Here is a 56217-nt window from a genome sequence, read left to right as displayed (position 1 = left end):
ATGGACGCCAATGGATTACGCGTCTATCATTCGTTACCGGGGAGCGAGAGGAGCGGTCGATCCGGTGACGCCACATGAGGTTTCCTCAACCCGGCCGATTGGGCCGGTTGAATGCGGGAGCCTCGTGAACATCAGGCAGCCGAAAGCGCCGTTAACGTATTTCAATGAATGCGCGGCGCAACAAAGACTCTGGGAGGAGAAGCATGAGTGAACTGTCCCTGGGACACCCGGAAAATGTCGGCGCACAGAAGCGCTGGCTGGCATCCTATCCGCCGGGCGTACCTTCCGAAATCCCCGCATCCGCCCATGCCTCCCTTGTCGAACTTCTCGAAAAGAGCTGTGCGCAATTTGCCGACCGCAAGGCCTTTTCCAGCATGGGAAAGTCCCTGACCTATCGGGAACTGGACGCTGAAACCCGCGCGGTCGCCGCCTGGCTGCAATCCAGAGGACTGGAAAAAGGCGACCGGGTTGCCGTGATGATGCCGAATATCCTGCAAAATCCCGTCGCCGTATACGGGATCCTGCGAGCTGGCATGGTCGTGGTCAATGTCAATCCGCTCTACACACCGCGCGAACTGGAACATCAGCTTAAGGATTCCGGCGCAAAGGCGATCTTTGTGCTGGAAAACTTCGCCCATGTGGCGCAGCAGGCGGTGCCAAAAACCGCCGTCCGGCATGTGGTCGTCGCGGCGATGGGCGATCTGCTTGGTCTCAAGGGACATATCGTCAATCTGGTGGTTCGCAAGGTCAAGAAACTGGTGCCCGCCTACACCATCCCCGGCTCCATCGGCTTCAAGGCGATGCTGAAGGAAGGTCAGGGATTTTCGTTGAAGCCGGTCAGCCTCACGGCGCAGGACATCGCCTTCCTGCAATATACCGGTGGCACAACGGGCGTATCGAAGGGTGCGGTTCTCACCCATGCCAACCTTCTGGCCAACAAGGTCCAGATTAGCCTGTGGCTGGACGCGGCCTTCAATGGCAAAAAAGATCGCCCGGAGGTTCTCAACTTCATCTGCGCGCTGCCGCTCTGCCACATCTTCGCATTGACGGTGAATTCGCTGATGGGCATTGCGCTCGGTGGCCATAACCTGCTGATCGCCAATCCGCGCGATATTCCCGGCTTCGTGAAGGAGCTGGCGCATTATCAGCCGCATGTTTTCCCCGGCATCAACACGCTTTTCAACGCGCTGATGAACAACGAGGATTTCCGCAAGCTCGATCTGTCGTCCCTCATTCTGGTTCTCGGCGGCGGCATGGCGGTGCAAAGGCCCGTTGCGGAGCGCTGGCTTTCCATCGTCGGCTGCCCGATTGCCGAAGGTTACGGCCTCTCCGAGACATCACCCGTTGCAACGGTCAATCGTCTCGATTCCACGGAATTCAGCGGCACCATCGGCCTGCCGATTTCCTCGACCGAAATCGATATTCGCGATGAGGACGGCAACAGCCTGCCAACGGGGGAAGTCGGCGAGATCTGCATCCGTGGTCCGCAGGTCATGGCCGGTTACTGGCAGCGGCCGGATGAAACGGCAAAGGCCATGACCGCGGACGGCTTCTTCCGATCAGGCGACATGGGTTTCATGGACGAGCGCGGTTACACCAAGATCGTCGACCGCAAGAAGGACATGATCCTCGTTTCCGGCTTCAACGTCTATCCGAACGAGGTGGAAGAAGTGGCGGCCAGCCATCCGGGTGTGCTGGAATGCGCGGCAATCGGTGTTCCGGATGAACATTCCGGCGAAACCGTCAAGCTTTTCGTGGTCAAGAAGGATCAGTCCCTGACGGAAGCGGAGCTCAAGGCCTTCTGCGCCAAGAACCTGACGAACTACAAACGGCCGAAAATCATCGAGTTCCGCACCGAGCTGCCGAAATCGAATGTCGGCAAAATCTTGCGGCGCGAATTGCGCAATCTGAACTGATTGTCTCAGCCAATGGGGAGAGCCGGGCAACCGGCTCTTTCTTTCATCCCGGCCCTTTTCTTTTATCAAAGTCGCCTTGATTTGGCCGCCTGAAAAAGAATAGTTTCCTCATCCTTCCACGGAAGCCGAGGAGCACAAGATGCAGGCCACCATCGAAAAACTGAAAGCAACGGCGAGCAGCACAGCCGCAACCGATCTTCGCGCCGCCTTTGCGGCCGACGACAAGAGATTCAGCCGTTTCAGCGCCAAATTCGATGACCTGCTGATGGATTATTCCAAATGCGCCGTGAATGAGGAGATCGTCACGCTTCTCGAACAGCTCGCACGCGAAGGCGGCGTCGAGGCAAAGCGCGAGGAGATGTTCTCCGGCAAGGCAATCAACTTCACCGAAGACCGCGCCGTGCTGCATACCGCGCTGCGCAACCGCTCCAATACGCCGGTTCTCGTTGATGGCAAGGACGTGATGGCTGATGTGAACGCCGTTCTGGCGGCCATGGGCAAGTTTGCCGATGCGATCCGCTCCGGCTCGCTCAAGGGCGCGACCGGCAAGAAGATTACCGACGTCATCAATATCGGCATCGGCGGCTCCGATCTCGGCCCTGTCATGGCGACGCTGGCGCTGGCGCCTTTCCATGATGGCCCACGCGCGCATTTCGTTTCCAACATCGATGGCGCACATATTGCCGACACACTGAAGCTGGTTGACCCCGAGACCTCGCTTTTCATCGTCGCCTCGAAAACCTTCACCACCATCGAAACGATGACGAATGCCGCCACGGCGCGCCGTTTCATCGCCGAAAAGCTGGGTGAAGCAGCCGTCAAGCATCACTTCGCCGCCGTTTCGACCGCGCTCGACAAGGTGGCTGCCTTCGGTATCGAAAGCGACCGCATCTTCGGTTTCTGGGACTGGGTCGGCGGGCGTTATTCGATCTGGTCCGCCATCGGCCTGCCGCTGATGATCGCCATCGGGCCGGATAATTTCGGCAAGTTTCTGGATGGCGCGCACGCCATGGACAGGCATTTCCGCGAGGCGCCGATCCGCGAAAACCTGCCGATGTTGCTCGGCCTCATCGGTTTTTATAACCGCAACGTGCTGAATTATCCAACCCGGGCGATCCTGCCCTATGACCAGCGGCTCTCGCGTTTCCCCGCCTACCTGCAGCAGCTCGACATGGAATCGAACGGCAAGGGTGTGACCATCGACGGCACGCCGGTCGAAGGCCAGTCCGGCCCGGTTGTCTGGGGCGAACCCGGCACCAACGGCCAGCACGCCTTCTATCAGCTCATCCACCAGGGCACGAGCGTCATTCCGGCGGAATTCATGATCGCCGCCAACGGTTTTGAGCCAGAACTGCGCCACCAGCACCAGCTTCTCATCGCCAATTGCCTGGCGCAATCGGAAGCGCTGATGAAGGGCCGCACGCTTGCCGAAGCGAAAGCCCAGCTCACTTCCAAGGGCATGGAAGACAAACTCGCCGATTTCATCGCGCCGCACCGCGTTTTCACCGGCAACCGTCCGTCCATCACCTTCGTCTACGACAAGCTGACGCCTTTTGCGCTTGGCCGCCTGATCGCGCTCTACGAGCATCGCGTTTTCGTCGAAGGCGTGCTGTTTCGCATCAACTCCTTCGACCAGTGGGGCGTGGAGCTTGGCAAGGAATTGGCGACCGGCCTGCTTCCCGTCGTTGAAGGCAAGGAAAGTGCTGCCGGCCATGACAGCTCGACGCAGGGACTGGTGAAGGCGCGGGCGGGACTGGCGGGATAAACCCCACACGCCGCAATTTACGAAAGCCGGAAGGAGACTTCCGGCTTTTTCAATGCAGCGTTGGTCGAATGTCGTTTTGGAGGCGCATATGCCGTTGCAGCCGGGCAAGGACTTTCTGGAGTTTCACGACCTGCCTGCGGATGCGGTCTTCTCGATCATCGACCGCGCGTGCGCTCTGGCCGAGGACTGGTCAAAGGCCACGATGCCACAGACCCTCAAGGGAAAGCGCATCGGGCTGATCGTTGATGACACCGGCTGGCGCAATACCGCAGCTTTTGATCTTGGCATTCAGGCGATGGGCGGCATTTGCGTCACCGTTCCGATCAGCTTTAACGGCCGCGAAGACATTGCCGATCTGGCGGGCTATCTCGACAACTGGTTCGATCTGCTGATCGTCCGCACGAAAGAACTCTCGACCCTCCGGGCGCTTGCAGCCGAAATGCGCGCGCCTGTCATCAACGCGCGGACAAAGTCCAATCATCCATGCGAAACGCTTGGCGATTTGGCCTATGTCAAAAGCGTGAGGGGCCGGATAGACGGCCTCAAAATCGTCGGTGTGGCACCGGATGCCAATATTTTACGCTCATGGGTCGAAGCCTCGATTTCCCTGCCCATTCAGGTCACGCAGGTTTATCCCGATCAATGGCACGTCACCGATGCCGCCCTCATCAATCCGAACTTCCAGGTAAGCACTGAGATGGCAGAGTTGCTGGATGCGGATGTGGTCATTACCGATTCCTGGCCCACCGGCGCAGATCATCATCTGATGGATTATAGCATATCCGCATCCCTTCTCGACAGGATGCGGCCCGATGCGATCTTTTTGCCCTGCCCGCCAGTCGCGCGTGGTCAGGAGGTGACGACGGACGCCATGGTGCACCCGGCCTGCCAGAGCCGGGCAGCGAAGGCATTTCTCCTACATGCCCAGAATGCCCTGATGGAATTCCTGCTCGCCTGAGAGGTGAGGCCCGGCCTCAAATATAAAGCGCAGCCATCTTGCGCCACGCGCCCGCACGGTGGGCGCGGCCATCCCAGACATGCATCTGATGCCCCACCTGCTTGTCCGACAGAACCCGGCTCAGATGATGATTGTTGTCCAGAAACGGGTCGGCATCGCCGATGGCGAAGACCATGTCGATGCGGCGCAGGTGATCAAGCCGCCATGGGCAGGCGAGGCCCGGCAGAAAATGGCTCGGCATGAGAAAATAAACATCGTCGTCGTAATAGCCGTCGAACAGGTCACCGAAAGATTCCACCTTCATCGTCAGATCATAACGACCGGAAAAGGCGACGAGCTTGCGAAAAAGATGCGGGTGGCGAAAGACGAGGCTGGCGGCCTGAAACGCACCGAGACTGCAGCCCTGCACGATCGTGTCACTATTCGGGTTTTTCTCGGCCATCAGCGGCAGCACTTCGTTCAGAATATACTCTTCGAAAGCGGCATGCCTGCGAATGCGATCGGCGGGATGATGCCCGGCCGCATAGAAGGTCTCTCTGGCCAGCCCCTCTATGCAATAGAGCTGAAGGTGGCCCGCCTCCAGCTTGTCGGCCAGACTGCCAACAAGGCCCAGTTCCTCATATTCGAAGAAACGCCCGTCGCGGGTGGGAAACATCAGCACCTTGGCGCCAGAATGTCCGAATATTAACAGCTCCATGTCGCGATGGAGCCTTTGACTATACCAACGGAGATATTCGCGTTTCATGGCACCTTGAAAAACCGTCTGACCTTGTCCTTATGGACCGCATCTTGCGATGCGCTGTCAGGGTAATCGAAATGCCCGGCGTCGAGGATGAAGATTTCATTAAATTTTGATTGTGGCAGAGCATTGGCCACGGCGAACTGGCAAGGTGGCGCCACTGCCGGATCGAAAAGCGCAGGCGCGACCAGCATCGGCACTTTTATGCGGGCGGCGGCGCAGGCGGCGTCGAACAGGCGCAGCGTTTCAAGCACATTGGCATGGGTCTTCTGGTACGTCTGAACCGCATCCGCGCTGCCGACGGGGGGCAGCGTCAGCCAGAACGGCCGGTGTCCGAATGTCGGCACGACAAGATGGCCGCGATCAATGCGCTCGTCGAAAGGGATGGCCAGGGCACCGATGCCGCCGCCGAAACTGATGCCGCTATAACCCACCTGCCCTTCCAGCCAGGGATAGAGGGCTATGAGCGTGGAAACGGCAACCCACAGATCATCGACGCAGCCGCCAATGATGTAATCGTCTTTCCTGTCTATATTATAGAGAACATGGAGCGCCGGGTCGGACGAGATCGGCGGACAGGCGCTCAGCGAAAGCCCGCGAAAACAGGGAAACAGCACGGCTGTTTCTTCCACCGGCACGTCGAAATCAGGAGCCTCACGACCGCCGTAACCATGGCCCACAACGAGGCCGCGACGCACCTGCCCCTCGCGCGGTAGCAGCAGCCACCCGCCGATACGAAAACCGCCGGTGGAGGTGTAGGTCATATCGAGGACATGCCAGCGGGGGTCGCTGAGCCTGCTCTTGCGCAGTACCGGTCGAGGATCTGTGGCGAGTGCGCGGCGATAGCGCTTTTTCCAGAAATCATCGAAGCCCGGCGGCGCCTCGGGCGGGGTGATGGCCAGCAACTGTTCACGCTGCATGCCATAGGTCGGGTCGAAATCAAAAGGATGGGACTTGGGAACGCTCATGCGATGCTTGTTTCGTGAAAAAACAGCGGACACAAGCTTCATAATATCGAAATAACGGTTTTTTACGGCTTTAGCGGCGGGGAGAGTGTTGAACCACCTGTTCAAAATGGTTCAACCGCGCCCATCACAAACCGATCTCATGCGCAAAGGGTGGATTCGCGCCGGCCCGCGAGACCGTGACCGCAGCAGCCTTCGCACCCAGCGCCAAAGCCTTCCTGATCTGCTCTTCCGTCAGCGAGGCAACCTGCGCCTTGGTCAGAAGGCCCTGCATTTTCAGCGAAGCGAGAATGCCGGCATCGAATGTATCGCCCGCACCGACCGTATCGACTACCTCTACTCGCTCGGACGCCACTTCCACCTTGAAATTGGCCGAATAACCAACGGCACCCTTGGCGCCCCGGGTGACCACGACGAGTTTTGCGCCATGATGCAACCAGTGGCGTGCGAGCGTCTCCTCGTCGCCTTCCACTCCGAACCATTCAAGGTCCTCGTCGGAGAATTTTACGATGTCAGACTTCGCCGCCATACGGAGGATGCGGGCCATATGCGCCTGCTTGTCCTTGATGAAACCGGGGCGGATATTCGGATCGAGCGAAATGACGCGGCTTTGGTGCTCGCGTACCAGCAGCGCCTCATAGGTACTGCCGCAGGGTTCCGGAATGAGGCTGATGGCGCCGAAATGCAGCGCCTCGCAATCCGCGCCAAGCGCCGGAAGATCGGCCTCGGTAATCATCCTGCCGGCGGTATTCTCGTCATAAAAAGCGTATGTGGCATGGCCATCGATGAGCTTGACGAAGGCGATCGTGGTCGGCCGCGAAAGCATTGCGCAATAGCTGAAATCCACATTGCTCGCCCGCAGGGTTGTCCGCAGGATATCGCCCATCATGTCGTCGGAAAGACCTGTGAAGAACGCGGATGGGACGCCGAGACGCCCCAGCGCAATCGCCGTGTTGAAGACCGCTCCGCCTGCATAGGGGGCAAAACCAGCCTCACCCAGCGTCGTCTGCCGGGGCAGCATGTCGATCAGGGCTTCACCACAACACAGGATCATTACGGTCCTCCTCAAACAGCAAATCAAATGGACTTAAATCGATTTAGACGAAGATCGATCGGAAGGCCAGCCGCAAAACCGGGCTGGCCGCATCCGAAATCACGATTGCGGCAATTCGCTGACACCGCCGCGCTTTGCCGACCACGGCAGGGGGTTATCGAGGAAGGCCTCGACCTCGGACAGGGTCTCTTCGTCAAACAGTTTTTCAGCGCGGGCGACCGCCAGAACGTCGCGCCAGGTCGTCAGGTAATGCAGCTTGACATTGCCGTTGGCGAAGCGCGCTTCGGCCTCTTCGAAGATGCCGTAATAGAAGAGCGCAATGCCGTGATCGACGATACCGCCCGCCGCACGGATGGCGTCGATGAAGGTGAACATCGAGCCGCCGGCCGTCGTCAGATCCTCGATGACGAGAACGCGTGCGCCTTCCGGCATATGGCCTTCGATCTGGGCGTTGCGGCCATGGCCTTTCGGCTTCTTGCGGCAATAGATCATCGGCAGGCCAAGGCGCTCGGCAAGGAAGGCGGCAAAGGGAATGCCGGCCGTTTCACCGCCCGCCACACAGTCGAACTTCTCGAAACCGGCCTCGCGCATGACAGCCGCCGCCGCAAAATCCATTGCCGCCGAGCGGATGCGCGGGAAGGAGATGAGCTTGCGCATATCGATGTAAACCGGGCTCTTCATGCCTGAAGCGAAGGTGTAGGGGCTTTCGGAATTGAAATGGACCGCCTTGATTTCCCACAACATCTTCGCAACCAGTTCCGCAACAACGGTGCGGTCAGTGAATGTGAAATGGTTCATAGGCGTTCTCCTTTTTCGGCCTTGGTTTATCGCTCCGAAAACCCGGATCGGTTTTCGGAAAGCACAGCATCTCGATTCAGCATTGCAGGCATCCGCAGGCGGCACCGAAATTTATGGGTGGATGCCTGAGGACCATAACAAAACCGCCGGCAGTGCCGGCGGTCAAAAAAATCAGCTTACATCCCAATGGAGCGGGAACATCGGGTCGAATACGGTCACCGGCCCGGCGCCCGTCTCGATCTTGGCGGGAAACGACACCGGCTCCTCGCGTTTGATCAGCGTGATCGTCTCCTCGTTCGGTGCAAGACCATACCAGGCCGGGCCGTTGAGCGAAGCGAAGGCTTCCAGTTTATCGAGGGCGTTTTCATCCTCGAAGACATGGGCAAGGCAGCTCATGGTGTTGATGGAGGTGTAAATGCCGGCGCAGCCGCAGGCGCATTCCTTCAGCGGGTCCACATGCGGGGCGGAATCCGTGCCGAGGAAGAAGCGGGCGTCGCCCGAAGTCGCAGCAGCCCGCAGCGCCAGCCGGTGCTCCTCGCGCTTGGCAACGGGCAGGCAATAATAATGCGGCTTGATACCGCCAACCAGAATGGCATTGCGGTTGATTATGAGGTGGTGCGTGGTGATCGAGCCGGCCAGATTGGCCTTGGACGACTTGATATAATCCACGCCGTCGCGGGTGGTGATGTGCTCCATCGTCACCTTGAGTTCCGGCAGACGCTGGCGCAGAGGTTCCAGAACCGTATCGATGAAGGCTTTCTCGCGGTCGAAAATATCGACTTCCGGTGTCGTTACCTCGCCATGCACGCAGAGCGGCAGGCCGATCTTCGCCATGCGCTCCAGAACCGGCATGGCCTTGTTGAAATCGCGCACACCGCCGTGGGAGTTGGTCGTCGCGCCGGCCGGATAGAGCTTTACGGCGGTGATGAGACCGTTTTTTTTGCCCTCTTCCACGTCGTCGGCCTGCGTGTCTTCAGTCAGATAGAGGGTCATCAGCGGCTCGAAACGATCGCCCGCCGGAATGGCCCTGACAATGCGTTCGCGATAGGCGCGGGCATCGGCCGTGGTGACGACCGGGGGCACCAGGTTCGGCATGATGATGGCACGGGCGAAATGGCGGCTCGTATCCCCGATCACCCCTTCCAGCATTGCCCCGTCACGCAGGTGCAGGTGCCAGTCATCAGGGCGGCGCAGGGTGAGCGACTTCATCGGGATACCTCGGAGCATGACGGAATTGGCGCCCGCTTAGCATCTTTTGCCGCGGGAAAACAGCCGCCAAAGTCCATCAGGCAGCTGTAAATGTCATTTTTTTGAGGCGTGGCTCAGATGTTACCCGCCTCCGGACCCCAGACATCGGTCATCGCGAAACCATCAGCCAGGGGGTCAAAGGGATCGAGACCAACCTGATGCAGACCGAAGGTGAAGCCGCGCCCGGCGATGGTTGGAATGACGGCAGGACGGCCCGCCACCTCGGTGACGGCGGAAAGGCCGACATCGAATTCCGAACCGATGATCGAGCGGGATTTATATTCATCTCCCACCTTCACCTTGCCGCGCGCATAAAGCGTGGCAAGATTGGCGGAGTTGCCGGTTCCGCAGGGCGAACGATCCGCCCGGCCCGGCCACATGGTGGTGCAGGTGCGGATGGAACCGTCCGCATCCACATCCCGGAACATCACATAGGCGACGCCTGAGATGGCCGGGATTTCAGGATGGACGACGGTCATTTCGCGGTTGACCAAATCTTTCAGGATCATGCCCGCCGAGACCAGCTTCGCGGCATTGGCCTTTTCGATCGTGAGACCGATCTGGCGGACATCGACCAGCGCATAAAAAATGCCGCCATAGGAGATATCCATCGTCACCTTGCCCCATTCGGGGGTGTCGATGCTGACATCCAGCTCGTGCACGAAGGACGGCACCATGGTCAGCTTGACCTTTTCGCAGCGTCCGTCGCGGCAGGTGGCCGTGGCCTTTACCAGACCGGCAGCCGTTTCCAGAATGATGACGGTTTCCGGTTCCTGCATTTCCACCATGCCGCTTTCCAGAAGCGCCGTCGTTGCGCAGATGGAATTCGAGCCCGAGCTGGCATGCGCCTGATCCGGCTGGAGAATGACGAAAGCCGCATGCGCATCCGGATGTTTCGGCGGCAGGAGAAGATTGACCGAGCCCATGGGCGTGCCGCGCGGTTCCAGCGTCAGAAAGCGGCGCAGAGCCTCACCCTGCGGATCGGTATTCATCCAGTGAAGCTGTTCGGCCACGGTATTGCCGGGAATTTTCGGCGCGCCCCCGGTGACGACACGGCCGATTTCGCCTTCGCAATGGACATCGAGAAGCTGGAGAGTGCGTTTCCAACGCATGGGGTCTTACTCCGGAAGTTGAGCTGTTAACCGGACCATACAGATAAAAATACAAGCTGTATACAAAACTACGGGAGCGGGATGACAAAAACGCTTAGCGTTTCCGCCCCCCTCTCTCGCATCGTATTTTAGCGGTTACGGCATTCCGCCCGGTTTCGATTGGCAGCAGCATCGCAGTTCACCCTTGACGATTGAAGCGCCTGATCGTCCACCACGGAGCCGGCCGTATCGCCCACCGATCCGACCGTGTTTTCCATGGAGCGGCCCAGTCTTTCCACCTGCCTGCCATAATTTTCCCGCGTGCGCGGATCGAAAACTGCAATCGGTGCGCTGACCACCACGCTGGCCGCCGTCCCAACGGTTTGCGCAGCACCAATGCTGACAGCGCCAAGAGCTTCACCGAGACCGACGTCGGAATCCGTTACCGTCTGCCCGGCGATAAGGCGGTCGCCAATCAGACGCACGACCTCGGGGCTCTCGGCAAATTTGCCATGGTTCAGTCGGTCACCGGATTGCAGCTTGGTCAAATCCAGAACGGTGATACCGGCTTTTTCAAGCTCGCTGCGATAGGGCTCGACCGATGGATCGATCTGGCCGAGACGGTCGACATTGCCGGAAATGCGGCGCGACAGGCTGAGCGCGCGGTCATCCTGCGAAACGAAAAGCGTGAATTTCGGCGGGGTTTTGCCGAGGCTTGCGAATTGCCGGCTGAATACGTCCACATCCAGATCCGGCGCCGCGAGGATGACATTGCCGATCTTCGGATCGACACGGCCATTGCGGATGGCCATCTGGCGCCGCGCCTCCACCGCAAGCCAGGTGCCCATGGAATGGGCCATGACCGTGACCTCGCCGATGGACCTGTCCTTGGCGAGGCGGGTCAGCATCTCCTCCAGCGCATCGCGCGAATAGTTGGTGCTTTCCTTGTCGTAGTTATAGTCAAAGATGCTCGCTCGCGACGGCCAGGTGAAGACGACGGGCACGACGTCAGTGCCGGAATCATGGACGATCTGCGCGAAGCGATAAACGGATTCCTCGTACCGGTTGTTGAAACCGTGAACGAAGACCAGCACGCGCCGGTCCTTCTGGATGTGTCTGCCGATCCAGCTTCTGGTCTCGGCTTCGGAGCGAATGGGCTCCACCGCCACCGTGGTGAAATCCTTCAGCGGATTGGGCGGCAGCTTCTTCGGCCATTGCACCTGCCCGACCTTGCGGTTGGCGTTGGGCGGAATGGAAACCGTCACCGCATCCACCTTCAGACCCGTTCCACGCTCGCCGCCAAAAAGCACGGCGGCGTTTTCAGATGGCGCACGGGTGGTGGCGACGAGAAGATTGACCGGCGTGGTTCCCGCCACGGTCTGCCCCGTCGGCGTCATGACCCCGATCGGACGCCCCCCGCAACCGGCGAGCAGGGCGACAATGGCGATTACGGCCACGAAGCGAATGGGCATCACATCACTCTCCTACAACCCAGAGGCAGCCGGAAAGCAGCCGGGGGAGAGGATTTTCTACCGGAGGCGGAACCGCCGCGCCAGCAACCTGACCACTAGAGCGGACAATTTCCGCCCCGGTGTGTCCAAACGGACCCAATTGTATGGCGGTTGAGCCGGCAGCAGGGGCACCTTTAAAAAACGCAGGCCTATTTCTGCGGCAGCATCGTGCCCCTTTCGCGCAGCGCCTCATGCCAGGATAGCGCCTCTTCAATGAGATGCGGCGTGTGCCCTCCCCGCGCCACCGCGCGCTGATAATAATCCGTCAGCGCATCACGATATTGGGGGTGCACACAGTTCGCGATGATAACCGCCGCGCGCTCGCGAGGTGCGAGACCGCGCAGATCGGCAAGCCCGGTCTCGGTCACGAGAATATCGACATCATGTTCGGTATGATCGACATGGCTGACCATGGGCACTACGCTGGAAATGGCTCCGCCCTTGGCGATCGATTTGGTGACGAAGATGGACATATAGGCGTTGCGGGCGAAATCCCCCGAGCCGCCGATGCCGTTCATCATGTGCGTTCCGCCGACATGGGTGGAATTGACGTTTCCGTAAATATCGAATTCCAGCGCCGTGTTGATGCCGATAATGCCAAGGCGGCGGATGACTTCCGGGTGATTGCTGACCTCCTGCGGGCGCAGGATCAATCTGCTCTTGTAATCGGCCAATCGCGGCATGACCTGCTCGTTCATGGCGGAAGACAGGGTGATCGATGAACCCGAGGCAAAGGTCAGCTTGCCCGCATCAAACAGTTCGAAAGTCGAATCCTGCAAGACCTCCGAATACATTTTGAGGTCGTGAAACGGCGTATCGATGAAACCATGCATGACAGCATTGGCAATGGTGCCGATGCCGGCCTGAAGCGGCTGGAGTTCATGGGTCATGCGGCCGTGACGCACCTCGTTCAACAGGAACTCGGTGAGATGGCCGGCAATGGCCTTGGTCCCATCGTCAGGCGGCAGCACGGTTGAAAAACTGTCGCTCTTGTCGCTCAGAACGATGGCCGCGATCTTTTCCGGCGGCACCGGAATGAACGGCAGGCCAACACGGCTATCCGTTGCCACCACCGGAATGGGCATGCGGGTCGGGCGCCTGGCGGGAATGAAGATGTCATGCAGCCCCTCCAGCACCTCGGGCTGCGACAGGTTGATCTCGACGATGACCTTGTCGGCCAGAATGGCGAAGCTCGCGGAATTGCCGACGGAGGTGGTAGGAATGATGCCGCCTTCCGCCGTAATCGCCACGGCCTCGACAATGGCGATATCGACCCCGTGAATCTGGCCGCCGCGCAATTGCTCGACCGTTTCGGAAAGATGCTGATCAATGAACATCACCTTGCCGTCATTGATCGCCCTGCGCAAAGCCGGATCGGACTGGAACGGCATGCGGCGCGCCAGCATTCCCGCCTCGACCATGGTCTTGTCAAGATCGTTGCCCAGCGACGCACCGGTCATAAGGGTGATTTTCATGGGATGTGTCTTGGCGCGCTCGGCCAGCGCCAGCGGCACGGCCTTCGCTTCCCCGGCCCGCGTAAAGCCGCTCATGCCTACCGTCATGCCATCCTGAATGAGACTGGCGGCCTCTTCGGCGCTGACGATCCTGTTCAAGAGGGACGCGTTGCGGATACGCTTTTCAAGCATGCACTTCTCCATGATCTGTCATCACGATGGCACGGCATTTGGCTGGCCACCTCACGGCGACTATGGCGCGCAGTTTCATCGATGAAACTGACATAGATCAAGGGTGCGAACGGAACCATGGCTCTCGCGTATCAAATCCGTTCAACAAACCTCAAGTGACGCATCGGCGCGACAGGCCGCGGGGTCTTCTCACCACCGCAGCCTTGTAGTCGGCAAAGACCTCTCCCTCACCACCCGCAACAGGCGACGAGGCGGAGGTCATCTCTTTGCAACACGGAAATCGTCCGGTGTCAGGGGCCTTCGCAGACAGGAGCCTGACCGAGCACGACCTGCCCCACCTCCGCATCATAGGCACGCAGGCCAAATGCGCCGAGGCTTATGACCCGGTAACAGGGATTGCCGCCCGTCCACAGCGGATCGACAACATCGATATCGGTGATGAAACGGTGCGCGCAAGCCTGACCGGAGCTGTAAGCTATGCCTTCCGCCGTCGTGCCCGCCATCGGCACATGGATGTGGCCAAAAATGATGTGACGTATGCCGGCCGGATGGGCGGAGAGGCGGCGCATGACAGCACCGTCATCATGCATGCCGATATGTTCGAAATGGCGGATGCCGCAATCCATCGGCGGATGGTGAATGAAAACCGTCACCGGCAGATCGCCTGCGCCTTCCAGCGCACTCTCCAGCCATGCCAGACGATCCGCGCCATACATGCCGCCTATGACATCGGCTTCGTGGCTGTCGAGAAACAGCAAACGGCCAAAATCCGTATCGATGAAGGACTGGATATAACCGTTATCGTCGCGCGGCTGCTCGGGAAAGGCGGCCACGAATTCCGGTCGACGGTCATGATTTCCGAGCATCAGCCTCACCGGCATGGAGACCGGTGTGAGGATATCGCGAAGCAGCTCATAGGCTTCCGGCTCGCCGTAATTACAAAGATCACCCGTCATGACAAGAAGATCAGCGTCGGCGTGTTTTTCGACAATATCGGCCACCGCCGCGCGCAGCTGCTTTTCCGGGTCGACGCCGTTTACAGCAATGCCGGGCGGTACGAGATGGGTGTCGGTGATCTGGATGATCTTCATAACGGCTCTTTCTGCGCAAAATGGCTGCGGGAACGGATTTCCCCGCAGCCTTTTCAGGCGTTCTGCTTATTTCAGCAGGGCGTTGGTCTGCTCGACGATCTGCTTGAGACCGGCTTCCGGCGTCACCTCACCGCGCATGACCGTGCCGATGATGTCGCGCTGCGTGCGCCAGATGCGGACGGAATCGCCACCCGGATAACCGGCCCAGGGCAGAGAACGGTCAGCCTGAAGCGAAGCGGTCTTCACATTCGGGTTCTCGACATAATAGGGAGCGAGGAAGTCCGGGCCGGTTGCCAGCTTGTTGGTCGGCAGGTAACCGGTGATGCGAACGATGGTGTTCTGCGCTTCCGGACCGGTGATCCACTTCAGGTACTTCCAGGCAGCGTCCTGCTTGGCCTTTTCCTGGGTCAGGATAACAGCCGAGTTGCCGCCGGTCGGAACGCCGCCCTTTTCCTTGTTGTCGAGCGGGAAGGTCGCCGTCTTCAGTTTGAAGCGGTCGCCGACCAGACCCTGGATCGTCTGAACGTGGGCGGGCGTCGAGAAGATGAAGCCGGTAAGGCCTGCACCGAACTGCTGGCGGGACTGATCCCAGTCGAGCAGGTTCTGGCCGCCTTCGGTGACGAACTGGCGGGTCATCTTCAGAGCGTTGAGGCCGATCTCGTTGTCGAAGCCAACGGTCTTGGCCTTCTCGTCAACGAGCTTGCCGCCCTGTTCGACGATGAGCGCCTGCCACAACCAGTCATCCGGCCAGCCGTTAATGTCGTAGCTCATGCCGGCGAACTTGGGGTCGAGAGCCTTGATCTTCTTTGCAAGAGCAATGAGCTCGGCAAAGGTCGTCGGCATCTTGTCCGGATCACCGCCAGCCTTGGTGACGAGGTCGGAGTTGATGTAGATGATCGGCGAGGAGGCGTTGACCGGCAGGCCGTACTGCTTGCCGTCGATCTGGCCGAGTGCCGCCATCTTCGGGCTGTAGTTCTTGTCGAGGAAAGCCTGACCGCCTTCAGCCTGAATGAACGGGCCGAGATCGGTGATCTGGTTGCGCGGTGCAAGCGTGTGAACGAGTTCCGCCGTCAGGTTGTAACCCGAGAAATAAACGTCAGGCAGATTGCCAGTGACGGCAGAGCGCAGAACCTGCTGCTGGCCTTCGTTGTAACCGGCAGCCGGAGCGAGGAAGTTGATCTTCACATCAGGGTTCTTCTTCATGAATTCATCGGCCAGCGGCTGATGAAACTTGGTGAAGCCCGGCAGGTTGTAGAGAACGTTGAGCGTGATTTCATTGGCCAGAACCGGCTGAGCAAGGCCCGCAAAAGCCATGCCGAGAGCCAGACCGCCCATCACAGCGCGTCGGTTGAGTTTCATGTCAGTCTCCAGAGAGGTTGGGAGGAGGAAGTCTGAACGGCGTCACTTGACGCCGGTCATGGTAATACCGGCGATGAAGTGCCGTCGTGCGAGGAGGAAGCACAGCACCATCGGCGCGGTAATCAGTGTGGCGCCCGCCATCAGCGCACCATAATTCGCGCCGGATTCGACATCGGCGAAAAGCATCATGCCAAGCGGCGGCGGGGCGAGATTGGTGTCGGAGACCACGATCATCGGCCAATACAGGTCGTTCCAGTGGGCAACGAGCGAGAAGATCGAGAAGGCGGCGAGCGAAGGCAACGACCCGCGAAGGACCAGTCCCCAGCAAATCTCCATTTCCGAGAACCCGTCCATGCGGGCAGCCTCAATGATTTCATTCGGATAGCTGCGGAAGGACTGGTTGAACAGGAAGATAGCGAAGACCGAAAGGAAGAACGGCATCATCATCGCGAAATAGGTATTCAGAAGTTCCGTCTTGGCCAGACCAACGAAAAGCGGCAATGCAAGCGCCTGAATGGGAACGCAGAGCGCCGCAATAACGAGGCCCAGCAGCAGCTTGCGGCCCGGGAACCGGAGCTTTGCCAGCGCATAGGCAGCCGGAACCGATGTCAGCACCTGCACGACGAGAATGCCGACGCAGACAATGACGCCGTTCAGCATGAAACGCGCCATCGGCACCTGACCTGCCGCCCGGGCGTAATTATCGACAGCGTCGAATTTTTGCGGGATCGGCCAGAGCGAGACATCGAAGATTTCCGCCGGCGAGCGGATCGAGGTCAACACCATCCAGTAGAACGGCAGGAGCATCACGAAAGCGCCCAGCGCAAGCACGAGATGCGGGAAATATTTGCGCAATGCTGCCATCAGTAGTGCACCTTCCGGTCCATGTGCAGCGTCTGGCCGATAGACAGGACCAGCACGATCGCGAGGAAGATAATCGTCAGCGCGGCGGCATAACCGGTGTTGGAATATTCGAAACCTTCGAGATAAAGATCGAACAGCAGGGTTTCCGATCCGAAGCGGCCCTTGGTCAACACAGCCACCGTCTCGAACACCTTGAAGGCCGAAATGGAGGTGGTGACCACCACGAACATGGTCGTCGGCCCAAGCATCGGCCAGGTCACGGTCAGGAACCGGTCGACCGGGTTCTTGGCGCCATCCAGCCGCGCCGCCTCGTGCAGATCCTTCGAAATGGCCGTGAGGCCGGCAAGGAACAGCACCATGTTGAACCCGAGGATCTGCCAGACGCCCATCAGCGCCATGGTGGGAATGAGGAGTACGGGATTGGAGAGGAAGGCGACCGGTTCGAGACCAAGCCATTTGATCGCCGCATTCACCGGACCAAGCGAAGGGTGCAGCAGGAACTGCCACACGGTCGCCATGGCGACGAGTGTTGCGGTGACGGGGAGAAAATAAGCCACTTCCCAGAAAGCGCGGCTGCGCTTGCGGTTATATACGAGCAAAGCCACACCGAGCGCCAGAAAGACGCCGAAGGGAATGACGATGAGCGCATAGATGGCTGTGTTGGCTAGGGCGCGCAGAAAAACCGGATCCTGAAACGCCTTGACGAAGTTTCCAAGACCGACAAAGCGGGTGGAGAGCGAACCCAGCTGGTAATCGGTGACGGAAAAACCGGCCAGAACGAGCATCGGAACAATATAGATCGCCAGAAGCAGCAGGCTTGCGGGGGCTGCGAACATCAGGCCGCGCCAGATCATCCGCCGGTCCGCCTTCGACAGCCGCGGGCGAGCCTTCGCCCGTGCAGCCGAGGAGAAATCAACCGCCGTCATGCCGGCACCCGTTCGCGCACCGTCACCTTGCGACGCAGGCCATCGGCCGCGAAGAGATGCGCGCGTTCCGGTGCAAAGCCGAGATTCATGACGCCATTCGCATCGGCACCCAGGGCCTCGCCCGCGACTTGACGCAGGGTGATGGCGACGGTCTCGTCGCTCAGCAGGCGGCAGCTCACGAAACGATCGGCGCCGTGGGTTTCACTGCGCACCACGCGCACGGCAAAACCTTCTTCGCCCGGGCGCAGGTCTTCGGCACGAAGGCCGAGCGTCGCCGGGCCGGCATCACGGCCGGCACCTTCAATAGCAAGATCGCGTCCAAAAGCCGTGATCTTGCCCTGCGCATCGATTTCGACCGGCAGCAGGTTGATCGATGGCGTGCCGATAAAACGCGCGACCGTCAGCGTCGCGGGCTTGCGGTAAAGCTCGTCCGGCGTGCCCAGCTGCTCGATGCGGCCTTCCGACATCAGGGCGATACGGTCGGACATGGTCATGGCTTCGATCTGGTCAGGGGTGACGTAGATGAAGGTTGCCCCAAGCCGGCGGTGCAGGCCCGCCAGTTCCTCACGCATATGGGCGCGAAGTTTCGCATCGAGGTTGGAAAGCGGCTCGTCCATCAGGAAGGCTGCAGGCGAACGCACCAGCGCCCGGGCGAGCGCCACACGCTGACGCTGGCCGCCGGAAAGCTGCGCCGGCTTGCGATCCAGCAGATGCGCGATCTGCAGCGTCTCGGCCGCCTGTTCAACGGCGGCATCGATCTGCTTCAATGTTTCAGCAGGCGCTGCAAAACGTCCAATCAGTGGCAGGCGAGCAGCGAAAGGCAGGCGCCGCATCCTGAGCGGCGTCGCGATGTTCTGGCGCACGCTCATATGCGGATAAAGGGCGTAAGACTGGAAAACCATCGCCAGATTGCGATCGCTCGGATCAACCTCTGTCACATCCTGCTCGCCGATCGAAACCGAACCGCGATCCGGCGTTTCCAGACCCGCAATGATACGCAACAGCGTGGACTTGCCGCAGCCCGACATACCAACGAGGGACAAAAACTCGCCTGGGCGGATTGAGAGATCGATCTCTTTCAGAACATCATCGGCCCCGAAGCCTTTGCCGATGCCCGAAAGTTCAAGTGATTGTGGCGTCATTCTGCGCTCCTTTTCTGGAGCGCATATGCTTTTATTGTATGACAATATGACGAAGGTTCGGGGAAAGTTCGATGACACTCGAAAGCCCGGAAATGTCGGGTGATCGGAAAACCTTGCTGTGTAGGCCTCTACCCAAAACCACTAATATTGGGGGATATTTCCGAATATTCCCGGTGCTTGTTTATAGACTGAGAAACCAGCCTTGAGACACCGATTTATACGGCGGCGAGAATCACATGCGCCTGAATTTTGGCGGCAACCTCACCGCCGCCATGGCGCGCTTCAATGGCCGCGGCGACGTAGTCTGTCGCGGCATCCAGCTTCCCCGGAGCCCTTGCCTCGATCTCCGTCCGCAGAACAGTTCCCTGACAATAAGCGACAGCTGGAATACGCGGCGAAGAGGCGCGGCCTTGCATCGCCACCGTCTCGATCGTCACGCGCGAAAACCCGGCATCCTCCAGTTCACGGCGGATCACGGCCACATCATGATAACCATGCGGGGTACGGGCCATGAAGCACGGCGGATCATCGGGGAACAGGCGTGCCAAGGCGTTCGTCACATCATTCGCGAAGTGGTTTTCCTCGATGCGATCCCAGACGTTGAATAAATAATGCCCACCGGGCTTCAGCACCCGCTTTGCCTCTCGATAGGCCGACGGGCGATCACCGAAAAACATCGCACCGAACTGGCAGAAGACGAGGTCGAAAACAGTGTTTTCAAAAGGCAGGGTCTGGGCGTCCGCCTGTTGCCATCTTATGCGGTGATCCGGCGCCTGCCGCGACGCGGCAAAATCGAGCATAGGTTGATTGAGATCGGTCACCACATAGTTTGCGGCAGGCAATAATCGGGGAGCCAGTTCGCGCGTGACGGCACCGGTTCCCGCAGCAATCTCCAGAATATTAATCGGCATCAAAGCCGCCGCCCGTCGCGCCAGATCAGTGGCGAACGGCGCAAAAATCAACGGCACCATATAGCGGTCGTAATGTTCCGGAATCGAACCTGCAAATACCTTGTCCGCTTCCAACATGGCTTTCACCCCGGGCCATCTGATGACCGGATGATTTTAACATATATTCGGAAGGTTCGGAATTCGTTCGGTCCTGCCGGGTGTCGCAGCGGCCGAAGCATCTGGCGGAACGGACTTACCGTTTCAAGCCACATGGCGAGCGAGAAACATCGCGTGTTTCAGGACCTGTTTTTAGGAAAGGAAATGGCGCACCCGAAGAGATTCGAACTCCTGACCCCCAGATTCGTAGTCTGGTGCTCTATCCAGCTGAGCTACGGGTGCGTGCCGTTCCGGTCGTTTCCGGTGGCGTGGCGATCCTCTAAAACGTCCTCATTCCGAATGCAAGCGATTTCGTTTGGAAATTGTCATTTTTCCGCAGCAATTCCTGTATCCTGTTGATTATATTGAAAATTCCATGCGCCTCATTTTCCACGGGCCTGAGACCATGTCCATTCCGGCGGAGATAATGATTTCACGGGCCTGCTGCGGTGCGGGTTTTTCAGGCGGTTCTGGCGGCCTGCACGGAGGCGGCGCGGTCGGCGATTTCAATGCGGAACTGCGTGCCGGGACCGGGCTTTTCGACGAGCGCGATGGTGCCGCCATGGGCGAGCACGAGTTCGCGGGCAATGACCAGCCCGAGGCCCGTGCCGCCGGAGCGGGCCGAACCCCGGAAAGCGGAAAACAGGTTCTCCTTGGCCTTGCGCGGCATTCCCGGCCCATTGTCGTCGATGACGATGCTGACGACGCTGCCGGCTCTCTGGGCCAGGATGGAAAGGTGCCTCGGCGCGGCATTTGTGGCATCGGACTGCAGAGCCTGGACGGCATTGCGACAGAGATTATGGATGACCCGGAAAAGCTGTTCGGAATCCGCATCGATCGTGAGATCCGGGGGGACGCTGTCGTGAAACTCGATACCGCTGTCGGGATCGAGCGCCAGAATGTCGCGTACGTCCCGCACCAGAAGGCTCAACTGCACCATCTTGCGTTTCGGCGCGCCTTCGGTCGCCTGGCCATAGGCTAGAACCTCGCCCGTATAGGCCACGGCGCGGTCGATGGTGCGTAGCAGTTTCGGCGCGAAGCTCCTGACCATCGGGTCCTTGGCATCCACAAGCCGGTCGGACATCAGCTGCGCGGAGGAGAGGATGTTGCGCATGTCATGGTTGATCTTCGACACCGCAAGGCCGAGATCCACAAGGTTCTTCTGCTGGCGCAGGGTTTTCTGCAGTTCGGTCTGCATATCCGCAAGATGGCGGCCCGCAACCGACAGTTCGTCCGTCCCCTCCTCGGGCACGAAAATCCGCTCGGGATTGCCTGGATCCTCGGAGAAATTCTGCATGCCGAGCGTCAGCCGGCGTATCGGCCGGATCATGATGCGGTTGATGGAGATGAATATCAGGCCGGCCGTGATCAGCGACAGGACGATGGAAATCAGGAAAACGTTGCGGGCATAGGCAAGCATCGCCGCCCGCAGCTTGTTTTCGCCCAGCACCAGTTCGATGATGGTATCGCTGTCGCCCACCACATCGAAGACGCGGATGACGCGGTTGCCGCCGAACAGCAGGGTGGAGAAGGCATCCCGCACCGCCGCCACCTGCGAAACATCGGAAAGATCATATTGCTCGTCGACACCGGGCGGTGTTTCCGCCACTGCGAGCAGGCGCGAGGTGCCGTCCTTTCGCAGCGCGATAAGCTTTGCCCCGGTTGCCATCAGCGTGTCGTTCTGCACGCTTCGCGGCAGTTCGGCCTGCAGGCCATCAATCACCGCGCCGGCGGCGGCGGCCGTATTCAGACGGTCCTGCAGCCAGGAAAGACGCATATTGGCGACGGAAGGCACGAAGATCAGCACTTCGGCGATCATCACGAAAATGACCGTGAGCAGCAGCAGCCGTCCGGAAAGACCGGCGGTCAATCCCGGCATGCAGTGCACCGGATCGTCTTGCGTGCGGTCCAAGCTGTCTACGCCTTTAGAAAACACCGGGCCATGATCCTGTATGCGCGCCGCTGCTTGCGTGGAACGGCTCGGTTTATATGCAGCGACGATAATAGGACCTAATGGATATTTTTCCAATGCGCTGCAAAACAAACGTTTTCATTGCCGGAAAACAAACGCCGCCCGAAAAGGGCGGCGTTCGCAGCGTAAGCCTGTTTGAAGCGGAACTGCAGGTCGCCTAGAATTCCTGCCAGTCGCCATGCGCCGGTGCTGCAGCGGGCTGGGCATTGAGTGCACGACTGACGCTGTTCATCAATTTGCGGGCCGGGGACGCCACCGCCGCCGTCCTGCCGGAGACCGCAACCGGTCCGGTGGATGCCGTTACCGGTCTTGCGGGCTGCTCGAAACGGTGGCTGTGCTGCACATTTTCGGCGCCAACATTGAAACGAGTCACCAGCGTCACGAGATGATCCGCCTCGCTGCTCAGCTTGTGGGTTGCGGCCGAGGTCTCCTCCACCATGGCAGCATTGCGCTGCGTCACCTGATCCATCTGGTTGATGGCGGTATTCACCTCGTGCAGACCGGTGGACTGCTCCCTGGCCGCCGTGGCGATCGAATGGATGTGCTCATTGATCGCCAGAACGCGGGTCTCGATCTCGCTCAGTGCGCTGCCGGTTTTCTGCACCAGCGACACGCCGCGTCCGACCTCCTGGCCGGATTTGGTGATCAGCGCCTTGATGTCCTTCGCAGCCGTTGCGGAACGCTGCGCCAGTTCCCGCACTTCCTGCGCGACGACGGCGAAGCCCTTGCCGGCCTCGCCGGCACGTGCCGCTTCCACGCCTGCGTTCAGCGCGAGAAGGTTCGTCTGGAAGGCGATCTCGTCAATGACGTTGATGATCTGGCTGATTTCACGCGAGGCATGCTCGATGCGATCCATGGCGGAGACGGCATCGCGCACGACACTGGCGGATTCCTCCGTCTTCTGCTTGGTTTCGGCAACCATGGCGCTGGCTTCCTGCGCACGGTCGGTGGAATTGCGGACGACGGCGGTGATTTCGTCCAGTGCGGCGGAGGTTTCCTCCAGCGCCGCAGCCTGCTGTTCCGTCCGCTTCGACAGGTCGTCGGCCGCCGAGCGCAGTTCGCTTGCGTTGCCGCTGATGCCTTCCGTGCTGCCGCGCACCTCCCTCATTGTCTCGCGCAGCTTGGTCAGCGTCTGGTTGACGTTCTCCTGGAGTTCGCCGAACACGCCGCGGAACTCGCCGTCCATCCTCTCCGTCAGATCACCCCGCGCCAGACCTTCAATGACGCGGCTGGTCTCGGATACGCCGTTATGGACCCCCGTGAGGAGCGAATTGATCGTCGCGGCGAAACGATTGAGGTTTTCGTCGCCATAATCCTTGTTGATGCGGCGGCTGAAATCGCCCTGGGCCGCAGCGTCGACGACGACGGCCATGCCGGCCTGCAGGTCGTCGCTCTTGGCGCGCATGGCGGTCTCCTGCGCATTCATGCGGCGCACCTCGCGGCCGTTGTTCTTGAAGACCTCGACGGCGGCAGCCATTTCGCCGATCTCGTCGTTGCGGCCGAGATAGGGGACTTCCGCGTCCAGATTTCCATCGGCCACCGCATTCATCACCTGCGAAACCCGGCGGATGGGCGCGCTGAGCTGCCGCGTTCCGATGTAGAGACCGAAGGCGGCTCCCGCGCCGACACCTGCAACCGTCACCGCGACGATCGCCCAGAATATGGCGGTGCTGAAAGAATCCATTCCTGCCTTTACGACTTCCAGTTCGGCAATGTCGTTTTTCACGACACCATCGATCTCCGCCTGATAGGCCTTGCGGTTGGCGCGGTTCGCCTCATTGTTGCCCTGCTGGGCGGCTGCCTGCGGCCCGCTCTCCTTCGCCAGTCGGACAGTCTCCAGACGGAAGGTCCGGAATTCCTTGGACCGGCCGACAAGCTTGTCGAAACTCGCCCGCTGTTCCGCCGGCACGAGCGGAGCCCAGCTGGCAATCAGCTTTTCCATGGCATCGAGGTTTTTGACCATGCCGTCGGCAAAGGGGGTGGCTGCGGCCACATCGGCTGCCGCATAGACACCACGCGCCTCCATGACGACCGCCGTCACCAGACGGTTAAGCGCCTCACCCTTGTAGGCCCTTTCGGCAGCTTCCTCGAAATGATGCGACCGGACCCGGAATTCGTTGATCGCATAGATGGACAGCCCGCCGATGGTGCAGGCAACAAGGCTCATAAGCCCGACAAGTAGATTGATACGACCGCGAATTCTCAATTTCGTTCCCCCAACAAAAACCAGCCGCGCAATGAAAATGGGAAGCTGGCATAACTTTTCGCGTCACAAGATTTATCAATGCGGCGTTAAGAAAGAATTTCGGATTTTATCGATTGCGCGTCGGAATCAGCCTCTATAGGCAGTCGGCGAAGGAGATTGCGGTGCGTTTTCCGCAAAAGGTGAACCGCGAAAACCCCTTCGGCAATTGACTTTGCTCGGCCTATGCCCTTATAAGCCGCGCACGCTCGGCCATTGAAAGCTCGCCCAGGCGGGGTTAGCCGTGCAAAAAACGAAACGCTCTTGCAAATAATTGCAAATTCAAGAAGGGCCGCACACCGCGGTATTAAATAAATGTCGAAGCGTACTTACCAACCGTCCAAGCTTGTTCGCAAGCGTCGTCATGGTTTCCGTGCCCGCATGGCTACCGCCGGCGGCCGCAAGGTTCTCGCAGCCCGCCGTGCGCGCGGCCGCGCACGTCTGTCGGCTTAATTGCCGAGCCTGTGGCCCGATGAAAGTCGTGGGCACATGAGCAAGACTGAAAAACACCCCGGCCGGCTTAAAAACCGGTCGGAGTTTCTTGCCGTTCAGGCGGGGGAAAAACGGCGGGGAAGCACCTTTCTTCTGGAAGTGCTTGACCGGAAAGCCCCGGAAACCGAGCCTCGCGTCGGTTTTACCGTAACAAAAAGACAAGGCAACGCGGTCGAGCGAAATCGCATGCGCCGCCGTCTCAGGGAAGCCGTCAGGCTTTCTGCCGGGGTCGCAATGAAGCCCGGTCATGACTATGTGATTGTCGCCCGCAGGGATGTGCTCGATACAGCCTTCCCGAAACTTCAGTCTCTCCTTGCCGAGCGCATTGAAGGAACGGCGAAACCGAAACGGTCCCAGGAGACCCGCTCCAGGAAAGAATGATGGAAAAGAACCGCAATTACTTCATCGCGATAGCCCTTTCGGTTGTCATCGTCCTCGCCTGGCAATTCCTTTACATGAATCCGCGTATCGAGCAGCAGCGCCGCGCCGAAGAGGCCCGCCAGGCGCAGCAGCAGCAGACGACGCAGCAACAGCAGCCGGCACCCGGTGCCGCGCCGGGTGCAGCCGTCGAAGGCACCCCGCCCGCCTCTTCGCCGCAGACCGCCGCAACGGCGACCCGTGAAGAGTCAATTGCAAGAACCCAGCGTGTGGCCATCGACACCAACGCCATCGCCGGTTCGATCAATCTCGCCGGCGCCCGTTTCGATGACATCCGGCTCAAGGATTACCATGAGACCGTTGATGACTCGAGCCCGATCATCACGCTGTTCTCGCCCTCCGACACCAAGGACGGCTACTTCACCGAACTCGGTTTTGTTGCTGCACAGGAAGTCGGCGGCGTTCCCGGTCCGACCACCGTCTGGACGCTGGCAAGCGGCGAGAAGCTGACGGAAACCACCCCGGTCACCCTCACCTACACCAATTCCAAGGGCGTGATTTTCTCCCGTACGATTTCGATCGACGAGCATTACATGATCTCGGTCGCCGACAAGGTCGAGAACCCGGGACAGGCTGCGGTCTCCTTCGCCACCTATGGCCGCGTGACGCGCAACAACAAGCCGGCCATCCCGCCCGTCTTCGTCATCCATGAAGGCTTTCTCGGCGTTTCGGGCAAAGACGGCAGCCTGACGGAAGAAAAATACAAGGATGTTGAAGAAGCACCGGTAACTATTGCCAAGGCAACCGGCGGCTGGCTCGGCATTACTGACAAATATTGGGCTGCTGCCATCGTTCCGCCGCAGACAACGCCGTTCGAAACCCGCTTTTCGCATATCACCGGCAATCAGCCGAGCTATCAGGCGGATTTCAAGAGCGACACGATGACGGTCGAGCCCGGCCAGTCCATCGAGCTGAAGAGCCTTGTCTTCGCCGGCGCCAAGGAAGTGCCGCTGGTCGACCGCTATGAAAAAGAATATTCCATTCCGAAGTTCGACCTTCTGATCGACTGGGGCTGGTTCTACTTCATCACCAAGCCGATGTTCAAAATGATGGATTTCTTCTTCCGTTATTTTGGCAATTTCGGCGTGGCCATCCTGCTCACCACCATCGTCGTCAAGGCGCTCTTCTTCCCGCTCGCCAGCAAGCAATATGCTTCCATGGCGAACATGAAGCGCGTGCAGCCGAAGATGGAGGAGCTGAAGGCCAAGCATGGCGATGACCGCATGGCCATGCAGCAGGCGATGATGCAGCTCTACAAGGAAGAGAAGATCAATCCGGTTGCCGGCTGCTGGCCGATGCTTCTGCAGATTCCGGTCTTCTTCGCGCTCTACAAGGTCATCTACGTCACCATCGAAATGCGGCATGCACCGTTCTTCGGCTGGATTCACGACCTTTCCGCGCCCGATCCGACATCGCTCTTCAACCTGTTCGGCCTTCTGCCTTACGACGTGCCGCATTTCCTGATGATCGGCGTCTGGCCGCTGGTCATGGGCATCACCATGTTCCTGCAGATGCGCATGAACCCGACGCCGCCCGATCCGACGCAGGCAATGATCTTCAACTGGATGCCGCTGATCTTCACCTTCATGCTGGCCTCCTTCCCGGCCGGTCTGGTCATCTACTGGGCATGGAACAATACGCTCTCCATCACCCAGCAGGCCGTCATCATGAAGCGCCAGGGCGCCAAGATCGAGCTGTTCGATAATATCAAGGGGCTGTTCAAGCGAAAGCCGGTGCAATCGAAATGAGTGAGACCGGCACGGCAACCGAAAAGCCCCTGTTCGGGCGACCCTGGATTTTCATTCGCGGCGTTCCCGCAATGAAATTCCTGCCGCCCGAAGGCCCGCCGGAGATTGCCTTCGCCGGTCGTTCGAATGTCGGCAAGTCCTCGCTCATCAATGCGCTGGTGGGCCACAAGGGGCTTGCCCGCACGTCCAACACGCCCGGACGCACGCAGGAACTCAACTACTTCGTTCCGGATGGTTATTCCGGCGAAGCGGGCGACCTGCCGCCGATGGCGCTGGTCGACATGCCCGGTTACGGTTATGCGCAGGCCCCCAAGGATCATGTTGACGCCTGGACGAAGCTTGTCTTCGATTATCTGCGCGGCCGTGCGACGCTGAAGCGCGTTTACGTGCTGATCGATTCCCGCCATGGCGTGAAAAAGAATGACGAGGAGGTTCTGACCCTGCTCGACAAGGCCGCCGTGTCCTACCAGATCGTGCTGACGAAGACGGACAAGATCAAGGATGTCGGCGTTCCGCGGCTGATCGGCGAAACGCTGGAAAAAATCCGCAAGCGCCCTGCCGCCTATCCGGAAGTTCTCGCCACGTCCTCGGAAAAATCATTCGGGCTGGATAGCCTGCGGGCCGAGATCGTCAGAACGATCTCCCTTTGAGAGGCGCGCCCCTCAGGCGATAGTGAAAAGCAGAACGGCGGTCCACAGCATCGCCGTCAGTGCCAGAAGACGCCAGAAGCGCACCGAATGCCAGACCTCCGAAAGCATGGCTGCGAACATGCTGCCACCGCGCAGCGGCTGGCTCCTGAATGGCAGGCCGGAGCGGTTTGGATCCCGTTCCAGCGGCGCGGCGACGGTCGCATTTTCGCGGTTTTCGGTTTCCGCCAGATTGTCCCGCCAGCGCCTGACCATGGCCGCGAACTGGCGGTCACGTTTGATGCGTTTGGCAAGCTCCGCCATGCTTTCCGGCGGCAAGGCACCCAGCACATATTCGCCCGCAAGGACTTCGTCCCGCAAACCGCTTTGCTTGTCTCGATCGGGTGCCGTCATGTGGCCTCTCGCTCCTCGGTCGTTCAGGTCAGCATCGCTTGCGCGGCGCGCGACATCTTCTGTCGCCCTGAATTAACCCCTCCCCTTTCCCCTGCAAGGCTGGTCCCATTGGGCCTTTATGTCAATCGCATTACAGGGCCCGGAACGCCAAAAAAAAGAAATTTGACTGCTGCCGACACAATAAGGCCGAGAGGTTATTTCATCCGTCAAAGACTTGCTTTAGAGCGGTGACAGGCTCTCAACAGCCGCAACCACAGACCGAGGTTTTTAGATGACGTCTTCCGAAAGCGAAACTCAGGCGCGGCTGCTCGCACAGGCTCTGCCTTTTATGCAGAAATACGAGAACAAGACCATCGTGGTGAAATATGGCGGCCACGCCATGGGGGATTCCACACTCGGCAAGGCTTTCGCGGAAGACATCGCGCTGTTGAAGCAATCAGGCATAAACCCGATCGTCGTGCATGGCGGCGGCCCGCAGATCGGCGCGATGCTGACCAAGATGGGCATCGAATCGAAGTTCGAGGGCGGCCTTCGCGTTACCGACGCCAAGACGGTCGAGATCGTCGAAATGGTTCTGGCCGGATCGATCAACAAGGAAATCGTCGCCCTCATCAACCAGACGGGTGAATGGGCGATCGGCCTGTGCGGCAAGGACGGTAACATGGTCTTCGCCGAAAAGGCGAAAAAGACCGTCATCGATCCTGACAGCAATATCGAACGTGTGCTCGATCTCGGCTTCGTCGGCGAAGTCACCGAAGTCGACCGCACCCTGCTCGACCTGCTCGCCAAGTCGGAAATGATCCCGGTCATCGCCCCGGTCGCGCCTGGCCGCGATGGCGCCACCTACAATATCAACGCCGATACCTTCGCCGGCGCGATTGCGGGCGCGCTTCACGCCTCGCGTCTGCTGTTTCTCACCGACGTTCCCGGCGTTCTCGACAAGAACAAGGAACTCATCAAGGAACTCACCGTCTCGCAGGCGCGTGCGCTCATCAAGGACGGCACGATTTCCGGTGGCATGATCCCGAAGGTCGAGACCTGCATCGACGCCATCAAGGCCGGTGTTCAGGGCGTGGTGATCCTCAACGGCAAGACGCCCCATTCCGTCCTTCTGGAAATCTTCACGGAAGGCGCCGGCACGCTCATCGTGCCCTGATGTGCTTCAGGTGGCGGACGGCAAGCCTGTCCGCCACGACAGGCCTTCAACCGAATGCCAGAAGCGACAGCACACCCACCACAATCAGCAGGCAACCGGAGAGTTCGAGCCGGTTGATCTTCTCCTTGAAGAAGAGCACGGTCGAGGCGAAGGCGAAGAGCATCTCCACCTGCGCCAGCGCCTTCACCACGGCGGCCTGCTGCAGGGTCATCGCCGTGAACCAGCCGAATGAGGCCGTGGCGCCCACGAAACCGACAGCAAGCGACGGTTTCCAAACCTTGGCGATACGCCGCAATTCTTCCCGCTCGCGCCAGATGATCCACAGGAACATCGACACCGTCTGCATGACGATGACGACGACGAGCGTGAAGCCCGCCTGCATCATCGCGTCCGGAACGGGAAGGCTCGGCGCAAGCGCGAGCGATGCCGATCGGTAGGCAACCGACGACAGGCCGAAGAAAGCGCCTGAGGCGAGGCCGATGACCGCCGTCCGGCTGAAGATCGAGGTCAGGAAGGAAGCGGGCGTGACTTCCGTGCGTGCCACCGAAATCAGCATGACACCGGCGACCGAGATGGCGATAGCAGCCAATGTGCCGCCATTGACGCTTTCACCGATGAAGATAAGCGCGAACAGTGCCGCCTGCGCCGGCTCTGTGCGGGAATAGGCCGTTCCCACTGCAAAGTTGCGGAAGGAGAACAGGTGCACCAGCAGGAACGTGGCGGCAATTTGCGCCATGGCCCCGACCGTCGCCCACAAAGCGAAGGACATGTTGGGCACTGGGAGCGGGCGACCGAGCCCGAAATGCAGAAAAGCGAGATAGGCGAGAGCGAAGGGCATGCCGAACACGAAGCGCACAAAGGTCGCGCCCGTGGTGCCCATCATGCCCTTGAGGTGCTTTTGCAGGGTCGAGCGCAGGTTCTGCAAGAACGCGCTTGCGAAAGTAATGCCTATCCAGAGTTCCATGGCTTTGGCGGTATCATGCGCCGGAGGCCGCAGCCAAGCCCGATTTTCTGGTCAATCGTCGTCTTTTCGATTTTCTTCGGCATTCGAAACGGGCATAAAGCAGCCCATGGACACAAAGCCGAAAAACCTGCCCGAAGCCGCCGATTTCGACCATGTGAGCGAATGGGTCTTCGATCTCGACAACACGCTCTATCCGCATCACATCAATCTGTTTTCGCAGATCGATCGAAACATGACGGCCTATGTGGCGGAGCTTCTGAAGCTTGACCCCGAGGAAGCCCGGGCGCTGCAGAAACGGTATTATCACGACCACGGCACGACGCTGCAGGGCCTGATGATCCATTACGGCATCAGCCCGGACGAGTTTCTGGAACGCGCCCATGCCATAGATTATTCGGCACTGAAACCGCATCCGGAACTTGGTGAGGCAATCAAGGCTTTGCCCGGTCGCAAGTTCATCCTCACCAATGGCAGCGTGAAACACGCGCAGGCCGCCGCCGGCGCGCTCGGTGTTCTCGATCACTTCGAGGATATTTTCGATATCGTCGCCGCAGGCTATCTGCCTAAACCAGCTAGCGCGACCTATGAGAAATTCGCCGCACTTGCGAAACTCGACACGAAAAAAGCCGCCATGTTCGAGGATCTGCCGCGCAATCTTGCCGCCCCCAAGGCGCTGGGCATGAAGACCGTGTTGCTCGTGCCTTCAAATCTTGAGGGCGTCATCATGGAACGCTGGGAAATTCCGGCCGTGACAGATGAGCATATCGACTACATCACCGACGACCTGACCGGCTTCCTGACGAAAACCATCACCCGCTGAGCAGCGAACATTACCGAAGCTTCATCCACCTTACGGATGTTTAAGTGGTGAGGCTTGCTGGACGTCACTATCTTTTCTTCAGGGACACCAAAGAAAGGTAATGACGATGACCACACGCAAAATCGCCCTCTCTGCTCTTGGCGCAGCCCTTGTGCTCAGCACGGCCGCAACGGCCACTTTCGCCGCGCCCGGCAAGGGCCACAAGGATCGCATGCCGATCCGGCCGGAAGCGGCTTTCGTTCACCTGCTGAAGGTGGCCGACGCCAACAAGGACGGCAAGATTTCGAAGGAGGAATTCGCCGCCCGTCAGGACGCGCTCTTCACAGAGATCGACAAGGACAAGGACGGCTCGATTACGCCGAAGGAAATCCGCGAATACCGCCAGGCGAAGATGGAAGCCTTCCGCGCCGCCCATCCGCGTCCGGAGCGGGAGGAAGCCAAGGCGGATGAAGGCAAGGGTCCCGAGGGCAAGCGCGCCGAGCGCGAACATGGCGGCCGTCAGGGCTGGGGCAAACATGGCGGCAAGGGTGGAGCCTACGCACTGTTCCGCATGGCCGATACCGACGAGAACGGTCAGGTCAGCAAGGCCGAATTCACCGCCGCCGGCGAAAAGATGTTCGAACGGCTGGACAGGAACAAGGACGGCGTCATCTCCATCGACGACATGCCGGACCGCCCGTTCCTTTGATCCACTAAGCATAAAGCCCGCTCAAAAGCGGGCTTTTTTATTCAATGCAGGCTGACGGTCTTGAGATCGTCTTCGGCAGCCTTGAAAAACGTGCTTGAACGGTTGTCCGTGAGGAGGATCGGCGTACCATCCGCACCGAACAGTGCCCAAAGATCCAATTGCGGATCGAGATCAGGCGCTTCCGGGAAACAGCGGCTGACGTCTTCCGCCCGGATCTTGCGGATATATCCCACTTCTCCTTCGCCGATATGGGCGAGCTGGGATTGGGTGAGACGCGCATGCGCTTCTTTCAAAAGCATATTTCAGCCTCCTTCTTCACGCCGAGCGATTCGTGTCGGATTCTGGCGTTCACGTTCTACTCTGAGACGGAAATATTAATTTTCTTCACCACGTTTGAAATTTCCGGCCGGACCAGATCGATGGAAAGAAGGCCGTTGCGCAGGCGCGCTTCCCTGACCTGCATGCCATCGGCAAGCACGAATACCCGCTGGAACTGGCGCGCTGCGATGCCGCGATAGAGAAAATCGCGCTTCTCCTGTTCCTGCTGTCGTCCCCGAATGACGAGCTGGTTATCGGCCGTCGTCACATCCAGATCGTCCTGCGAAAACCCGGCAACTGCGATGGTGATGCGCAGGCGCTCCGGCACATCTTCGCTGCCGGGCAGGCGCTCTATGTTGTAGGGAGGATAGCCGTCATTGGCCTTCGCCATGCGCTCCAGCGTTTTTTCCATGGCATCAAAACCCAGCAGAAGCGGGTGGGTGAATGGCGTCATGCGGCTCATGTCTCTTCTGTCCTTGCAACCAAGCGACGTTTCGCGGTCCCGCTTCCGGCAACCTTGCCGGTCAATCGCACCGGCCCCAGCAATATGGGAAGCCGAACCACGATGCGCAAGACGAGACGCAGGGCAAAGAGGAGCCGGAGGAATGAGGCTTGACAAGTGAGCACCCGCCGCTCGAAAAAAGCGCTCATCTCAACGGCGGGCAAGACATGGCAGAACGCAGAAAAATCATCATCGACACCGATCCCGGCCAGGACGACGCGGCGGCAATCATGCTCGCTTTCGCAAGCCCGGAGGAAATCGACATTCTCGGATTGTGCGCCGTCGCCGGCAACGTTCCGCTGAAGCTGACCAGCCGCAACATCCGCATCATCTGCGAACTGTGCGGACGTACCGATATTCCAGTCTACGAAGGCGCCGAAAAGCCGCTGGTGCGCAAGCCCATCACCGCCGAACATGTTCACGGCAGCACCGGCCTTGACGGCCCGGTTCTCGACGAACCGTCCATGGAGGCGCAAAAGCAGCACGCGGTCGATTTCATCATCGAGACGGTGATGCGCGAGCCCGCCGGCACGGTAACGCTCTGCACGCTCGGCGCGCTGACTAATGTGGCGCTGGCGCTCCTGAAGGCGCCTGAGATCGCCGATCGAGTCAAGGAACTGGTGATGATGGGCGGCGGCTTCTTCGAGGGCGGCAACATCACGCCGGCAGCGGAATTCAACATCTATGTCGACCCGCAGGCCGCCGACATCGTCTTCCGCTCCGGCATGCCTGTTGTGATGATGCCGCTCGATGTCACCCATCAGTTGCTGACGACCAAGGCCCGGGTCAGCCGCATTCGCGAGATCGGCACACGGCCGGCCATCGCCATGGCGGAAATGCTGGAATTCTTCGAACGCTTCGACATCGAAAAATACGGTTCGGATGGCGGCCCGCTGCATGATCCGAGCGTCATTGCCTATCTCGTCAAACCCGAACTGTTTCAGGGTCGCGAGTGCAACGTCGAAATCGAGGTCCATTCCGAACTGACCATGGGCATGACCGTGGTGGACTGGTGGAATGTTACCGAACGTCCCGCCAATGCCCGCGTTATGCGCAATGTGGATGCCGACGGTTTCTTCGAGTTGCTGACGGAACGTTTAGCCCGTCTCTGACGGAAGCGGACATGAAAAAAAGGGCCGCTGGCGATACCAGCGGCCCTTTTTATTTGAGGCGGAAATGGCGCGTCAGAACTCCGTCCAGTCATCCTGCGCCAGCGCGTTTGCGCCGCTGGTTCTCGGACGGGCGCGTTGCGCGGCCGGGCGGCCCGATGCCTGCGCCGGAGCGGCGGGTGCGCGCATCGCCGCGGCAGTGGCGCGCAATTGCTGGCTGGAATGACCACCGGAAACGGAGAAACCGGCAACGAGCGATTTCAGCGTTTCCGCCTCGCTGTTCAGCGTTACACTCGCCGCGGTAGTTTCTTCCACCATCGCCGCATTCTGCTGGGTAACCTGATCCATCTGGGTAACGGCGGAATTGATCTCCTTCAGACCCACTGCCTGTTCGCTGGCGGAGGCGGAGATCTGCCGTATCAGCTGGTTGATCTGCATAACCTGATCGGCGATCTTTTTCATCGTCTCACCGGCCTTGCCGACCAGCTGGACGCCCTCGCCAACCTGGGTGGCCGAAGTGTTGATGAGGCCCTTGATCTCCTTGGCGGCGGTGGCGGACCGTTGTGCCAGTTCGCGTACTTCCTGCGCGACGACGGCAAAGCCCTTGCCGGCATCACCCGCGCGGGCAGCTTCGACGCCCGCGTTCAGCGCCAGAAGGTTGGTCTGGAAGGCAATCTCGTCGATAACACCGATGATACGGGAAATTTCGGCCGAGGATTGCGCGATGCCTTCCATGGAGTTCACGGCCTGCTGCACGACCTCGCCCGACTTGCCGGCGTCGTCGCAGGCATGGCTGACGGCGCCGGCCGCCTGTGCGGCGTTTTCCGCACTGGAATTGACCTGTGCGGTCAACTCATTGAGGGCGGCAGCGGTTTCCTCCAGGCTTGCGGCCTGCTGTTCCGTGCGGTGCGAAAGATCGCTGGCGGCGCGGGTGATCTCACCCGTACCGTTGCCGATGCTGACGGCGGTTGCGTTGACCGTGGAAACGGTTTCCTCGAGGCTGGCGAGCGCCAAGTTGAAGTCCTCGCGCAGCTTCGCATATTCGCCCGGGAACTCGTCCTCGATGCGGTAGGTGAGATTGCCCTGCGAAAGCGCATTGAGGCCTGCACCCAGCACGCCGACAATGTGCTGCTGCATGCGGCTGTTCTCGTTGCGCTCGAATTCGGATCGCTGGCGCTCCGTCTCGGCGTGACCACGCTGGGCGTCGGCTTCAGCCTCCATCTCGCGGATGCCGGCAAGCTTCGCGCGGAAACCTTCAAGCGCGGTGGCCACGGCGCCCGTTTCATCCCGGCGTTCCTGTCCGGAAACCGGCACATCGTAGCGGCCGTCACTCAGTGTCCTGACATCGGAAACCAGCGAGGCAAGCGGATTGCGAACAAAATAACGCACGGCGAAATAAAGTGCGGTGATGACGGCGGCGAGAATGACAATCGCGCCGATGATCATCATGTAGGTCTGTTCCTGAACCGGTGCGTTCAGGGCCTGATGGGGAATATCCACCAGCACCACCCAGGTCGCGTTGAGGCCGGGAACGGCAAAGGGATAAACGAGACGGTTATAGGGCGCGTCCGTATCAACGCGGAGATTTTCGATGAGGCCCTGCTTGCCTGACGTGATTGCCGCCTGAACGGTGCTTGCTCCGTCTCCGTCATAGGCCTTCATGTTCTGTTCGGGCGTCGGCGGCACCAGCCACTGGCCGCCCTGCGAAACGAGCGTCACGCGGCCGGTCTCGAAAGGATGCAGCGCCTGCAGCTTCTGCGACAGCGAGGCCAGCGAGATATCGACACCAGCCACACCGATCATCTTGCCGTCAGACATGACGGGATAGGCAAGTGACGTCATCGTCGTCGGCACTTCCGTGCCTTCGGCGAGATAGGGCTGCGTGATCGCGCCTTTACCGGATTTGGCGGCAAGCGCATACCATTCCGCCGCATAATCATTCTTGAACGTCGAGAACTGGATTTCGCCCTTCTGGGTTTTCGACCAGTAAGGAGCGAAGGCGCCGGTGGCATTGGTGCCGAGATCGAGCCTGTTGGCGATCTCCATCGTCTGGCCGTCAAAAAGGCCGAGCTGCTCACAGAACCAGCTGCCAAAGGCAAAGGCGTTCTGCTCGACATTGGCCTTCAGGATGTTGACGATGCCGGGGCGATCCATTGATTTCGCCTGATGCGCACGGCCGATGACACCGGCCATGGAGCGTGCGGCGCTGCCGAGTTCACCCACATCAGCGGCGATGACGTTGGCGATGGCGCGCGCTTCGGTATTGGCCTGATCCATGGTCAGCGCGTGCACGCGCTCACTCGTCTGGGAAATGAGGAAGGAATTCGATGCAACGAGAACCGTGGTGATAGCGCAGCCGGTTACGAGGATCAGCTTGGTCGCAAGCGACTTCACTTGGAAATTGAACATTTTGGCCTCGATCAAATCGCCCGCCTGAAAAGGCTGACTTCAACGGATGATAAATCTCCGTCATGGAGGCCCGTCCCCTTGGGACAGTGCGCTGCAGCGCGACGGGGCAAAATTAGAAGAAGATTGCTAATTAAGCCCTAAAATTACTTCGTCGCGCCAAGCATAATCAGTGTTCGTAGTGGGCCGAGATGATTCTCCATGCATCGTCAGCCGTTTCAGCAAAATGCAGAAGATTCATATCTTCAGGCGCAATAGTGCCGAAGTCCGCCAGGAACTCGAAATTGATCACCGATCGCCAGAATTTCTCACCGAACAGGATGAGAGGAATTGGCTCCATGCGCTTCGTCTGGATCAGGGTCAACGCTTCAAACAATTCGTCCAGCGTGCCGAAGCCGCCGGGGAAGATCACCACGGCCTTCGCCCGCATCAGAAAATGCATCTTGCGAATGGCGAAATAGTGGAAGTTGAAGCTCAGCTCCGGTGTCACATAGGGGTTCGGCGCCTGCTCGTGCGGCAGGACGATATTGAGGCCGATGGACGGGCCACCCGCATCGGCCGCACCACGATTGCCCGCTTCCATGACGCCCGGACCGCCGCCGGTGACCACGACATATTCGAGGTGATCCGATTTTGCGGCATAGGCGGTGCAAAGACGGGCAAACTTGCGCGCCTCATCGTAATAGACGGAGGATTGTTCCAGATTGCGCTTTTGCGTCTCGTTGCGCGCCGCCCAGGCTTCGCCGCCGGGTTCGGGAATGCGCGCGCCGCCGAACATGACGACGGTGGATTTTATGCCGCGCTCGGTGAGCGCCATTTCCGTCTTCAGAAGCTCAAGCTGCAACCTGACGGGGCGCAATTCCTCGCGGCAGAGAAAATCCATGTCCACATAGGCGAGGCGATAGGACGGGGAGTCCGACTGCGGTGTTTTTTGAACGACCTCGGCCTGCTGCTTGTCCACAGCACTGCGCTTCAACGGGTCCCATACCCCGTCCTTGCGCCGCAACTTGCCGTTTTTCAGTCGTGTCATTTCCATGCCTTTCGTCTGACGCGCCAAATCACCCAAATCACATTGACGCCTTTCCAACACTCCCTTAGATCAAATGACCAAAGCCTTCCAGCGGCGCGGTACCATCCGTGACCATGAACACCACGCGACTTTAAGGAATTTTCCATGAGCCTTACGGATCTCACCTCCCTCGAAACCATCATCGAAACGGCGTTCGACAACCGCGATAGCGTGAACGTATCGACGAAGGGCGAGGTTCGCGACGCCGTGGACACATCTCTTCAACTTCTCGATAGCGGCAAGGCACGCGTTGCTGAGAAGCAGGCGGATGGAAACTGGAAGGTGAACCAGTGGCTGAAAAAGGCCGTGCTCCTCTCCTTCCGTCTGAACGACATGGAGATCGTGACCGGCGGACCGGGCGAATCCACCTGGTGGGACAAGGTGCCGTCGAAGTTCGAAAACTGGGGTGAAAACCAGTTCCGCGCCGCCGGTTTCCGCGCCGTGCCGAACGCCGTCGTCCGCCGCTCCGCCTATGTGGCCAAGAACGTGGTGCTGATGCCCTCCTTCGTCAATCTCGGCGCCTATGTCGATGAAGGCACGATGGTCGACACCTGGGCGACTGTCGGCTCCTGCGCACAGATCGGCAAGAACGTGCATCTCTCCGGCGGCGTCGGCATTGGCGGCGTTCTGGAACCGCTGCAGGCGGGCCCGACGATCATCGAGGACAATTGCTTCATCGGCGCCCGTTCGGAAGTCGTGGAAGGCTGCATCGTGCGCGAAGGCGCGGTTCTCGGCATGGGCGTCTTCATCGGCAAGTCCACCAAGATCGTCGATCGCGCCACCGGCGAGATCACCTATGGCGAAGTGCCGCCCTATTCCGTCGTCGTTGCCGGCACCATGCCGGGCAAGCCTTTCCCCAACGGCGAGCCGGGCCCGAGCCTCTATTGCGCCGTGATCGTCAAGCGCGTCGATGAAAAGACCCGCTCCAAGACCGGCATCAACGAGCTTCTGCGCGACTGATATAAAGCGACTGCCATGACCACGACCGATCCCGTTGCCAATCTCGCCGCCCTCATCCGTTGCCCTTCGGTGACGCCTGCCGAAGGCGGCGCGCTTTCTTTGCTCGACACCCTGCTTTCGCCGCTCGGCTTCAAGGTAGACAAGATAGTGGCGAGCGAGGCGGGAACGCCTGACGTGGAAAACCTCTATGCCCGGCTCGGCACCGAGGGTCCGCATCTGATGTTTGCGGGCCATACGGATGTCGTTCCCGTGGGCGACGAGGCAGCGTGGAGCCATCCGCCTTTTGCCGCAGAGATTGCCGGTGGCGAAATGTTCGGTCGCGGTGCAGTGGACATGAAGGGCGGCATCGCCTGTTTCGTCGCCGCCATCGCCCGCCATATCGAAAAACATGGCAAGCCGCAGGGTTCCGTTTCCTTCCTGATCACCGGCGACGAGGAAGGTCCGTCGATCAACGGCACCTCCAAACTGCTGGAATGGGCCGCCGCCAAGGGCGAGACGTGGGACGCCTGCGTGGTGGGCGAGCCGACCAATCCCGACCAGCTTGGCGACATGATCAAGATCGGTCGCCGGGGTTCGCTTTCCGGCCGCATCACCGTCCATGGCGTTCAGGGCCATGCTGCTTATCCGCATCTCGCCGACAACCCCATTCGCGGTCTGCTGCAGCTGACCCATGCGCTGATGCATCCGCCCTTCGATCACGGCACGGATGATTTCCAGCCTTCCAATCTGGAAGTGACGACCGTCGACACCGGCAACGCCGCCACCAATGTGATCCCGGCGCGGGCGACAGCGGCCTTCAACATCCGTTTCAACGACACCTGGACAGCAGAAAGCCTGCGCACGGAGATCATCCGCCGCCTCGACGCCGCTGCGGCCGAAGGTGAGCTTCGCCCCGACCGCGCACCGGTGAAATATGAGATCGTCTGGGCCGACCGCCCGTCGCATGTCTTCCTGACGCGGAACAATGCGCTTATCTCGTCGCTCTCAGGCGCGGTTGAAGCCGTTACCGGCAGGGAACCGAAGCTTTCGACCACCGGCGGCACATCCGATGCACGCTTCATCAAGGATTATTGCCCTGTCGTGGAATTCGGCCTCGTCGGGCAGACCATGCATATGGTCGATGAACGCGTGGCCGTTGCCGATCTCGAGACGCTGACGCGCATTTACGAGACCTTTATCGAACGCTGGTTCGCCCATGCCGACGGCAAGTGAAGTAAGGCTCTATCTGACCGGCCTGTGGCTTCTGCTGCTGGGTGACCACAATGGTGCGCGTTATCTTGATCTCTCCGAGCGCGGCATGTGGCGATCCTTCTATTCCGCCCTCTGGTGCCTGCCCGCCATGCTGGTTTCCTGGCTGTGGCTGCGCGCTGCCTTCCTCGCCAGCTATCCGCCCGGCACCGGAACGGGGTTCATCTTCTTCTTCCGTCTGGCGATGGTTGAGGCCATCTGCTGGATCGTGCCGCTGCTTTTGATCGGCATGCTACTATACGCCTTCGGCGCTCGGGAAAAATTCGCGCCGCTCGTCACCACCATGAACTGGCTGTCGCTGCCATTTTCCTATGCCTATGCGGTTCTGATCCTGATCGCGTTCTTCCTGCCGCCGCTGCAAGGACTGATCGCCGTTCTCTGGCTGGCACTGCTTCTATCGCTGGTCTTCGCCTTCTCGCGGATCGTGCGGTTTTTCATCCGCGATCAGTCGCTGCTCGTCTCGGCCATCGTCATGACGCTGCTGGTGCCGGGCATGCTTCTATCGGAAGCGCTGCAGCGTTTTCTCGGTGTCTATCCCGCCTGAGAACTGGCACAGCTTAAACGTCAGTCCGCATCCTCGGTCACGTCGACTTCGGGGCGCCGGCGCGGCGGAATGACGTCGGGATAATCGACCTGCATGAAATAAAGACCGTCCGGCGGTGCGACAGGGCCGCATGCCTTGCGGTCCCGTGCCTCCAGTGCGGCACGCACGTCCTCCGGCGTCATCGTGCCCTCGCCCGCCAGTTTCAACGTGCCGGCGAAAGAGCGTATCTGGTTATGAAGGAAGCTCTGCGCCGTCGCGCGTATCTCGATGAGATCGCCATTGCGCGTCACATCCAGCCGGTCGAGCGTGCGCACGGGGCTGTTCGCCTGGCAATGGACCGAGCGGAAGGTGGTGAAATCATGCCGGCCGACGAGCATCTGGGCGGCTTCATGCATGCGCTCATGGTCGAGGTCCTTCGACACCCACCATGCCCGCTTGTGCTCCAGCGCCAGCCGGGCCTTGCGGCAAATGATGCGGTAGAGATAGTGCCGACGAAGGGCGGAAAAGCGGGCGTCGAAATCCTCGGTCACGGAAGCGGCATCGAGAACGGCCACGGCTTCGCCCGCCATGGCGAGATGCGCATTGAGCGCGTTGCGAAGCTTGTAGGGCTCCCAGTCGCGCAAAAGATCGACATGGACAACCTGCCCAACGGCATGCACACCGGAATCGGTGCGGCCGGCGCCGCGAATGGAGACGCTCTCTCCCGTCAGCGAGCGAACCGCAGCCTCCAGCGCACCCTGAACCGAGGGGCCGTTATCCTGTCTCTGCCAGCCATAATAGGGCGTGCCGTCATATTCGACGGTCATGCGGAAACGCGGCATCAGCCGAGCCTCGTTGTGGCCGGAACGGGGGTGCCGCGCACGAAATCAGCCGCCGACATCGGTTTGCCGCCGGCCTTTTGCAAGCGGGTGAGCCGCACGGCCCCGCTGCCGCAGGCAATGGTCAGAGCATCGTCGAGCGCTGCGCCCGCTTCTCCCATGCCGCTTGCCAGTTCGGAGGCGAGACCCTTCACGCGCTCCGTCTTGCCGCCGATGTCCATTTCCAGCCATGCGCCGGGAAACGGCGAAAGGCCGCGAATGTGATTATGCACATCCTGCGAGGGCCGAGAAAAATCGACGCGAGTCTCGCCCTTGTCGATCTTCGCGGCATAGAGAACACCCTCTTCCGCCTGTGTGACGAGCGGCAGGTCATCTGCTTCCAGCTTTTCCATCGCCTGCCGCATCAACCGCGCGCCTGTTAGCATCAGACTGTCATGCAGCTCCCCGGCCGTCATGTTATCGCCGATCGCGACTTTCGCGGTCAGCGCGACGGGACCGGTATCGAGCCCCTTTTCCATTTTCATGACCATCATGCCGGTTTCGGGGTCGCCGGCCATGATCGCCCGCTGGATGGGAGCAGCACCGCGCCAGCGCGGCAGTAGCGAGGCATGACCATTGTAACAGCCGAGACGCGTACCGGAGAGGATCGCTTCGGGCAGCAGCAGCCCGTAAGCCACGACAACCGCCACATCAGCATTGAATTCCCGGAACTGCTGACGATCTTCCTCAGCCTTGAAATTCACGGGCGTAAACACCGGAAGCCCCAGCAGTTCGGCAGCCTGATGCACCGGTGACTTCTGCAGATCGAGACCACGGCGGCCGCCGGGACGCGGCGGCTGGGTGTAGACAGCGACAACCTCGTGGCCCGCCTCCACCAATGCACGCAATGTGGGAACGGAAAAATCCGGTGTGCCCATAAATATGATGCGAAGAGCCATTGTCGCCCCCTGCCCTGTCGTCCATTCCGGTCCAGAGAGGACGGATCAGATCTTTGCGCGGGCCGCTTTCGTGAATTTCTTGATGACCATGTCGCGCTTCAGCCGCGAAATATGGTCGATGAACAGAACACCATTGAGGTGATCGATCTCGTGCTGCAGGCAGGTAGCGAGCAGACCATCCGCCTCGACCGTCTGCTGCTTGCCGTCACGGCCGACATATTGCACCGTGAGCGAGGCGGGACGCTCGACCTCCGCATAATAGTCAGGAATGGAGAGGCAGCCTTCCTCATAGGTCGAGACATCGTCAGACACCTTGAGGATTTCCGGGTTGATGAAGACGATCGGGGTCTTTTCCTCGCCTTCACGCGCAACGTCGATCACCAGCATGCGGCGCGCCACGCCGATCTGGATAGCGGCAAGACCGATACCCGGCGCATCGTACATGGTTTCGAGCATGTCGTCGGCAAGACGCAGAACCTCTGCATCCACCTTTTCGATGGGCTTCGATTGCTGGCGCAGCACGGGATCGGGCAAAATGATAAGCGGTTTGATGGTCATGGCTTCCCATAACGTATCTCTTGCGCGGAGGAAATAAAAAACACGAGGTTCAAATCGCCTCGGGCATCCACCCCGCCCGACTCATTTCCGCCACAGGAATGTTCTTGTTTTGATCTTCCGAATCACTGGAAATCTGCTAGATTTAATCATGAGTATAGATTTCTCCGTTCTCCTTGATCCCGCGCTGCGGGCCGGCTCCGTCGATATCAGCTTCGGCGCGCTGCTCGCGGCTCTGGTTTTCGGTCTGGTCACAACCTGGCTGGTCACGACAAACCGCGTGAAAAAAGCGGGAGCCGACGGTGAAATCTCCGATCTTCTGAAAACACAGTCCGAACTGCATGGCCGTATCGCGGCCATGGCGGAAACGCTCGGCACCCGCCAGACCGAGATGAGCCAGACGCTCAACCAGCGCCTCGACGGCATGTCGCAGCGCATTGGCGAAACACTGACGGAACAGACCCGGTCGACCCATGAAAATCTGAGCCGACTGCAGGAGCGCCTCGCGGTGATCGACGCCGCGCAGGGCAATATTCAGGATCTGGCCAAGGACGTGGTCGGACTGCAGGCCATCCTTTCCAACAAGCAGACGCGCGGCGCCTTTGGACAGGCACGCATGGAAATTCTGATCGCCGATGCCCTTCCCGCCGGCGCTTTCCAGCTTCAGCCGACGCTTTCGAACGGTTACCGGCCGGACTGCACCATCAAGATGCCGAACAATGCGCCGCCGCTCGTCATCGACGCGAAGTTTCCGCTGGAGGCATGGAATGCCATCAAGGCGGATGAGACACCGGAAACCAAACGTGCCGCCGTTCAGCAGTTCCGCCGTGATATGGAAGTGCATATTCGCGATGTGGCCGAGAAATACCTCATCCGTGGCGAAACACAGGATACCGCCTTCATCTTCGTGCCGTCCGAATCGATCTTCGCCGATATCCACCAGCATTTCGAATATCTGGTGCAGCGCGCTCACCGCGCCCGTGTCGTCATCGTTTCGCCATCGCTTCTGATGCTGTCGGTGCAGGTCATCCAGTCCGTGCTGAAGGATCAGCGCATGCGGGAGCAGGCGCATCTCATCCAGGGTGAAGTTGCCCTTCTGATGGACGATGTGCGGCGGCTGGACGACCGGACGCGCAAGCTGCAGGCCCATTTCGGGCTGGCGCAGAAGGACGTCGACATGATGCTCATCTCCTCGGACAAGGTGCTGGCACGCGGCCAGAAGATCGAAGGACTTGATTTCTCGCCAACGGAAAAAGACGCCCCGCATGGTGAAATCGAGCAGGCGCGCCGCTTTGCCGAAAACAGAGCCGGTGCGGCCAAATTGCGGGTAGTTGACGACGAGTGATCGTCTCGGGCAAAGTCGCCGCCTTGCTCAAATTTCATATGGACCCAGCGCCCCATGATTACTGTTTTCGGCTCCATCAACATGGACCTCGTCGCGACCGCCAAACGCCTGCCCAAGCCCGGTGAAACCGTAACGGGAGAGACATTCTCCACGGCCGCCGGCGGCAAGGGAGCCAATCAGGCGCTGGCCGCACGGCGTGCAGGCGCCGCAGTCAAGATGGCAGGGGCTGCGGGCGATGATACTTTTGCCGCACCGGCGCTGACATTACTGCGTGATGCTGGCACCGACCTGTCTCTGGTCAAGACTGCGCCCGGCCCGACGGGAACGGCGGTGATCCTGATCGGTGAAGGCGGAGAGAACATGATTTCGGTCATTCCCGCCGCCAATGGCGAGGTCTCCGCCTCCGATGCCGCAAAGACCGTATCCGACATGGCCGCTGGCGATATTCTGATGCTGCAGTTCGAGATACCGGCCGCAGCCATCGAAGCGGCGCTGACGGCCGCCAAGGCAAAGCGCATCACCACCGTCATCAACACAGCGCCGCTGACCGCAGACGGTCCGCGTCTTGCTGGCCTTGCCGATATCGTCATCGCCAATGAAACCGAGTTCGAGCTGCTGATCGGCAAGAATGGCCTCTCCAGCGTCGAGCGGGAAAACGAACTCAAGACCCTTCACGACAGGACCGGCCAGACATTGATCGTGACGCTTGGGGCGGACGGCGTGATCGCCATGCGCAACGGCAAGGTCTACAGGGCTTCCGGCCTCAAGATCGAGCCGGTCGATACGGTTGGTGCGGGCGATACCTTCTGCGGTTATCTCGCTGCCAGCCTCGATCAGGGGATGGATTTCGAAAGGGCGCTGAAGCGTGCCGCCGTTGCAGGCTCGCTCGCCTGCACGCGCGCCGGTGCCCAGCCTTCCATTCCGCTGGCAGCGGAAGTGGATGCGGCCCTCTGAGGGATCAACCGCTCAGCGACGGATGAAGGTGAGATAGGCCGAGCTGCGGCCTTCTCTTTTCGCCTTGTTTTCGTAACGCGTGCCCGGCCAGTTGGCGTAGGGCGTGCGCCAGTCGTCAGCGCTCGTCGCCGTCCATTCAAAACCGCCATGCCGGGCGCAATGCTGCAGCGTCCAGTTGACGTATGTATCGATATCCGACGCAAAGCAGAATTTGCCGCCGGGTTTCAACACGCGATGGAAACGGGCGAGATTGACGTCCGAGACAAAGCGGCGCTTCCAGTGTTTCTTCTTTGGCCACGGATCGGGATAAAGCAGATCGATGTGATCGATCGACCCCTCTGGCAGCCAGTCGAGCAGCTGCGTCGCGTCATCGTCATAGAGCCGGATATTCATCAGCTCGCGTTCGCGCACGGTGGCAAGCAGTTTGGCCATGGAGTTAACGAAGGGCTCGACCCCAATGAAACCCGTCTCTGGGTTCTCAACCGCGCGGTGGGCGAGATGTTCGCCGCCGCCGAAACCGATCTCCAGACGGATCGATCGCACATCCGCCGGAAAAAGAGCGGCGAGATTTTGCGGCGGAGCGCTTTCCAGATCGATTTTCAGCAAAGGCAGCAGGTTCTCGATCGTATCGACTTGCTGATTGCGCAGGGGCTTGCCCTTGCGTCTGCCAAAAAACGCTTCCGTTGCGCGCGAACGCCGTTCTTCCGTCATCTCATACTCTCAAGAACAAATAGATTTAACCCGCACAGCGCCACATGAGGCATTGTGCGGGTTACAAAAGTTGGTGACGGTATCTCTCAATCGCCGTCAAATAACAAGTGTTAGGCGCTCAAAGCTTCCTTAAGCGGCTTCACCAGATCGAGCTTCTCCCAGGAGAAAGAGCCGTCACGGCCGGCCTTGCGGCCGAAATGGCCGTATGAGGACGTCTTGGCGTAGATCGGCTTGTTGAGATCGAGATGACGGCGGATACCCGACGGCGAAAGGTCCATGACCTTACGGATCGCGTTCTCGACCTGATCTTCGCTGACCTTGCCGGTGCCATGCAGATCGACATAGATCGACAGGGGCTGGGCGATGCCGATCGCGTAGGAAATCTGGATTGTGCAACGCTCGGCAAGGCCGGCAGCCACGACGTTCTTGGCAAGATAGCGGGCGGCATAGGCGGCGGAACGGTCAACCTTGGTCGTGTCCTTGCCGGAGAATGCACCACCACCATGGGGGGCAGCGCCGCCATAGGTGTCGACGATGATCTTGCGGCCGGTGAGGCCCGCATCACCATCGGGACCGCCGATGACGAACTTACCAGTCGGATTGATATACCACTGGCAATCGTCGGCGATCTTCAGGTCGCCCAAAGCTTCGCGGATATAGGGCTCGACAACGGCGCGAACCTTCTTCGAATCCCAGCTCGCATCGAGATGCTGCGTGGACAGAACGATGGATACGGCTTCCGAAGCCTTGCCGTCGACGTAACGAACCGTCACCTGGCTCTTGGCGTCGGGGCCAAGTTTCGCCGCTTCGCCTTCGCCGCTCTTGCGGGCGGTGGCGAGCAGCTGGAGGATACGGTGAGAATAATAGATCGGCGCCGGCATCAGATCCGGCGTTTCCTTGCAGGCGTAACCGAACATGATGCCCTGGTCGCCGGCGCCCTCGTCGCCCTGCTTGTCGGAAGCATTGTCCACGCCCTGCGCAATATCTGCCGACTGCGGGTGCAGGAGAACGTCGATCTTGGCGGTCTTCCAGTGGAAACCATCCTGCTCGTAGCCGATGTCACGGATCGCCTTGCGGGCGGCGGACTTGAACTTCGAAGGGTTGATGACCGGATGGCCAGCGGCGTCCTTGATGATCTTGCCGTCCTTGTCCTTTTTCAGAAGCGTATCGGGAACCCGAACCTCACCGGCGATAATAACGCGGTTGGTCGTCGCAAGCGTTTCACACGCGATGCGCACGGTCCAGGGATCGACGCCCGTCTTGGACGCTTCACGATAAATAAGATCCACGATTTCATCAGAAATACGATCACAAACCTTGTCCGGATGACCCTCGGCCACGGACTCGCTGGTGAACAGGTAATTGGCACGCATGCGGGATTCCCCTCAAAGAACGGTCTTGGAGTTTGTTAGTCATTTCAGCCGCGAAAAACAAGGACACAACCACATAAATATATCTTTATGTGAGAATTCCTTTCCAATCCGGCACAAAAAAACGGTCCTTGCGGACCGTTGAGTGCCCGGCATCCCGTGCCGGAAATTTTCTGCGCTGTGCGGACCAGGCTCTACTCGGCATCGCCCTCGGCGGCGAGCGCCTTGACGAGATCAACGAGGCGACGGCGAACCTTGGGGTCGGCGATCTTCACGAATGCGCGGTTCAGCTGCAAACCTTCAGCCGAGGACAGAAAGTCGACCACGTAATTGGAGCTCGACGCTTCCGCCATGCCGGTCGTACCGCCGACCTGATCGCCGGGCGCATCTTCGAAAAAAAAGGAAACCGGTACATTGAGGATCCCGGAAATATTCTGCAGGCGGCTAGCGCCGACGCGGTTGGTGCCTTTTTCATATTTCTGGATTTGCTGAAAGGTAATTCCAAGACTTTCACCCAGCTTCTCCTGACTCATTCCGAGCATGGTTCTGCGAAGGCGAATTCGGCTTCCGACATGAATGTCGATGGGGTTAGGCTTTTTCTTATTCTCGGTCATCATGCGGTCCTGACACTCGGAAAGGGTTGATATCTCGCTTCAGTACTATTCGAAGAAATGAGCCGGTATTTCGACAACGGCTAAACTTGTTTTACGACTGACGTATTCACTATGCAATTGTGGGGGTTCGCGGTCAATTCTGGCGCCGCGCAAATCTCCACGCAGGCAATACCGCGACGATTATCAAGATGGAAAAAATCAACCAGAAATACGTCCGATGTGTGTCGTAGGTAAATGCGTCGTTTGACCCACCACTCAAAGTGGCGTCAACAATTCCGACCCGACCGTAGTCCAGCCCTGCAATAATGCGGCCATAGGGATCGATGACGGCAGAAATTCCGGTATTGGCGCCGCGAATCACCGGCACGCCCGTCTCAACGGCCCGTACTCTCGCCTGCAGAAAATGCTGATAGGGGCCGGGCGTATCACCGAACCAGCCATCATTCGTCACGTTCAGGATGGCGGCCGAGCCGGCCAGCCCGGGCGTCATCTCGCCCGGGAAAATGATCTCGTAACAGATCAATGGATAGAAGGTCTTGCCCGAAGGCAGCGTGAGCGGCGTACGCGAAGAGGCCGCGGAAAAACCTCCCGGCAGGGCAATGACATTGTCGATACCGAATTCCCGCAGGATGCCTTCAAAGGGGACATATTCGCCGAAGGGGGTCAGATGCACCTTGTCGGTCGCACCGATGATCTCGCCCTGGCTGTCGATCGCATAGACCGAATTATAATAACGCGGCGGTCGGCCGGCCCCCTGATCTTCCATTCTGACAGCGCCGGTGAACAGCACCTGTCCATCCTCCAGCGTTCTGGCGATTTCCGCCAGAGCATCCGGGTTTTGCGTCAGGATGAACGGGACGGAGGTTTCCGGCCAGACGATGATATCAGGGCGTTTTTTCCCTGCGCCCGGCGGCAGGGCCGTCAGCCGCAGATGCTCGCTGAAAATCTCGGCGCGGTCGTCGTTCAACATCTTGCGGGACTGATCGATGGAAGGCTGAACGATCCTCACCGTCAGGGCGTCCGCCGGGATCTCCGCCGGCGTCTGCAAGCGATAAAAGCCATAACCGAAGTGGGCGGCCAGCAGCAGACCCGCCAGCGCCAGCCCCGGTCCCATGCCTTTTTTCGTCCCGATCAGCGCCGGTGCAGCAAAGATGAAAACCGCCAGCGTCGTGATACTGAAAAGACCGAGCAGATGCGCTGACTGCATCATGATCGGGATGGGCATGATGCCGTAACCGATGGCGTTCCAGGGAAAGCCGGTCGCCAGAAAACTGCGCAGCCATTCCGAAAGGCCGAAGGCGGCGGCAAGCGCCGCGATGCGGCCAAGGCCATCCGACCAGAGGAGATTGGCGGCGGCAACCGCAAAACCGTAAAACAGCGCCAGAAACGCCGGCAGACCGAGGATGGCAAGTGGCAGCGCCCAGGCGAATTCATCCGCTTCCAGCAGAAGCGCATTGCCCAACCACCACAGGCCGGCCACGAAATAGCCAAGTCCGAAACACCAGCCGATGCCAAAAGCGGGCAGGATTCGGCTAAAGAGGCCGCCGCCGGGCTTTCCCGTGCAGCCGTCCACGAGCCAGACGAGCAGGGTAAAAGACAGAAATAGCGCCGCAAAAAAGCCGAATGGAGGCAAGGCAAGCGCCCCGACCGCACCTGCAGCAATCGCCATCACTGCGCGGCTCATGCCGCCGGCCAGCATTACCCTGCCTGCAAGACGCTCCATGTCATCTCCGTTTATGCGCGTGTGGAAAAGCCCGCAGCCACGGAATTTCCCCTCAGACTCGACGTAAAGGAAAAAAGATTCGCAGTCCACAGGAGGGATGGCGGCCGGAGCGCCGTGCGGCCTTTTGGCCGCTCCGAGCTGTCAAATAGCTGCGTGGCGGAGATGACGGGGCATCCCGTCATCTCTCCTAATCGGCGTTGTGCTGGTGCGTGATGAGGCGAACATCCGGCGCGGGCAGCGCAATGACCCCGTTGGCTTCGCCCGGAGCGCGGTCATCCTCACCTTCGGAGCCATGATCCCGGGCGATACGAACGCCCTTGATGCGCCGGCTATCCGCATCGAGAATCTGGAACTCGAAACCGGGTACCGCGCGAACCACCTCGCCCTTGGCCGGAATGCGGCCGAGTGCGAAAAAGATGAGACCGCCGAGCGTGTCGATTTCTTCGAGATGTTCGCGCACGTCGAATTCCGGCCCGATCACCTCGGCAAGTTCGGTAAGTTCCGCGCGCGCATCGGCAACAAGCACATCGGCGGAAAGGCGCGAGAACATCGCCTCGTCCTTGTCGTGCTCGTCATCGATATCGCCTACGACCATCTCAACGATATCCTCGTGGCTGACGAGGCCGTCCGTGCCGCCATATTCGTCGATAACAAGTGCAAGCTGTGTTCTCTGCGCCTGCATCGTCTTCAAGAGATCGGAAGCGAGCATCGAGGGCGGTGCGAATAGAATTTTGCGCACCAGCCCGGCATCGGCGACCGTCTGCTCAAGATCCACCCGAGCCAGATCGAAATTCGGCCGCGGTGAGCGCGGCGCCTTCACCTCGCCATAAGCGACGCTTCGCGATCCGGCGCGGCGCTTGTTGCGCGCCTGCTTGGCGACATAGGCCAGCAGATCGCGAATGTGGATCATACCCTTCGGGTTATCCAACGTCTCATCGTAGACCGGCATGCGGGAGCGCCCGGTTTCCTCGAAGAGGATCAGCGCGTCGCCGATCGTCATGTTCTGGTCGAGACCATCGATATCGACCCGCGGGATCATAATATCTTCGACCCTGATCTCACGGAAACGGAGGATATTGTTCAGCATCGCCCGTTCTTCAGGCGAAAAGGCCGCACCGATTTCGGTGTCGTCCATCAGTGCATCGGTCAGATCCTCGCGCAGGCGTTCACCCTGGGATGGTTTCAGCAACCGTGCGATGCGTGACCAGATGGTTGATTTCGGCTTGGCATTGTAGTCGTGACGTAAGTGACTACTGCCCTCCTCCGAAGAGGACTGCTCGCCGTTTTCTCTGCCCTCATTGGCAGGTCGTGCAGAATGTTCGTTCATGGCTCCAGACAATATTTAAAGCGGTTCCTGACCCGCGTAGGGATCAGATAGGCCAAGCACCGCCAAAATGCGAGTCTCAAGCGACTCCATTTCTTCCGCTTCTTCCTCGTCCATGTGGTCATAACCGAACAAATGGAGGAACCCGTGGACGAGAAGATGGGTCAGATGATCCTCGAAACTCTTCTCAAGTTCAAGAGCCTCGCGTTCAACCGTCTCACGCGCGATGACGATATCGCCCAGCATCGGGCCCGGCATTCCGCCCGGTTCCAGCGGAAAAGCGGGGAAAGACAAGACATTGGTCGCCTTGTCCTTGTCGCGCCACTCGGCGTTGATTTCCCGGATATTTTCATCGTCGGTGAAGACCAGCGAAAGTTCCACGGGCGTTTTCGGGAAGGGTTGCTCCTCTTCCCTCTTCAAAAACTCAACCGCCGCATCCAGCACTTTGGTTGCAAAGGCAAGCAGGTCCTCTTCCGAGGACCAGCCTTCGGCCTCGACGCTGATTTGAATATCCAGAGCTGTCATTGTCTTTGCGTCAGTCGCCCTTCACGAGGCTTTCGTCCGGCACGGCCGTGTGGGATTCGTAAGCCCGGACGATGCGCGCCACCATCGGATGACGCACGACGTCGACATCCTTGAAGCGGACGACGGACACGCCTTCGACATCGGTGAGGATTTGCAGGGCCTCGACAAGGCCGGATTTCACGCCGCGCGGCAAATCCACCTGGCTCGGGTCGCCGGTCACGATCATGCGGCCGTTTTCGCCGAGACGGGTCAGGAACATCTTCATCTGCATCGTCGTCGTATTCTGGGCTTCGTCCAGAATTACGGCGGCGTTGGCGAGCGTGCGTCCGCGCATGAAGGCCAGCGGCGCGATTTCGATGACACCCGCCTGAATGGCGCGCTCCACCTTGTCGCCCGGCATCATGTCATAAAGCGCGTCATAAAGCGGGCGCAGATAGGGATCGACCTTTTCCTTCATGTCGCCGGGCAGGAAGCCCAGACGCTCGCCTGCCTCGACGGCGGGGCGTGAGAGGATGATGCGGTCAACCGCGCCGCGCTCCAGAAGCTGGGCCGCATGCGCCACTGCCAGATAGGTCTTGCCGGTACCGGCGGGACCGACGCCGAAAACAAGCTCGGACTGTTCCAGCGCCCGCATATAGACATCCTGCGTCGGGGTGCGGGCAGCAATTGTCTTCTTGCGGGTGGAAATCTGCGCCATGGAAATCTTCGCCTTGCGTTCCATCGTCGGCAAGGTCAGCTGGTCGTCCGCGGCCATGGCCATGCGGATCGCGCCTTCCACGTCGGAAACCTCGGCAGTGCCGCCCTTGAGCAGGCGCTCGTAAAGGAAATCCAGCGCCCGGCGGGCCTGGTTGGTGGCAACCACATCGCCGGTGATGGCAACGGAATTGCCGCGCGGGCGGGCGTCGATATTGAGGCGCTGCTCCAGGAGCTTCAGGTTCTGATCGAACTGACCGAATAGCTCTCCCGCTATCCTGTTATTCTCGAACGTGAGGACGAAGTGATTGGCGTCGGTCGCGGCTTGGCGTGGCTGGCGCGATGAATTTGATACCAATTCGTGTGCGTTCAAGCGGTCAGGCTCCTGTCCCAATCAGTGTCGGCTCCCCACTCTAACTCCCTGCCACCTCGGCAAACAAGCTGTTTGGACCCGTTGCGGTGATTCGTACATTAACAATGTCACCGATTTTCAACGTCTTTGCATCAAGATTCACGGATTGCAGCCAAGGAGAGCGACCTATCAACTGCTCATGCATGCGGCCGGGCTTTTCCAGCAGCACATCCATGGTTTTTCCGACCAGCGATTCCGCAAATTCCTTCTGCTGCCGCAGCAACAGCGCCTGCAATCTCTCCAGCCGCTCAGCCTTCACGTCTTCCGCAACCTGATCCGTGAGATCGGCACCCGGCGTGCCGGGACGGGTGGAATATTTGAACGAAAAGGCCTGCGCGTATTTTACCGTCTCGACCATCGCCATCGTATCTTCGAAATCGCGATCCGTCTCACCGGGGAAACCGACAATAAAGTCCCCCGACATGGCAATATCAGGGCGGGCGGCGCGGATTTTTTCGATAAGCTGGATATATTCCTCACCCGTATGGCGGCGGTTCATCGCTTTCAGAATGCGGTCTGAACCGGACTGCACCGGCAGGTGCAGATAGGGCATGAGGATACGCAGATCGCGATGCGCGCCGATCAGGCGGTCATCCATGTCGCGCGGATGGCTGGTGGTATAGCGAAGCCGCGCAAGCCCGGGAATTTCCGCCAGCCGATACAGCAATTCGGCAAGGCCCCATTTCTCGCCCTTCGGGCCTTCGCCCTGCCAGGCATTCACGTTCTGGCCGAGCAGTGTGATTTCGCGCACGCCGGCATCGACGAGCTTCATCGCTTCATCGACGATCTGGCGCACGGGGCGCGAGACTTCCGAACCGCGCGTATAGGGCACGACACAGAAGGTGCAGAACTTGTCGCAGCCTTCCTGCACCGTCAGAAACGCCGTGACACCGCGCGTGCGCAGCGTCGCCTTTTCGGCGACCGGAAGATGCTCGAACTTGTCTTCGACGGCGTATTCGGTTTCGATGACGCGCTCGCCGCCGCGTACGCGCTTCAGCGCATCCGGCAGGCGATGATAGGTCTGCGGGCCGATGACGACATCGACGGCAGGCGCACGGCGCAGGATTTCCTCGCCTTCCGCCTGTGCCACGCAACCGGCAACGCCAATCATGAATTCGCGGCCCTGCTCTTCGCGGGATTTTTTCATGTCACGCAGGCGGCCGAGCGCCGAATAGACCTTTTCAGCCGCCTTTTCGCGGATATGACAGGTGTTCAGTAGAACCAGATCCGCCTCGCCCATATCCTCCGTCTGAACGTAACCATCCTTCGCAAGCGCATCGCTCATGCGGACGGAATCGTAGACATTCATCTGACAGCCATAGGTCTTGATGAAAACCTTACGGTTGTTCGAGCCCTCGGGGGCGATCATGGGTGTGGCGTCAAGGCCAAGCGTTTCCTGGGTCATGGCGGCTATCTAGTGTTTTTCCCGGCCAGATTAAACAGAAAAATGCCGGAAAAGCTACGATCTCACGAATTCCGCCAGCCGCCGCGCAGGCTGAAGGCCAGCATGGAGCGGATAGCGGCGGCAACATCGGTCGCCAGTCGCTTGCGGTTGTCAGCGCTGTGAAACGCAACGCTGTCACCGAATGTCACGTCGACATCAATGGCACCGGCCCTGATGATGCCGAGCAGATGCGGCACGAGCGTGATGCTGCCCGGCCAGGCGGCAATGACGCGGTGGTAACGACCCATGGCCATGCCATGCACCCGCGTATAGGCGATAGCGACCGGCTGCACATACACCAGCTTGCCCGGAACCTGTTCAGCCGCAGTGGAAGCCGCGCCGAACAACGAGGATTTGACGGCGAGCATGCGGTTGCCATCCGAGGTGGTGCCTTCGGGGAACAGGACGACAATCTCGCCATCGGCCATGCGGCTGGCGATCTCGCTCACCTGCGCGCCGGTGCTGCGCTTCTGCTCGCGCTGAACGAAGATGCTTTTCTGCAGCCGGGCAAGCCAGCCGAAAACCGGCCAGTCACGCACCTCCGTCTTGGCGATGAACACCACGTCTGCAATGCTGCCCAAAACGAGGATGTCTTTCCACGAGGCGTGATTAACCGCCAGCATCAACGGTTTCGCGCGCTCCACATCCCCGTGGACGTGAACGCGGATGCCGAGAACATGGCAGGCGATGCGGTGCCAGAGGCGCGGAATGCGGCGGCGAAGCCGCCAGTCGAAGGCAAGGCCCAGCAATTGCAGCGGCAGCAAGACGAGCGTGACGATCAGGAGAACGACCGCAATATAGGCTGTCCGCAGCCACATCATGATGGGAACGCCCGCTTGTTCACCGGCGTCTCAGTGTTCGCCGGGCTTCAATGGCACGCCGTAAAGTTCCAGCCGGTGATCCACGAGCTTGAAGCCGTGTTCGCGGGCGATCTTTTCCTGCAGGGCCTCGATCTCGGCCGAATGAAATTCGATGACCACACCGTTCTTCAGGTCGATCAGATGATCGTGATGCTCTTCGGGCACGGTTTCATAACGCGAGCGGCCATCGCGAAAATCGTGACGCTCGATGATGCCGGCATCCTCGAACAGCTTCACCGTTCTATAAACGGTGGAAATCGAGATGCGCGGATCCACGGCGGAGGAACGGCGGTAAAGCTCCTCGACATCGGGGTGGTCCGCAGATTCCTGAAGGACACGGGCGATGACGCGGCGTTGGTCGGTCATCCGCATGCCGCGCTCGGCACAAAGCTCCTCCAGCGTTTTCGAAAGGTCTGTCACGTCTTCTGGCCTTTTGAGAATTCCGGTTTGCGGCTTTCGCCGAAAAAATGCCTGTCGCAGGGAACTAGCGAAGATCGCGACGCATGACAAGCGCCGTCGACTTCGTTCCATCCTTGGCGGTGTAATAGGCCTTGCGTTCCGCGACGGTTTTGAAGCCGAGCTTCCTGTAGAGCCCGAGAGCGGAAACATTCTTATTGTCCACCTCGAGAAACATGGTTTCAGCGCCACGCATCATCGCCTCGCGGATCGCCGACTGCATCAGACGCCAGCCGAGACCCGCGCGTGCGAACTTGTCGGCCACGGCAACGGTGAGGATTTCCGCCTCGCCCGCCACTTCCCGCGCCAGCACGAAACCGCCAAGCGGCTTGCTGAAAAATGCGTTGGTCTGGCGTGCGACGGCGCCGAAAACCGACCCTTGCGTCAATAGTCCGGAGAACTCCCCGTCGTTCCACGGGCGCGGGAAGCGCAAGGCATGCAAATCCGACACCGCGGCGCAATCCTCATGCTGCATCGGCACGATCTCGAAATAGGGTTTCCAGGTCAGATAGTCGTCAAACATCACAAAAATCAGGCATCACAAAAATCGGGCATCACGGGAATCAACGGCATGCATCAAGGCTTGCCCTATCAGGCAACGCCCTGACGTGCCAGCGCAAAACCAGTCTGTGGCCGGGCGTCCGGCCCGCGCAGATAAAGCGGCGCGGGTTTCGGCTGGCCCGCTGGCTTGCGCGCGGCCGCGCGCGCCACCGAGGCAATCGGGAAATGATCCGGCCCCGAACCGGTCTCCGCACCCGCGAAAAGGGGTGCAGCGGAACCGATGACGGCGCCATCGAAACCTTCGATGACCATCCTGGCGTCTTCAAGCGGCAGGAGGCCGGCATCGCGAAGCGGCGATCCGTCAGCCGAAAATGTCTGGAGATAGGTTTCGCCGCGCTTGGCATCCAGCCCGACAGCCACGGGCCGGTCGGGGTTTTCCAGCAGGTGATGCAGGGCAAGCGTCTCAAGCGTGGTCACGCCCATTGCTTCAATGCCGAGCGAAAGGGCAAAACCACGCGCAGCAGCAACACCGACACGGATACCGGTGAAAGACCCCGGCCCGATCGTCACGGCAATGCGTTCGACATTCTGGAGCGACAGTTGCGCCTGCTCCAGAGCCCCATCGATCACGGCCATCAGCCTTTCGGCATGGCCCTTGCCGATCGTTTCGCAGACCTCTCCGAGCACCCTGTCTGAGGTGCTGTCATAGATGCAGGCGGAACAATCCACACCTGAGGTGTCGAGTGCGAGAACAATCATGACCTGGCTTTACAGCATTATACCGCTTCGACTTCGCGCACTTCCGGCACGAAATGGCGAAGCAGGTTCTGAACGCCATGCTTCAGCGTGGCGGTGGAGGACGGGCAGCCCGAGCAGGCGCCCTTCATGTTCAGGAACACCGTCCCGTCGCGGAAACCACGGAAGGTGATGTCGCCGCCATCCTGCGCCACGGCGGGGCGAACGCGGGTATCCAGCAGTTCCTTGATGGTCGCGACGATGGTTTCGTCACCCTCTTCGAAGAACTCGCCTTCTTCATCCGATACTTCGGCCGCAATAGCCGTACCCATGATCGGGCGGCCAGACATGAAGTGCTCCATGATCGCGCCCAGAATGGCCGGCTTCAGGTGCTGCCATTCCGC

The 56217-nt window shown here is 59.8% G+C and carries 54 protein-coding genes and 1 tRNA gene (1 of these 55 running past the window's edge); 16 read left to right on the top strand and 39 right to left on the bottom strand.

All coding sequences use genetic code 11. The features are described from left to right. Positions 1 to 203: 203 nt before the first annotated feature. From ASB65_RS01670 to ASB65_RS01660, 3 genes are all read left to right on the top strand, one after another. Positions 204 to 1916 (top strand): long-chain fatty acid--CoA ligase, encoded by a 1713-nt coding sequence (locus ASB65_RS01670; protein ID WP_060722850.1) that lies wholly within the window; start codon positions 204 to 206, stop codon positions 1914 to 1916. A 139-nt stretch (positions 1917 to 2055) separates the two neighbouring features. Beyond that, positions 2056 to 3681, top strand: coding sequence for a glucose-6-phosphate isomerase (gene pgi / locus ASB65_RS01665; RefSeq protein ID WP_060722849.1), 1626 nt, complete (start codon positions 2056 to 2058; stop codon positions 3679 to 3681). A gap of 88 nt (positions 3682 to 3769) precedes the next feature. Further along, a complete protein-coding gene (locus ASB65_RS01660) occupies positions 3770 to 4639 on the top strand; it encodes an ornithine carbamoyltransferase (protein ID WP_035212598.1) in 870 nt (289 codons plus the stop codon). Between the two features lie 16 nt (positions 4640 to 4655). On the opposite strand, the gene ASB65_RS01655 is transcribed toward ASB65_RS01660, so the two are convergent. The 17 genes from ASB65_RS01655 to ASB65_RS01575 all read right to left on the bottom strand — a co-directional run bounded on the left by ASB65_RS01655 (position 4656) and on the right by ASB65_RS01575 (position 24297). Beyond that, entirely contained in the window at positions 4656 to 5384 is a 729-nt protein-coding gene (locus tag ASB65_RS01655) for an esterase family protein (RefSeq protein ID WP_060722848.1), read from the bottom strand. Further along, entirely contained in the window at positions 5381 to 6346 is a 966-nt protein-coding gene (locus tag ASB65_RS01650) for an acetylxylan esterase (protein WP_060723027.1), read from the bottom strand. The genes ASB65_RS01655 and ASB65_RS01650 overlap by 4 nt, the downstream gene beginning before the upstream one ends. Before the next feature lie 124 nt (positions 6347 to 6470). Beyond that, positions 6471 to 7397: a carbohydrate kinase family protein gene (locus tag ASB65_RS01645; protein WP_003503619.1), complete on the bottom strand. Its 927-nt coding sequence runs from the start codon at positions 7395 to 7397 to the stop codon at positions 6471 to 6473. Between the two features lie 99 nt (positions 7398 to 7496). Continuing rightward, the gene (locus tag ASB65_RS01640) at positions 7497 to 8195 is read right to left on the bottom strand and encodes an orotate phosphoribosyltransferase (protein WP_003503621.1); all 699 of its coding nucleotides are present in this window, start codon (positions 8193 to 8195) and stop codon (positions 7497 to 7499) included. A 171-nt stretch (positions 8196 to 8366) separates the two neighbouring features. Further along, positions 8367 to 9404, bottom strand: a complete 1038-nt coding sequence (pyrC, locus tag ASB65_RS01635; protein ID WP_060723026.1) for a dihydroorotase — start codon at positions 9402 to 9404, stop codon at positions 8367 to 8369. Between the two features lie 113 nt (positions 9405 to 9517). Then, positions 9518 to 10555 (bottom strand): 4-hydroxyproline epimerase, encoded by a 1038-nt coding sequence (locus tag ASB65_RS01630; RefSeq protein WP_003503625.1) that lies wholly within the window; start codon positions 10553 to 10555, stop codon positions 9518 to 9520. Between the two features lie 128 nt (positions 10556 to 10683). Beyond that, the gene (locus tag ASB65_RS01625) at positions 10684 to 12006 is read right to left on the bottom strand and encodes an alpha/beta hydrolase (RefSeq protein ID WP_060722847.1); all 1323 of its coding nucleotides are present in this window, start codon (positions 12004 to 12006) and stop codon (positions 10684 to 10686) included. Between the two features lie 188 nt (positions 12007 to 12194). Continuing rightward, entirely contained in the window at positions 12195 to 13691 is a 1497-nt protein-coding gene (locus tag ASB65_RS01620) for an acetyl-CoA hydrolase/transferase family protein (protein ID WP_060722846.1), read from the bottom strand. Positions 13692 to 13981: 290 nt separating this feature from the next. After that, a complete protein-coding gene (locus ASB65_RS01615) occupies positions 13982 to 14782 on the bottom strand; it encodes a phosphodiesterase (RefSeq protein ID WP_060722845.1) in 801 nt (266 codons plus the stop codon). 66 nt (positions 14783 to 14848) lie between these two features. Beyond that, the gene (locus ASB65_RS01610) at positions 14849 to 16141 is read right to left on the bottom strand and encodes an ABC transporter substrate-binding protein (RefSeq protein ID WP_003503651.1); all 1293 of its coding nucleotides are present in this window, start codon (positions 16139 to 16141) and stop codon (positions 14849 to 14851) included. A 42-nt stretch (positions 16142 to 16183) separates the two neighbouring features. Beyond that, on the bottom strand, positions 16184 to 17005 hold the full coding sequence (locus tag ASB65_RS01605) for a carbohydrate ABC transporter permease (protein WP_003503652.1): 822 nt from the start codon (positions 17003 to 17005) through the stop codon (positions 16184 to 16186). Continuing rightward, entirely contained in the window at positions 17005 to 17931 is a 927-nt protein-coding gene (locus ASB65_RS01600) for a carbohydrate ABC transporter permease (protein WP_003503653.1), read from the bottom strand. Before ASB65_RS01600 ends, ASB65_RS01605 begins: the two co-directional genes overlap by 1 nt. Further along, complete coding sequence (locus ASB65_RS01595) at positions 17928 to 19073, bottom strand: ABC transporter ATP-binding protein (protein ID WP_060722844.1); 1146 nt, start codon at positions 19071 to 19073, stop codon at positions 17928 to 17930. Before ASB65_RS01595 ends, ASB65_RS01600 begins: the two co-directional genes overlap by 4 nt. A 215-nt stretch (positions 19074 to 19288) precedes the next feature. Next, positions 19289 to 20101 (bottom strand): class I SAM-dependent methyltransferase, encoded by an 813-nt coding sequence (locus ASB65_RS01590; RefSeq protein WP_060722843.1) that lies wholly within the window; start codon positions 20099 to 20101, stop codon positions 19289 to 19291. Between the two features lie 184 nt (positions 20102 to 20285). After that, a tRNA-Arg gene (locus tag ASB65_RS01585) sits at positions 20286 to 20362 on the bottom strand. A 217-nt stretch (positions 20363 to 20579) separates the two neighbouring features. Next, the gene (locus tag ASB65_RS01580) at positions 20580 to 21998 is read right to left on the bottom strand and encodes an ATP-binding protein (protein ID WP_035212580.1); all 1419 of its coding nucleotides are present in this window, start codon (positions 21996 to 21998) and stop codon (positions 20580 to 20582) included. A gap of 250 nt (positions 21999 to 22248) precedes the next feature. Then, the gene (locus tag ASB65_RS01575; RefSeq protein WP_020811286.1) at positions 22249 to 24297 is read right to left on the bottom strand and encodes a methyl-accepting chemotaxis protein; all 2049 of its coding nucleotides are present in this window, start codon (positions 24295 to 24297) and stop codon (positions 22249 to 22251) included. A gap of 351 nt (positions 24298 to 24648) precedes the next feature. Here ASB65_RS01575 and rpmH point away from each other — a divergent pair, with 351 nt between their 5' ends. The 4 genes from rpmH to yihA are packed head-to-tail and all read left to right on the top strand — an operon-like array spanning position 24649 to position 27661. Further along, on the top strand, positions 24649 to 24786 hold the full coding sequence (gene rpmH / locus ASB65_RS01570) for a 50S ribosomal protein L34 (RefSeq protein ID WP_003493611.1): 138 nt from the start codon (positions 24649 to 24651) through the stop codon (positions 24784 to 24786). A gap of 36 nt (positions 24787 to 24822) precedes the next feature. Then, positions 24823 to 25206 carry a ribonuclease P protein component gene (gene rnpA / locus ASB65_RS01565; protein ID WP_003503690.1) on the top strand — a complete coding sequence of 128 codons (384 nt, stop codon included), beginning with the start codon at positions 24823 to 24825 and terminating at the stop codon, positions 25204 to 25206. Next, entirely contained in the window at positions 25206 to 27011 is a 1806-nt protein-coding gene (gene yidC, locus ASB65_RS01560) for a membrane protein insertase YidC (protein ID WP_035212582.1), read from the top strand. Before rnpA ends, yidC begins: the two co-directional genes overlap by 1 nt. Next, positions 27008 to 27661, top strand: coding sequence for a ribosome biogenesis GTP-binding protein YihA/YsxC (yihA, locus tag ASB65_RS01555; protein ID WP_003503694.1), 654 nt, complete (start codon positions 27008 to 27010; stop codon positions 27659 to 27661). The genes yidC and yihA overlap by 4 nt, the downstream gene beginning before the upstream one ends. Before the next feature lie 12 nt (positions 27662 to 27673). Here yihA and ASB65_RS01550 read toward each other — a convergent pair whose 3' ends face one another. Further along, the gene (locus ASB65_RS01550; RefSeq protein WP_060722842.1) at positions 27674 to 28051 is read right to left on the bottom strand and encodes a hypothetical protein; all 378 of its coding nucleotides are present in this window, start codon (positions 28049 to 28051) and stop codon (positions 27674 to 27676) included. Positions 28052 to 28322: 271 nt separating this feature from the next. Here ASB65_RS01550 and argB point away from each other — a divergent pair, with 271 nt between their 5' ends. Then, positions 28323 to 29207: an acetylglutamate kinase gene (argB, locus tag ASB65_RS01545; RefSeq protein WP_003503698.1), complete on the top strand. Its 885-nt coding sequence runs from the start codon at positions 28323 to 28325 to the stop codon at positions 29205 to 29207. Between the two features lie 46 nt (positions 29208 to 29253). Here the strand turns inward: argB and ASB65_RS01540 are convergent, their stop codons facing one another. Further along, positions 29254 to 30171 (bottom strand): DMT family transporter, encoded by a 918-nt coding sequence (locus ASB65_RS01540; RefSeq protein WP_031234219.1) that lies wholly within the window; start codon positions 30169 to 30171, stop codon positions 29254 to 29256. 106 nt (positions 30172 to 30277) lie between these two features. Between ASB65_RS01540 and ASB65_RS01535 the strand changes: the two genes are divergently transcribed. Next, positions 30278 to 30991, top strand: coding sequence for a pyrimidine 5'-nucleotidase (locus tag ASB65_RS01535; protein ID WP_060722841.1), 714 nt, complete (start codon positions 30278 to 30280; stop codon positions 30989 to 30991). A 100-nt stretch (positions 30992 to 31091) separates the two neighbouring features. Continuing rightward, positions 31092 to 31679: an EF-hand domain-containing protein gene (locus ASB65_RS01530; RefSeq protein ID WP_060722840.1), complete on the top strand. Its 588-nt coding sequence runs from the start codon at positions 31092 to 31094 to the stop codon at positions 31677 to 31679. A gap of 41 nt (positions 31680 to 31720) precedes the next feature. Here the strand turns inward: ASB65_RS01530 and ASB65_RS01525 are convergent, their stop codons facing one another. Together ASB65_RS01525 and ASB65_RS01520 are read right to left on the bottom strand one after the other, a co-directional pair. After that, positions 31721 to 31978 carry a DUF1150 family protein gene (locus ASB65_RS01525; protein ID WP_003503706.1) on the bottom strand — a complete coding sequence of 86 codons (258 nt, stop codon included), beginning with the start codon at positions 31976 to 31978 and terminating at the stop codon, positions 31721 to 31723. Between the two features lie 56 nt (positions 31979 to 32034). After that, the gene (locus ASB65_RS01520) at positions 32035 to 32460 is read right to left on the bottom strand and encodes an Hsp20 family protein (RefSeq protein ID WP_060722839.1); all 426 of its coding nucleotides are present in this window, start codon (positions 32458 to 32460) and stop codon (positions 32035 to 32037) included. A 206-nt stretch (positions 32461 to 32666) separates the two neighbouring features. Between ASB65_RS01520 and ASB65_RS01515 the strand changes: the two genes are divergently transcribed. After that, positions 32667 to 33611 (top strand): nucleoside hydrolase, encoded by a 945-nt coding sequence (locus ASB65_RS01515; protein WP_060723025.1) that lies wholly within the window; start codon positions 32667 to 32669, stop codon positions 33609 to 33611. A 72-nt stretch (positions 33612 to 33683) separates the two neighbouring features. Here the strand turns inward: ASB65_RS01515 and ASB65_RS01510 are convergent, their stop codons facing one another. Both ASB65_RS01510 and ASB65_RS01505 read right to left on the bottom strand, forming a co-directional pair. Then, positions 33684 to 36017, bottom strand: coding sequence for a methyl-accepting chemotaxis protein (locus tag ASB65_RS01510; RefSeq protein WP_060723024.1), 2334 nt, complete (start codon positions 36015 to 36017; stop codon positions 33684 to 33686). Positions 36018 to 36183: 166 nt separating this feature from the next. Next, positions 36184 to 37050, bottom strand: a complete 867-nt coding sequence (locus ASB65_RS01505; protein ID WP_373426345.1) for an LOG family protein — start codon at positions 37048 to 37050, stop codon at positions 36184 to 36186. Positions 37051 to 37188: 138 nt separating this feature from the next. On the opposite strand from ASB65_RS01505, the gene dapD reads away from it, so the two are divergent. Genes dapD through ASB65_RS01490 form a run of 3 tightly spaced genes read left to right on the top strand, consistent with a single transcriptional unit; the run spans position 37189 to position 39835 of the window. After that, positions 37189 to 38043, top strand: a complete 855-nt coding sequence (gene dapD / locus ASB65_RS01500; RefSeq protein WP_003503714.1) for a 2,3,4,5-tetrahydropyridine-2,6-dicarboxylate N-succinyltransferase — start codon at positions 37189 to 37191, stop codon at positions 38041 to 38043. Positions 38044 to 38058: 15 nt separating this feature from the next. Continuing rightward, a complete protein-coding gene (gene dapE / locus ASB65_RS01495; RefSeq protein ID WP_060722838.1) occupies positions 38059 to 39255 on the top strand; it encodes a succinyl-diaminopimelate desuccinylase in 1197 nt (398 codons plus the stop codon). Next, positions 39239 to 39835, top strand: coding sequence for a hypothetical protein (locus ASB65_RS01490; RefSeq protein ID WP_020811936.1), 597 nt, complete (start codon positions 39239 to 39241; stop codon positions 39833 to 39835). Before dapE ends, ASB65_RS01490 begins: the two co-directional genes overlap by 17 nt. 20 nt (positions 39836 to 39855) lie before the next feature. On the opposite strand, the gene truA is transcribed toward ASB65_RS01490, so the two are convergent. Genes truA through def form a run of 3 tightly spaced genes read right to left on the bottom strand, consistent with a single transcriptional unit; the run spans position 39856 to position 42149 of the window. Beyond that, on the bottom strand, positions 39856 to 40656 hold the full coding sequence (gene truA, locus ASB65_RS01485) for a tRNA pseudouridine(38-40) synthase TruA (RefSeq protein ID WP_003503720.1): 801 nt from the start codon (positions 40654 to 40656) through the stop codon (positions 39856 to 39858). Next, a complete protein-coding gene (gene fmt / locus ASB65_RS01480) occupies positions 40656 to 41591 on the bottom strand; it encodes a methionyl-tRNA formyltransferase (RefSeq protein ID WP_060722837.1) in 936 nt (311 codons plus the stop codon). The genes truA and fmt overlap by 1 nt, the downstream gene beginning before the upstream one ends. 45 nt (positions 41592 to 41636) lie before the next feature. Then, positions 41637 to 42149, bottom strand: a complete 513-nt coding sequence (gene def, locus ASB65_RS01475; RefSeq protein ID WP_003503724.1) for a peptide deformylase — start codon at positions 42147 to 42149, stop codon at positions 41637 to 41639. Between the two features lie 148 nt (positions 42150 to 42297). Between def and ASB65_RS01470 the strand changes: the two genes are divergently transcribed. After that, positions 42298 to 43491, top strand: coding sequence for a DNA recombination protein RmuC (locus tag ASB65_RS01470; protein ID WP_003503726.1), 1194 nt, complete (start codon positions 42298 to 42300; stop codon positions 43489 to 43491). A gap of 54 nt (positions 43492 to 43545) precedes the next feature. Then, a complete protein-coding gene (locus tag ASB65_RS01465) occupies positions 43546 to 44445 on the top strand; it encodes a ribokinase (protein ID WP_003503729.1) in 900 nt (299 codons plus the stop codon). Between the two features lie 12 nt (positions 44446 to 44457). Here ASB65_RS01465 and trmB read toward each other — a convergent pair whose 3' ends face one another. The 13 genes from trmB to ASB65_RS01400 all read right to left on the bottom strand — a co-directional run. After that, the gene (trmB, locus tag ASB65_RS01460; protein WP_003503731.1) at positions 44458 to 45156 is read right to left on the bottom strand and encodes a tRNA (guanosine(46)-N7)-methyltransferase TrmB; all 699 of its coding nucleotides are present in this window, start codon (positions 45154 to 45156) and stop codon (positions 44458 to 44460) included. Between the two features lie 110 nt (positions 45157 to 45266). After that, positions 45267 to 46529, bottom strand: a complete 1263-nt coding sequence (gene metK / locus ASB65_RS01455; protein WP_003503733.1) for a methionine adenosyltransferase — start codon at positions 46527 to 46529, stop codon at positions 45267 to 45269. Between the two features lie 191 nt (positions 46530 to 46720). After that, positions 46721 to 47140: a helix-turn-helix domain-containing protein gene (locus tag ASB65_RS01450; protein ID WP_003503735.1), complete on the bottom strand. Its 420-nt coding sequence runs from the start codon at positions 47138 to 47140 to the stop codon at positions 46721 to 46723. Positions 47141 to 47273: 133 nt separating this feature from the next. Beyond that, positions 47274 to 48863, bottom strand: a complete 1590-nt coding sequence (gene lnt, locus ASB65_RS01445; RefSeq protein WP_060722836.1) for an apolipoprotein N-acyltransferase — start codon at positions 48861 to 48863, stop codon at positions 47274 to 47276. A 187-nt stretch (positions 48864 to 49050) separates the two neighbouring features. Then, positions 49051 to 50190 carry a hemolysin family protein gene (locus ASB65_RS01440; RefSeq protein ID WP_035212583.1) on the bottom strand — a complete coding sequence of 380 codons (1140 nt, stop codon included), beginning with the start codon at positions 50188 to 50190 and terminating at the stop codon, positions 49051 to 49053. 15 nt (positions 50191 to 50205) lie between these two features. Then, positions 50206 to 50712 (bottom strand): rRNA maturation RNase YbeY, encoded by a 507-nt coding sequence (ybeY, locus tag ASB65_RS01435; RefSeq protein WP_060722835.1) that lies wholly within the window; start codon positions 50710 to 50712, stop codon positions 50206 to 50208. A gap of 10 nt (positions 50713 to 50722) precedes the next feature. After that, positions 50723 to 51778 carry a PhoH family protein gene (locus ASB65_RS01430; protein WP_060722834.1) on the bottom strand — a complete coding sequence of 352 codons (1056 nt, stop codon included), beginning with the start codon at positions 51776 to 51778 and terminating at the stop codon, positions 50723 to 50725. 40 nt (positions 51779 to 51818) lie between these two features. Then, entirely contained in the window at positions 51819 to 53222 is a 1404-nt protein-coding gene (miaB, locus tag ASB65_RS01425; RefSeq protein WP_003503745.1) for a tRNA (N6-isopentenyl adenosine(37)-C2)-methylthiotransferase MiaB, read from the bottom strand. Between the two features lie 62 nt (positions 53223 to 53284). Next, the gene (locus tag ASB65_RS01420) at positions 53285 to 54082 is read right to left on the bottom strand and encodes a lysophospholipid acyltransferase family protein (RefSeq protein ID WP_003503748.1); all 798 of its coding nucleotides are present in this window, start codon (positions 54080 to 54082) and stop codon (positions 53285 to 53287) included. Between the two features lie 30 nt (positions 54083 to 54112). Then, complete coding sequence (locus ASB65_RS01415) at positions 54113 to 54541, bottom strand: Fur family transcriptional regulator (protein WP_003503749.1); 429 nt, start codon at positions 54539 to 54541, stop codon at positions 54113 to 54115. 64 nt (positions 54542 to 54605) lie between these two features. Then, on the bottom strand, positions 54606 to 55100 hold the full coding sequence (locus ASB65_RS01410) for a GNAT family N-acetyltransferase (protein WP_003503751.1): 495 nt from the start codon (positions 55098 to 55100) through the stop codon (positions 54606 to 54608). A gap of 68 nt (positions 55101 to 55168) precedes the next feature. Further along, on the bottom strand, positions 55169 to 55837 hold the full coding sequence (gene tsaB / locus ASB65_RS01405) for a tRNA (adenosine(37)-N6)-threonylcarbamoyltransferase complex dimerization subunit type 1 TsaB (RefSeq protein ID WP_060722833.1): 669 nt from the start codon (positions 55835 to 55837) through the stop codon (positions 55169 to 55171). A gap of 17 nt (positions 55838 to 55854) precedes the next feature. Further along, on the bottom strand, positions 55855 to 56217 hold the 3' portion of the coding sequence (locus tag ASB65_RS01400; protein ID WP_003503755.1) for a NifU family protein. It continues 201 nt past the right edge of the window; 363 of the gene's 564 nt are visible here — the last part of the coding sequence; the start codon falls outside the window, past its right edge — the gene reads right to left on this strand; its stop codon occupies positions 55855 to 55857.

The organism is Agrobacterium tumefaciens str. B6, from assembly GCF_001541315.1.
In the GTDB taxonomy this organism is placed as follows: Bacteria; Pseudomonadota; Alphaproteobacteria; order Rhizobiales; family Rhizobiaceae; genus Agrobacterium; species Agrobacterium radiobacter.
Note: the sequence above shows the minus strand (reverse complement) of the source record. Positions and strands in the feature narration are given on the sequence as shown.

Excerpts from the sequence above, each read along its gene's own strand:
- ASB65_RS01670 (WP_060722850.1), top strand. The coding sequence starts at position 204 with ATGAGTGAACTGTCCCTGGGACACCCGGAAAATGTCGGCGCACAGAAG.
- pgi (WP_060722849.1), top strand. The coding sequence starts at position 2,056 with ATGCAGGCCACCATCGAAAAACTGAAAGCAACGGCGAGCAGCACAGCC.
- ASB65_RS01660 (WP_035212598.1), top strand. The coding sequence starts at position 3,770 with ATGCCGTTGCAGCCGGGCAAGGACTTTCTGGAGTTTCACGACCTGCCT.
- ASB65_RS01655 (WP_060722848.1), bottom strand. The coding sequence starts at position 5,384 with ATGAAACGCGAATATCTCCGTTGGTATAGTCAAAGGCTCCATCGCGAC.
- ASB65_RS01650 (WP_060723027.1), bottom strand. The coding sequence starts at position 6,346 with ATGAGCGTTCCCAAGTCCCATCCTTTTGATTTCGACCCGACCTATGGC.
- ASB65_RS01645 (WP_003503619.1), bottom strand. The coding sequence starts at position 7,397 with ATGATCCTGTGTTGTGGTGAAGCCCTGATCGACATGCTGCCCCGGCAG.
- ASB65_RS01640 (WP_003503621.1), bottom strand. The coding sequence starts at position 8,195 with ATGAACCATTTCACATTCACTGACCGCACCGTTGTTGCGGAACTGGTT.
- pyrC (WP_060723026.1), bottom strand. The coding sequence starts at position 9,404 with ATGAAGTCGCTCACCCTGCGCCGCCCTGATGACTGGCACCTGCACCTG.
- ASB65_RS01630 (WP_003503625.1), bottom strand. The coding sequence starts at position 10,555 with ATGCGTTGGAAACGCACTCTCCAGCTTCTCGATGTCCATTGCGAAGGC.
- ASB65_RS01625 (WP_060722847.1), bottom strand. The coding sequence starts at position 12,006 with ATGCCCATTCGCTTCGTGGCCGTAATCGCCATTGTCGCCCTGCTCGCC.
- ASB65_RS01620 (WP_060722846.1), bottom strand. The coding sequence starts at position 13,691 with ATGCTTGAAAAGCGTATCCGCAACGCGTCCCTCTTGAACAGGATCGTC.
- ASB65_RS01615 (WP_060722845.1), bottom strand. The coding sequence starts at position 14,782 with ATGAAGATCATCCAGATCACCGACACCCATCTCGTACCGCCCGGCATT.
- ASB65_RS01610 (WP_003503651.1), bottom strand. The coding sequence starts at position 16,141 with ATGAAACTCAACCGACGCGCTGTGATGGGCGGTCTGGCTCTCGGCATG.
- ASB65_RS01605 (WP_003503652.1), bottom strand. The coding sequence starts at position 17,005 with ATGGCAGCATTGCGCAAATATTTCCCGCATCTCGTGCTTGCGCTGGGC.
- ASB65_RS01600 (WP_003503653.1), bottom strand. The coding sequence starts at position 17,931 with ATGACGGCGGTTGATTTCTCCTCGGCTGCACGGGCGAAGGCTCGCCCG.
- ASB65_RS01595 (WP_060722844.1), bottom strand. The coding sequence starts at position 19,073 with ATGACGCCACAATCACTTGAACTTTCGGGCATCGGCAAAGGCTTCGGG.
- ASB65_RS01590 (WP_060722843.1), bottom strand. The coding sequence starts at position 20,101 with ATGTTGGAAGCGGACAAGGTATTTGCAGGTTCGATTCCGGAACATTAC.
- ASB65_RS01580 (WP_035212580.1), bottom strand. The coding sequence starts at position 21,998 with ATGCCGGGATTGACCGCCGGTCTTTCCGGACGGCTGCTGCTGCTCACG.
- rpmH (WP_003493611.1), top strand. The coding sequence starts at position 24,649 with ATGTCGAAGCGTACTTACCAACCGTCCAAGCTTGTTCGCAAGCGTCGT.
- rnpA (WP_003503690.1), top strand. The coding sequence starts at position 24,823 with ATGAGCAAGACTGAAAAACACCCCGGCCGGCTTAAAAACCGGTCGGAG.
- yidC (WP_035212582.1), top strand. The coding sequence starts at position 25,206 with ATGGAAAAGAACCGCAATTACTTCATCGCGATAGCCCTTTCGGTTGTC.
- yihA (WP_003503694.1), top strand. The coding sequence starts at position 27,008 with ATGAGTGAGACCGGCACGGCAACCGAAAAGCCCCTGTTCGGGCGACCC.
- ASB65_RS01550 (WP_060722842.1), bottom strand. The coding sequence starts at position 28,051 with ATGACGGCACCCGATCGAGACAAGCAAAGCGGTTTGCGGGACGAAGTC.
- argB (WP_003503698.1), top strand. The coding sequence starts at position 28,323 with ATGACGTCTTCCGAAAGCGAAACTCAGGCGCGGCTGCTCGCACAGGCT.
- ASB65_RS01540 (WP_031234219.1), bottom strand. The coding sequence starts at position 30,171 with ATGGAACTCTGGATAGGCATTACTTTCGCAAGCGCGTTCTTGCAGAAC.
- ASB65_RS01535 (WP_060722841.1), top strand. The coding sequence starts at position 30,278 with ATGGACACAAAGCCGAAAAACCTGCCCGAAGCCGCCGATTTCGACCAT.
- ASB65_RS01530 (WP_060722840.1), top strand. The coding sequence starts at position 31,092 with ATGACGATGACCACACGCAAAATCGCCCTCTCTGCTCTTGGCGCAGCC.
- ASB65_RS01525 (WP_003503706.1), bottom strand. The coding sequence starts at position 31,978 with ATGCTTTTGAAAGAAGCGCATGCGCGTCTCACCCAATCCCAGCTCGCC.
- ASB65_RS01520 (WP_060722839.1), bottom strand. The coding sequence starts at position 32,460 with ATGAGCCGCATGACGCCATTCACCCACCCGCTTCTGCTGGGTTTTGAT.
- ASB65_RS01515 (WP_060723025.1), top strand. The coding sequence starts at position 32,667 with ATGGCAGAACGCAGAAAAATCATCATCGACACCGATCCCGGCCAGGAC.
- ASB65_RS01510 (WP_060723024.1), bottom strand. The coding sequence starts at position 36,017 with ATGTTCAATTTCCAAGTGAAGTCGCTTGCGACCAAGCTGATCCTCGTA.
- ASB65_RS01505 (WP_373426345.1), bottom strand. The coding sequence starts at position 37,050 with ATGGAAATGACACGACTGAAAAACGGCAAGTTGCGGCGCAAGGACGGG.
- dapD (WP_003503714.1), top strand. The coding sequence starts at position 37,189 with ATGAGCCTTACGGATCTCACCTCCCTCGAAACCATCATCGAAACGGCG.
- dapE (WP_060722838.1), top strand. The coding sequence starts at position 38,059 with ATGACCACGACCGATCCCGTTGCCAATCTCGCCGCCCTCATCCGTTGC.
- ASB65_RS01490 (WP_020811936.1), top strand. The coding sequence starts at position 39,239 with ATGCCGACGGCAAGTGAAGTAAGGCTCTATCTGACCGGCCTGTGGCTT.
- truA (WP_003503720.1), bottom strand. The coding sequence starts at position 40,656 with ATGCCGCGTTTCCGCATGACCGTCGAATATGACGGCACGCCCTATTAT.
- fmt (WP_060722837.1), bottom strand. The coding sequence starts at position 41,591 with ATGGCTCTTCGCATCATATTTATGGGCACACCGGATTTTTCCGTTCCC.
- def (WP_003503724.1), bottom strand. The coding sequence starts at position 42,149 with ATGACCATCAAACCGCTTATCATTTTGCCCGATCCCGTGCTGCGCCAG.
- ASB65_RS01470 (WP_003503726.1), top strand. The coding sequence starts at position 42,298 with ATGAGTATAGATTTCTCCGTTCTCCTTGATCCCGCGCTGCGGGCCGGC.
- ASB65_RS01465 (WP_003503729.1), top strand. The coding sequence starts at position 43,546 with ATGATTACTGTTTTCGGCTCCATCAACATGGACCTCGTCGCGACCGCC.
- trmB (WP_003503731.1), bottom strand. The coding sequence starts at position 45,156 with ATGACGGAAGAACGGCGTTCGCGCGCAACGGAAGCGTTTTTTGGCAGA.
- metK (WP_003503733.1), bottom strand. The coding sequence starts at position 46,529 with ATGCGTGCCAATTACCTGTTCACCAGCGAGTCCGTGGCCGAGGGTCAT.
- ASB65_RS01450 (WP_003503735.1), bottom strand. The coding sequence starts at position 47,140 with ATGACCGAGAATAAGAAAAAGCCTAACCCCATCGACATTCATGTCGGA.
- lnt (WP_060722836.1), bottom strand. The coding sequence starts at position 48,863 with ATGGAGCGTCTTGCAGGCAGGGTAATGCTGGCCGGCGGCATGAGCCGC.
- ASB65_RS01440 (WP_035212583.1), bottom strand. The coding sequence starts at position 50,190 with ATGAACGAACATTCTGCACGACCTGCCAATGAGGGCAGAGAAAACGGC.
- ybeY (WP_060722835.1), bottom strand. The coding sequence starts at position 50,712 with ATGACAGCTCTGGATATTCAAATCAGCGTCGAGGCCGAAGGCTGGTCC.
- miaB (WP_003503745.1), bottom strand. The coding sequence starts at position 53,222 with ATGACCCAGGAAACGCTTGGCCTTGACGCCACACCCATGATCGCCCCC.
- ASB65_RS01420 (WP_003503748.1), bottom strand. The coding sequence starts at position 54,082 with ATGATGTGGCTGCGGACAGCCTATATTGCGGTCGTTCTCCTGATCGTC.
- ASB65_RS01410 (WP_003503751.1), bottom strand. The coding sequence starts at position 55,100 with ATGTTTGACGACTATCTGACCTGGAAACCCTATTTCGAGATCGTGCCG.
- tsaB (WP_060722833.1), bottom strand. The coding sequence starts at position 55,837 with ATGATTGTTCTCGCACTCGACACCTCAGGTGTGGATTGTTCCGCCTGC.